Source organism: Cellulomonas phragmiteti, from assembly GCF_016862775.1.
Lineage (GTDB): Bacteria > Actinomycetota > Actinomycetes > Actinomycetales > Cellulomonadaceae > Cellulomonas > Cellulomonas phragmiteti.
Genome location: NZ_BONP01000003.1, coordinates 224,642 through 282,312 on the forward strand (window position 1 = coordinate 224,642; position 57,671 = coordinate 282,312).

The following is a 57,671-nucleotide window of genomic DNA, read 5'->3' on the forward strand; positions in this document are numbered from 1 at the left end:
CGACCGGGTTCCCGGCCTGGATCGGCGCGACCTGGGAGCGCGCCGACGTGCTGCGCTACGGCGAGAACCCGCACCAGCGTGCCGCGCTCTACACGACCGGCCACGGCCCGGCCGGGCTCGCGCAGGCCCGTCAGCTGCACGGCAAGGCGATGAGCTACAACAACTACGTCGACGCCGACGCCGCGTGGCGCGCCGCGCACGACCACGGCGACGCCCCGACGGTCGCGGTCGTCAAGCACGCGAACCCGTGCGGGATCGCCGTGGGCGCGGACGTCGCCGACGCCCACGCCCGGGCGCACGCCTGCGACCCGGTCTCGGCGTTCGGCGGGGTCATCGCCACCAACCAGCGCCTGACGCGCGCGGCGGCCGAGCAGATCGCGCCCGTGTTCACCGAGGTCGTCGTCGCCCCCGCGTTCGACGACGACGCGCTCGACCTGCTCGCGCAGAAGAAGAACATCCGGCTCCTCGTCGTCGAGGCCCCGCCCGCGTCCCGGACCGAGACGCGCCCCGTCTCCGGGGGGCTGCTCGTGCAGGCGGTCGACCGCCTCGACGCCCCGGGCGACGACCCCGCCGCGTGGACCCTGGCGGCGGGCGAGCCCGCGGACGACGCGACGCTGGCCGACCTGGCGTTCGCGTGGCGGGCCGTGCGGGCCGTGAAGTCCAACGCGATCCTGCTCGCCGACCAGGGTGCGTCCGTGGGCGTGGGCATGGGGCAGGTCAACCGCGTCGACTCCTGCCGGCTGGCCGTCGAGCGCGCGAACGCGGGCGGCGTCGAGCGGGCACGCGGCGCCGTCGCCGCGTCCGACGCGTTCTTCCCGTTCGCCGACGGGCTGCAGGTGCTGCTCGACGCGGGCGTGCGCGCCGTCGTCCAGCCGGGCGGGTCGGTCCGCGACGAGGAGGTCGTCGCGGCCGCGGCCGCGGCGGGCGTCACGCTGTACCTCACCGGCACCCGGCACTTCGCGCACTGACGCGCCCGGCCGCCCTCCCCGGCGGGGAGGGCGGCCCGGGGCCGCTCACGTCGCCGGTGACGTCCGCAGCACGGTCCGCAGGTCGTCGTCCGGACCGGGCGCGTCCGGCAGGACGACGCGGGGCAGGTCGTCACGCGCGAACAGGCGGCGGGCCGCGCCGACGTCGCGCGGCCGGTCCACGACGAGCGCGCCGGTGACGAGGTCCCCGCGCGCCCACAGCGCCGTCCACCCGGTGCCCGTCGGATCGCCCAGCACGGTCACGCGGTCCTCGGCCCCCGGCAGACCGAACATCGTCAGGTCGTGCCCGAGCTGCGTGGAGAACACGTAGGGCGTGGGCTCGGGGCCCTCGACCGGCACCCCGAGCAGCCGGCGCACCAGCACGTCGGGGCCGTGCAGGGCCTCGTCCCAGTGCCCGCCGGGCACCCAGCCGTGCCGGGCCGAGCGCCGCACGGCGACGTCGCCGACCGCCAGCAGCCCCGGCAGCGGGCCGGACGGCCCCAGCACCCGGTACGACTCGTCGACGGCCACGGCGCCGGCGCGCAGCGGCACGGCGTCCGCCAGCCACCTGGTCGCGGGACGCGCCCCCACGGCGACGAGCACCGCGTCCGCAGCCAGCCGCGAGCCGTCCGCGAGCAGGATCCCGGTGCCGTCCACGGTGGCCACCCGCGCGGACGTGCGCAGGTCCACCCCCGCGGCCGCGTACCAGGGTGCCGTCAGGGCGCCGACCTGCGCGCCGAGCGCCGTCGACAACGGCGCGGCCTGCGCCTCGAGCACGGTCACGGCGTGCCCCGCCGCCGCGGCGACCCCGGCGACCTCGGCGCCCACCCAGCCCGCACCGACGACGACGAGCCGGCGCGGCCCGCCCGCCAGCGCCGCGCGCAGGCCGTCGGCGTCGGCGGCGGTGTGCAGCGTGCGTGCGTGCCAGCCGGGCACGGTCGTGGCGTGCGCACCGGTCGCCAGCACGACGCACGACGACGTCAGCTCCCCCTCGTCGGTGGTGACGACCGCGCCGCCCCCGGCCAGCGGGCGCAGGGCGCGGGCCGGGCGGGCCAGGTGCACCTCGTCGGCGAGCGCGTGCAGGTCGTGGCCGAGGTCGTCGGCGAGCCAGGCGGGCGAGGACCGGTCGAGCAGGTGCTTGGACAGCGGCGGCCGGTCGTAGGGCGCGACGCCCTCGGCCCCCAGCAGGCGCACCGGGCCGTCGTAGCCGTGGTCCCGCAGCGCGGCGACGGTCCGCAGCGCGGCGAGACCGCCACCGACCACGAGGACGTCGGCCGGGGGGAGGGGGGCGCGTCGCGGGTCGGTCACGGGGTTCACCGTAACGAGGGTGGCACAGCGGTACGCTGGGTCCGCCGCGCACGTCGGCGGGCGCGTCCGGTCACCGACCCGGGCGTCCTCCCGGCCGTGCGGTGCCCACGACGCACGGAGGGAGCGCACGGATGTCGACGCCCGCGCGCACCCCCGCCGCCGGACTGCCGGGTCCGGTGTGGCCCTCGCGGCCCGTTCCCCCGACGGTGCCGGCGTCCCTCGCGGCACCGTCCGCCGCGCCCCCCGTGGCGACACGGCCGGAGCCACCCGCAGCCGCCGAGGTCCCCGCGGAGGAGCTCCCGCTCGACCCGCGCAGCATCGCGCGTGCCGCGCTCGCGGCCGGCCGCAACAGGTCCCTGTGGTGGACGATGTCGGGGATCGTCGTGGCCGTGGCCGTGGCGTTCGTGACGGACGCCGTCGTCGGGACGTTCGCGCTCGCGCTGCTGCTGCTCGCGTCGGCGGTCGTGCGGGCCCTCGCCCCGGCTCCCGGACCCGCGGCGGTCTCGGTGCGCTCCAAGCCGCTCGACGTCGCGGTCCTCGCCGGGAGCGCGGCCACGCTGGTGGTGCTGGCGTCGGTCCTGCCGCCGGGCTGAGTCGCCGACGGACCCGCCAGGACGACGACGGCCCCGGGAGCCGTGCTCCCGGGGCCGTCGTGCGGGGGTGTCAGCGGTCGACGACGACCACGTCCTCCTCGGCGACGTACAGGTCGTCCTCGGCGAACAGCGAGTCCTCGAGGGGCTCGGCCGCGAAGGCGCGGTAGACCAGCGCCGCGATCGCGGCGCCGAGGAGCGGCGCGGCCCAGAAGAGCCACACCTGCTCCAGCGCCCACGACTCGGAGAAGATCGCCGCGGCGAGCGAGCGTGCCGGGTTGAGCGAGCCGTTGGTCACCGGCAGCGCGAGCAGCAGCAGCGCCGTGTAGGTCAGGCCCACGGCGAACGGCAGGTGCTGCTTGTTCGCGCGGCGGTCGGTGGCGCCGAGGATGACGCCGACGAACACGGCCGTGCCGACGACCTCGACGAGGAGCGCGGCGACGAGGCCGAACTCGGCCTGGCCCTGCGACAGCGTCGCCAGGGGGGAGTGGTCGCCGAACCCGTTGGCGGTGCCGCTGAAGAACGTGCGGACCCCGGCCTCGCCGCCCTGGCTGACGAGGCCCGGCAGGGCGGGCGGCACGGTGAGGAACAGGACGGCCGCGCCGAGCGCGCCGCCGACGACCTGCGCGAGCCAGTAGGGCAGCAGGTCGCGGAACGGGGTGCGACCGGCGAGGCAGGCGCCCAGGGTCACGGCGGGGTTGAAGTGCCCGCCCGAGACGTTGCCGACGGCGACGATGCCCGCCAGGACCGCGATGCCGAAGCCGAGGGCGACGCCGAGACCGCCGCCGACGTTGGAGAACGCGGCGTACAGGGCGATGCCGACGCCGACGAGGACGAGGACGAAGGTGCCGAGCGCCTCGGCGCCGAGGCGCGCGAGCAGGCCCGGTCCGGCAGCGACGACGGTCCCGGCGGGCAGCACGTAGGCGTCGTCGTCGTCCTCCTCGACGACGGCGGCGGCGGTCCGCGGCGCGGCGGGCTCGGCGACGACGACCTCCTCGACGACGACCTCCTCGACCGGCTCGGCGGGGGTGCTGGCGGGGGTGGTGTCCTCGGGCTCGGGGGAGTCCTCGGGTGTCTGAGGCTTCTGCTGGGACATGTCGGTCCTGTCGTGTGAGGTGGGTGAGCCACCGGTCGGTGCCGCGTCGTCGTGCCGGGCCCGGAGGGTGGGTGCGGTGCGACGACAACGGGGCGAACTACGCAGGGCACAGCATGCCAGCCCGGGCTGTGCGTGCGCAGGGATGCGGGTCCCGGGCCCGCGCCGGGGCGGACGGGACCTCCCAGGTCTCTCGACGTCGAGTAACCTGGGCGGCACACCCACGGCACAGGAGGCAGGCCCCCGCATGGCGAAGATCAAGGTCGTCGGCCCGGTCGTCGAGCTCGACGGCGACGAGATGACGCGCATCATCTGGCAGTTCATCAAGGACCGCCTGATCCACCCGTACCTCGACATCGACCTGCGCTACTACGACCTGTCGATCCAGAACCGCGACGCCACCGACGACCAGGTGACGATCGACGCGGCCCACGCCATCAAGGAGCACGGCGTCGGGGTCAAGTGCGCGACGATCACGCCCGACGAGGCCCGCGTCGAGGAGTTCGGCCTGAAGAAGATGTGGGTCTCGCCCAACGGCACGATCCGCAACATCCTCGGCGGCGTCGTCTTCCGCGAGCCGATCATCATCTCGAACATCCCGCGGCTGGTCCCGGGCTGGAACAAGCCGATCATCATCGGCCGGCACGCCCACGGCGACCAGTACAAGTCGACGAACTTCAAGGTGCCCGGCGCCGGGAAGATCACGATGACGTTCGAGCCGGCCGACGGCTCCGAGCCGCAGAAGTTCGAGGTCGTGACGATGCCCGAGGCCGGCGGCGTCGCCATGGGCATGTACAACTTCAACGAGTCGATCCGCGACTTCGCGCGCGCCTCGTTCGCGTACGGCCTGCAGCGCGGGTACCCCGTGTACCTGTCGACCAAGAACACGATCCTCAAGGCGTACGACGGTGCGTTCAAGGACATCTTCGCGGAGGTGTTCGAGGCCGAGTTCAAGGCGGACTTCGACGCCGCCGGCCTGACCTACGAGCACCGCCTGATCGACGACATGGTCGCCGCCGCGATGAAGTGGGAGGGCGGCTACGTCTGGGCGTGCAAGAACTACGACGGCGACGTCCAGTCCGACACCGTCGCGCAGGGCTTCGGCTCGCTCGGCCTCATGACCTCGGTGCTCATGACGCCGGACGGCAAGACCGTCGAGGCGGAGGCCGCGCACGGCACGGTCACGCGCCACTTCCGGCAGCACCAGGCCGGCAAGCCCACGTCGACGAACCCGATCGCGTCGATCTTCGCGTGGACCGGCGGCCTCAAGCACCGCGGCAAGCTCGACGGCACGCCCGAGGTCACGCAGTTCGCGCAGACCCTCGAGCAGGTCGTCATCGAGACGGTCGAGAGCGGCAAGATGACCAAGGACCTCGCGTCCCTCGTCGGCCCCGAGCAGGCCTGGCTGACGACCGAGGAGTTCCTCGCCGCGCTCGACGAGAACCTCGCCGCGCGCCTGGCCTGACGCGCCGCGCACGACGGTCACCGACGGCGTCCTCCCGCACGGGAGGGCGCCGTCGTGCGTGCGCCTCGGGTAGGTTCGACGCAGGCGTGGACGTCGGGACGTCGCGCCGTCTGCCGGCCGACCGAAGGAGCCCGTCCGTGTCGCTCACCACGCCCGCTGTCGTCACCGTCACCGGCGCCGCCGGTCAGATCGGGTACGCCCTCGCCTTCCGCATCGCCTCGGGCCAGCTCCTGGGCCCGGACACGCCCGTGCGGCTGCGGATGCTGGAGATCCCGCCCGCCGTGAAGGCCGCCGAGGGTGTCGCGATGGAGCTCGACGACTGCGCGTTCCCGCTGCTGGACGGCATCGACATCACCGACGACGCCACCGCCGCGTTCGACGGCGTCAACGTCGCGCTGCTGGTGGGCGCCCGGCCCCGGACCAAGGGCATGGAGCGCGGTGATCTGCTCAGCGCCAACGGCGGCATCTTCGGCCCGCAGGGCGCGGCGATCAACGCCGGGGCCGCGGACGACGTGCGCGTCCTGGTCGTCGGCAACCCCGCCAACACGAACGCGTACATCGCGTCGTCGCACGCACCCGACGTCCCGGCGGACCGCTTCACCGCGATGACGCGGCTGGACCACAACCGGGCGCTCGCGCAGCTGCGGCACCGCACGGGCGCGGCGATCGACGACATCGCCCGCCTCGCGATCTGGGGCAACCACTCGGCGACGCAGTACCCGGACCTCACGCACGCGACCATCGCCGGGCGCCCCGCGCTCGAGGTCGTCGGCGACGACGCCTGGGTGCGGGACACGTTCATCCCCACGGTCGCCAAGCGGGGCGCCGCCATCATCGAGGCGCGCGGCGCGTCCTCGGCGGCGTCGGCGGCCAACGCGGCCATCGACCACGTCCACACCTGGGTCCACGGCACGGCCGACGGTGACTGGACGTCTGCGGGCGTGGTGTCCGACGGGTCGTACGGCGTGCCGGAGGGGCTCATCTCGTCGTTCCCCGTCACCGCCGCGGGCGGCGCGTACACGATCGTGCCGGACCTGGAGGTCGACGCGTTCTCGCGCGAGCGCATCGACGCCTCGGTGGCCGAGCTCGTCGAGGAGCGCGAGGCGGTGCGGGCGCTCGGGCTGGTCTGACGCCGTCGGCCCGGCTCCCGTGCCGGGCGGTGGCGGCGGGTGGTGGCGGCGGGCACTCAGCCCGCCGCCACCCGTGCCATCTCGCGGACGACCGCGGCGAGCGCGTGCGGGGCGTCGTGCTGGACGTAGTGCCCGCAGCCCGGGAGCACCCGGACGGCGACGCCGTACCGGCGGTGCAGCTCGGCAGCGGCGGTGTGGCGCGGCCGGGGTGAGCGCCCCCCCACGGTGACGAGGACGGGGCCCTGGCCTGCGCCGGGCGCGGCGGGCTCGAACGCGCGGAACATCGCCAGGTCGCGGCCGACGGCGGCGTGGTCGTCGGGTGCGTCGTCGATCCGCCAGGTCGGCCCGTACAGCGCGGCCCCGAAGCCGGCGACGCCGCCGGTGCGCCAGCCCTCGACGACGTGGTCGAGCAGGCCGGGGACGAGCGACCCGACGGCGGGCTCGTGCAGCACCGCCCCGGCGAGCGGGACGTCGGTCGCGGCGAGCGCCAGGCCGAGGGTCGCGCCGCCGCTGACCCCCACGACGAGAGCGCCCGCGGCGTCGCCGAGCGCGTCGAGCTCGCGCCGCAGGTCCCCGGTGCTGGGGCGGGTGGCCGCGACGACGTCGAGGCCGGTCAGCAGCGGCACGAGGCGGTCCCAGACCCGGGCGGTCGTCGCCGCGCCGTGCACGAGCAGGACGCGGGGCGGCGGCATGGCGCGAGCCTAGGGCGCGCGGGTCGCGACGTCCCGACCCGCCGGCCGGCCCGCTGCGTCAGATACGGAGCCGTTACGTCACGCACCTCTGTCCGAAACATCCCGCTCCTACGTTGTGGCGCGTGGATACACGCAGGGATACTGCGGTGGATACACCACCGCGCGCCCGCGGAGCGGCACGGCCATGACAGCCGAGCCGGTCGTCCGCGCCGCCAGCCGGGTCGGCAAGCCGCCCGCGTTGCTCGAGGCCCGCAGCCTCACCAAGCGCTTCGGTGACGTGGTCGCCAACGCCGACGTCGACCTGACCGTGCTCCCGGGCACGGTGCACGGGCTGATCGGGGAGAACGGCGCCGGCAAGAGCACGCTGCTGAAGATGCTGTACGGCGTCTACACCCCCGACGAGGGCCGGCTCTACGTCGACGGCGCGCCCGTCGAGCCCGGCAGCCCGGCGGACGCCCGTGCGCTCGGCATCGGCATGGTCTTCCAGGACCTGCGCCTGGTGCCCGCGCTGACCGTGGCCGAGAACATCGCCCTCGCCCTGCCCCGGGGACCGCTGCTCGGCCTGCGGGCGCTCTCGGCGCGCGTCACCGAGGCGTCCGAGCGCTACGGGCTGTCCGTCGACCCGGCGGCGACGGTGCGCCACCTGTCCATCGGCGAGCGCCAGCGCACCGAGATCCTCAAGGTCCTCATGACCGGGGCGCGGCTCGTCATCCTCGACGAGCCCACCAGCGTGCTGGCGCCGCGCGAGGTCGACGCGCTCTTCGAGGTCGTCGCGCAGCTGCGCGACCAGGGGCTGGCGGTCGTGCTCGTCACGCACAAGCTCAACGAGGTCCGGGCGATCGCCGACCAGGTCACGGTCCTGCGCGGGGGACGCGTGATCGTCGGAGCCGCCGACCCGGGGGGCTTCACGGACGAGGAGCTGGTGGAGGCCATGGTCGGGCGGCGCGTGCCTCCGCTCTCGCAGGAGCGCCCACCCGTGCCGGACACCGAGCGCCCGGCCCTGGAGCTGCGCGGCGCGACCGCGCAGGGCGACCGCGGGCACGTCGCGCTCAAGCGTGTCGACCTCGACGTGCGCCCCGGGGAGCTCGTCGGTGTCGCCGGCGTGGCCGGCAGCGGGCAGAAGGAGCTGTGCGAGGTCGCGCTGGGGCTGCGTCCGCTCGCGTCGGGGACCGTGCGCCTCGGCGACGGCGAGCCCGGGCGGCTGAGCGTCCGCACCGCGCTCGACCAGGGAGCCGTGACGATCCCCGAGGACCCCGTCGCGGACTCGGTCGTGCCCGGGCTGACGGTGCTGGAGCACATGGTCCTCGACGGGCGGCCCGTCCCCCGGCGCGGGCTCGGCGTCGACTGGGGAGCCGTCGAGGCCCGGACCCGGCAGCTCGACGAGCAGGCGGGCCTGCACATCGCCCCGCGCGGACGGCAGCTCGCCTCGCTGTCGGGCGGCAACATCCAGCGGGTCGTCCTGACGCGCGAGCTCGGCCAGGACGCGACGGTCGTCGTCGCGGCCTACCCGAGCCGCGGGCTGGACGTCGCGAACACCCGGCGGACGCAGGAGCTGCTGCTCGCGCACCGCGACCGCGGCGCGGCCGTGCTGGTCGTCTCGGAGGACATCGACGAGCTCCTCGCCCTCGCGGACCGCATCGCGGTCATGCACGACGGCCACGTCGTCGGCGTGGTCGACACCGCGGACGCCGACCGGATGTCGATCGGCCGCCTGATGCTCGGAGGTGCCGCGTGAGCCAGGGGACCCGGGCCGGGACGCAGCCGGTCACGCAGGACGCCCCCGCGGGCGTCGACCCGCCGCCCGGGCCCACGTCGTGGCCGTCGCGCGCGCGGTCCGCGACGGCCTGGCTGCCGGGCGCGGCGCGCTGGGCCGGTGCGCTGCTCGCCGGGCTCGTCGTGTTCAGCGCGTTCGTGGCCGCGAACGGCGCGGACCCGCTGGCGGTCCTCGCCGACATCTGGACCTCGACGCTCACCCAGCCCGGTCAGTTCCAGCAGATCGTGCTGCGGGCCGCCCCGATCGCCCTCGCGGGGCTCGCGGTCGTGGTGCCCGCGCGCGCCGGCCTGGTCAACGTGGGGGGCGAGGGGCAGATCGTCGTCGGCGGCATCGCCGCCGCGGGTGCCGCGATGTGGCTCACGCCGTTCTCGTCGGTCGGTGGCGTGCTGGCGGGCATGGTCGTGGCCGCGGCGCTCGCCGGTGCGGCCTGGGCCGGGATCGCGGCGGCGCTGCGTCTGGTCGTGCAGGTCAACGAGGCCGTGACCACCCTGCTCCTCAACTACGTCGCCCTCTACTCGATGCTCTTCCTCATCCTCGGGCCCTGGAAGGACCCGGCGGCGCTCGGGCAGTCGACCAGCGTCGAGCTGGTCGACTCCGTCAAGCTCCCCGTGTTCTCCGGCACGTCGATCCACGTCGGTGTCGTGCTCGCCGTCGTCGCCGCCGCGGCGGTGTGGTTCGCCCTGACCCGTACGTCCTGGGGCTTCCGCCTCACGGTGGTCGGGGGCAACGCCGAGGCCGCGCGCCGGGCGGGGCTGCCGGTCGTGCGGCTGCTGCTCACCGCCCTGCTCATCGGCGGGGCGCTGGCCGGACTCGCCGGGTTCCTGCAGCTCGCGGGCATGGAGTACAAGCTGCGCCCGACCTTCGGCCTGACGATCGGCTACGTCGCGTTCCTGGCGTCGTGGCTCGCCCGGCACAAGCCGCTGCCCCTGCTGCTGACGTCGTTCGTGCTGGCAGCGATCGCCGTGTCCGGCAACAGCCTGCAGATCGGCTCGGGGCTGCCGGCCGCGAGCGTCAACATCCTCATGGGCCTGCTGCTCGTCACCGTCCTCGGCTGGACGAGCGCACGGAAGGAGCGCGCGTGATCATCGACATCCTCGCGGGCGCGGTGCGCGGCGGGACCTCCATCATGTACGCCGGGCTGGGCGAGACGGTGTCCGAGCGGGCCGGTGTCGTCAACCTCGGCACCGAGGGCGCGATGCTCGTCGGGGCGCTCGGCGGGTACGCCGTGACGGCCGGCACCGGTGACCCGTGGATCGGCGTGCTGGGTGGTGCGCTCGCGGGTGCGCTGCTCAGTCTCGTCCACGCGGTGCTCGTCGTGAGCCGCGGGGCCAACCAGTTCGCGAGCGGCCTGACCCTCTACTTCCTCGCCCTGGGCGTCACCGCGCTGTTCGGTGCGGGCTTCGTCAGCCGCCAGATCAACGCCTTCGCGACCGTCCCGGTGCCGGTGCTCTCCGAGATCCCCGGTGTCGGCCCGGTCCTGTTCGACCACGACCCGCTCGTCTACGTCGCGTACGTCGCGGCGCCGCTGGTGTGGTGGGTCCTGTACCGCACCCGCGTCGGGCTGCTCGTGCGCACGGCGGGGGAGCGCCCGCAGGCGCTCCAGGTGCACGGGTACAGCGTCACCGCCGTGCGGTACGGCGCGACGGTGGTCGGCGGCGCGCTGGCGGGCGTCGCCGGGTCGCACCTGTCCATCGCCTACACCAACAGCTGGTTCGAGAACATGGTCGCCGGTCGCGGGTTCATCGCGGTCGCCCTGGTCATCTTCGCGATGTGGAACCCGCTGCGGATCATGGCCGGCGCCTACCTCTTCGGTGCGGCGCTGTCCCTGGCGTCCGTCCTGCAGACCGCGGGCGTCGCCGTCAACCAGTTCGCCCTCAACCTCGTGCCGTTCGTCCTCACCCTGGCCGTCCTGGCCGTCCTCGGCAGACGCACGCTGCAGGCCGCCCCGGACGAGCTGCTGCGCGTCTTCGACAGCAGCCGAGCGGCGTGAGCACGCCCCGCCCCCGACCACCCACCCGACCGATCACCCACCTCCCCGCACGTCCCGCGACCCCGGCCCCCGGCCGGACAGGAAGGACACCCATGCTGCGCACCCGTACCGTCCGTGCCGCCGTGGCGGCCACCGTGGCGGCCGCCGTGGTCGCCGTCCTCGCCGCCTGCAGCCCGGCCGCCTCGGGCGCGTCCGGCGGCGGCGCGCCCGCGGCGGCGTCCGACGTCGCGCCGGGGGAGGGGGCGACGAAGATCGGCGTCATCGCCGTCGGCCCGCGTGACGACTTCGGCTACAACCAGGCCGTCCACCAGGGGGTGGAGGCGCTGCGCGCGGAGTTCCCCGGGATCGAGGTGCTCGACGCCTACAACATCCCCGAGGACGACACGGCGGCCACCACGATGGAGAGCATGGTCGCGCAGGGCGCCACCATCCTCTTCGCGACCAGCTACGGGCACCTGGACGCCGCCCGGCAGGTCGCGGCGGCGCACCCCGAGGTCGTCGTCGTCCACCAGGGTGGGCTGCTCGACCCCGCCCCGCCGAACATGGGCACCTACTTCGGCAGCGTCTACGAGCCCGTGTACCTCGCGGGGATCGCCGCGGGTGCCGCGACGCGGACCGGCAAGCTCGGCTACGTCTACGCGATCCCGATCCCGCAGACGCTCGCGAACATCAACGCGTTCACCCTCGGTGCACGGTCCGTGCGGCCCGACGCGACGGTCACGGCCGTCTCGACGACCTCGTGGTGCGACCCCGCGACGCAGGCCGACCGCACGGCGTCGCTCCTCGCCTCGGGCGTCGACGTGATGACGCAGCACCAGGACTGCACCAAGACCGTCATCGAGGCGACCGAGGCCGCCGGGGCGTTCACGGTCGGGTACCACGCGGACGCCTCCAGCCTGGCGCCCGAGGGCTGGCTCACCGGGTCCGAGTGGGACTGGGGGCCGCTCTACACGCAGATCGTGCGGACGGCCGTCGCCGGCGACTTCGTGGGCAGCGAGTTCAACGGCAACTACCGCGCGGCGATGGCCGGCGGGGAGAACCCGTTCGTCGCCTCCGCCTTCGGCCCGAGCGTCACCGACGCGACGAAGGCGCTGGTCGCGGCCGCGGCGGCCGACCTGGCCGCGGGGGGCAGCCCGTTCACCGGCCCGGTCCTCGCCCAGGACGGCTCGGTCGTCGTGCCGGAGGGCGAGACGCCGTCCGTCGACGTCATCGAGCAGATGGACTACTTCGTCGAGGGTGTCGTCGGCACCGTGTCCTGACCGCCCGCCCGGGGCCGGCCGCGTCGGTCGGTCCCGGGCCCCGACCCGCCGCAGGGAGCGCCATGAGTCCGCACGTCCCCGGCACCACCCCCTACCCCTGGCCCTTCGACGCCGACCTGCGCGGCGCCGCGACCGCGCTGCTCGTCGTCGTGGCGGCGGACGGTGCACTCCCGTCGTCCGTCGCCGGACGGGTCGCGCGGCTCGCGGCGGCGGTCCGGCGGGCGGGAGGGCCGGTCCTGGCGGTCACGACGACGGCCCCGCCGCCGGGCGCGTCCGTCCCACCGCGCCGGGCGACGCCCGTGCACCCCGCGACGCCCGTGCACCCGCCGGCGCCGGGGGTCCTGCGCGGTCTCGTCCCCGACGTCGCGCTCGTGGCCGGCGGGGTCGACGGGTTCCACGCGAGCGACCTCGACCTCGTCCTGCGGCTGGGCCGCGTGCGGCGTCTGCTGCTCGCCGGGGTGGGGCTCGAGACGTGCGTGCACTCGACCCTGCGCGACGCGAACGACCGGGGGTACGAGTGCCTGCTCGTCGTCGACGCGTGCGAGCCGGCCGACCCGGACCTCGTGGCGGCGGCCGTGTCGTCCGTGGAGATGTCCGGCGGCATCTTCGGTGCGGTCGGGACGACGGACGCGGTGGTCGACGCCCTGACGCGGGCCCGGACCGTGGCCACCGCACCGGCAGCGCCCGTCCTCCCGGCACCGCCCGTCCTCCCCGCACCGCCCGCCGCCCCGGTGACCGCCGGGTCGGGTCCCGCACCGACGTCAGGAGACCTGCCGTGACCGACCAGCTGACCTCCGCCCCGGCACCGACGACCGTGGGCACGTCGTTCGGCCCCGTCGAGGCCGACCCCTACGCGTGGCCGTTCGACGGGACGTTCTCGCCGTCGACGACGGCCGTGCTCAACATCGACTGGCAGCAGGACTTCTGCGGCCCGGGCGGGTACGTCGACGCGATGGGCTACGACCTGTCGCTCACCCGGGCCGGCCTGGCGCCGACCGCGCGGCTCCTGGGCGTCGTCCGGGAGCTCGGGTTCCACGTGCTGCACACCCGCGAGGGGCACCGGCCGGACCTGTCGGACCTGCCGGCGAACAAGCTCTGGCGGTCCCGCCGCATCGACGCCGGGATCGGCGACGTCGGCCCCTGCGGGCGCATCCTCACGCGCGGCGAGCCCGGGTGGCAGATCGTCCCGGAGGTCGCGCCGCTGCCGGGGGAGGTCGTCATCGACAAGCCCGGCAAGGGGTCGTTCTACGCGACCGACCTCGACCTGGTGCTGCGCAACCGCGGGATCACGCACATCATCCTCACCGGGATCACGACCGACGTGTGCGTGCACACGACCATGCGGGACGCCAACGACCGCGGGTACGAGTGCCTGCTGCTGTCCGACTGCACGGGTGCGACCGACCACGGCAACTACCTCGCGGCGCTGAAGATGGTGACGATGCAGGGTGGGGTCTTCGGTGCCGTCGCGGACTCCGCGGCGCTGCTACGGTCGCTGGCGTCGCCGCTGACCTGAGGTGCCGCCGGCCCCCGCCGGCCCCAGGGCGGCGCTCGGAGGTGGGCGGGTGCGGATCGCGATCCGGGTGCGACCCGGTGCCTCGCGCACCCGCGTCGGGGGGCGTCACGGCGGCGCGCTGGTCGTGGCGGTGGGGGCGCGCGCGGTGGACGGTGCCGCGACCGAGGCCGCGCTCGCGGCGCTGGCGCAGGCGCTGGGCGTGCGACGCCGCCACGTCACCCTGGTGACGGGCGCGACGAGCCGCGACAAGGTCGTCGACGTGGACGACACGGTCGTCGACGACGCCGTGCGCGCGCGGTTCGCGGCGCTCGCGGAGGGCTGACGCGGCCGGGGTCACGCCTCGATCTGGTCGCGACGCGCCGCGACCAGCGTGCGGATCGCGTCGTCGGGGAGGGGGTGCGCCGGGTCGAACCGGACCGTGCCCTTCGCGAGGTCGACGCCGGGGAGCGCGTCGCGTGCGGCGTCGACCGCAGCGGGACTGAACGGGTACACCCCGATGTGACGCTTGGCGGGCATGACGGACAGCAGCGGCTTGCCGCGGTGGACGAGCGCGGGCATGCCGTAGCCGAGGCCCTGCGTGGCGTCGGGGACGAGCTCGCGCGCGACGTCGTAGACGTGCGCGATCACGGCGGCATCGGCCGGGTCCAGCCCGGCGAGGTAGTCGTCGACGGTGCCCATGTCGCCATGCTGGCACCGGTGGCGGCGTCGGGGTGCGGCGCCGCGCCACGGGTCCGGTGCGTCGGGAATGACCGAAACCCTTGCTGCAAGTTGTTGCAAGGGGTTACCGTCGCGGGGACAGCCACCGACGGCACGACGACGTGCCGCGACGAAGGAGTCCGCGATGGTCGGCGCCGCTCTGCCACGTCCCACCGTCCGCCGCACCGCGCGGCACGTCCTGCCCGGGCGGCGGACCGCGGCCGCCCTCGCGGCCGCCGCGGTCGCGGTCTCGGGAGCGGTCGTCGCGGCCGGACCGCCCGCCGCGGCAGCAGCCGGCTCGGTGACCCTCGTGGGCAGCCTGCAGGACGAGCTGGGGTGCGCCGCCGACTGGGAGCCCACCTGCGGCGCCACGGCACTGACCGCGACCGACGTCCCCGGACGCTTCTCGGCGACGTTCACGGTCCCCGGCGGGGCGCACGAGTGGAAGGTCGCGCTCGACGGCGCCTGGGACGGGTCGACGGGTGCCGACGGGACCGACGCGAACACGCCGCTCGTGCTGGCCGGCCCCGCCGACCTGACCTTCACCTACGACGCCGCGACCCGCCGCACGTCGGTCGTCGTCCCCGACCTCGCCGGCGGCTACTCGGCCGCCGACGCCGCCCTCGTCGCCGACCCGGTGCGGGACCCCGGGGCCGGCGAGCAGCTCTACTTCGTCCTCACGGACCGCTTCGCCGACGGCGACCCGTCGAACAACACCGGCGGGCTGACCGGGGACCGCCTGGTCACGGGCCTGGACCCCACCGACAAGGGCTTCTACCACGGCGGGGACCTGGCGGGTCTGCGGGAGCGCCTCGACTACGTCGAGGGCCTGGGCACCACGGCGATCTGGCTCACGCCGTCCTTCCTCAACCGCCCCGTCCAGGGCACGGGCGCCGACGCGTCCGCCGGCTACCACGGCTACTGGATCACCGACTTCACGCGCATCGACCCGCACCTGGGCACCAACGCCGAGCTCGAGGCGCTCATCGACGACGCGCACGCCCGCGGCATCAAGGTCTTCTTCGACATCATCACCAACCACACGGCCGACGTCATCGACTACGCCGAGGGCCGGTACACGTACGTCGAGCAGTCGGTCGAGCCGTACCGCGACGCCGCAGGCGTGCCCTTCGACCCCGCGGACTTCGCGGGGACCGACGACTTCCCGGCGCTCGACCCGGCGGTCTCGTTCCCGTACACGCCCGTGGTCGACCCCGCGGACGCCGACGTCAAGGTCCCGGCGTGGCTCAACGACCCGACGCTCTACCACAACCGCGGCAACTCGACGTGGACGGGGGAGTCCGTCACGCACGGCGACTTCGACGGCCTCGACGACCTCATGACCGAGCACCCGCGGGTCGTCGACGGGTTCGTCGACGTCTACCAGGCGTGGGTGGACCTCGGCATCGACGGCTTCCGCATCGACACCGTCAAGCACGTGGACGACGAGTTCTGGGACGTGTTCACCACGCAGATCGCGGAGCACGCGGCGTCGGTCGGCAACCCCGACTTCTTCATGTTCGGCGAGGTGTACGACGCCGACGCGGCCCTGACGGCGCCCTACGTGCGGGACACCGACATGAACGCGATCCTCGACTTCTCCTTCCAGGCGGCCGCGGCGAGCTACGCCCGGGGCTTCTCCGCCGCGGGCCTGCGGGCGCTGTACGCGAGCGACGACCTCTACACGACCCCGACGAGCAACGCCCAGGCGCTGCCCACGTTCCTCGGCAACCACGACATGGGGCGCATCGGGTACGCCGTGAAGGACGCGGACGACCCGCAGGCCCGCTCGGGCCTGGCACACGCCCTGATGTACCTCACGCGCGGCCAGCCGGTCGTCTACTACGGCGACGAGCAGGGCTTCGTCGGCGACGGCTCGCTGGGCGGCACCGACAAGGACGCGCGCCAGTCGATGTTCGCCACCCAGGTGGCCGAGTACGCCGACCAGGCGCTGCTCGACGGCACGCCCGCCGGGTCGGTCGACCGGTTCGACACGGACGCCGCGCTCTACCGGCACGTCGCCGCGCTCGCCGACCTGCGTGCGACGACGCCCGCGCTGACGACCGGTGCGCAGGTCGAGCGGCACGCCGAGGGAGCCGTCTACGCGTTCTCCCGCATCGGCGACGACCACGTCGAGCACCTCGTCGCGCTCAACAACGCGGCCGCACCGGTGGCCGTCACGCTCGACACGCTGACCCCCGGCGGGACGTTCACGCCCCTGCTGGCGACCTCCGGGGCCGAGGTGGTCGACGGTGCGGCCGTCACCGCCGCGGCGGACGGCACGGTCGCGCTCACGGTGCCCGAGTTCGGCGCGGTGGTGCTGCGGGCCGACGGCCGGGTCGCCCCCGGCGACGACGCGATCACGTTGTCCGCCCCGGGCGCGGGCGCCGCGCTCGCGGGCCTGGTCCCCGTGGCCGCGACCGTCGACGACGCGTACGCGACGACGTCGTTCGCGTACCGCGTCGTGGGCGACGCCGACTTCACGCCGCTCGGCACCGCCGAGACCGCCGCGCCGCGCGTGTTCCACGACGTCGCGGACCTCGCGCCCGGCACCCTCGTGGAGTACCGCGCCGTGCGCCAGGACGTCGCGGGCGGGCGCAGCGCCGCGTCCACCTACGCGAGCGTCGGCGTGGCCGTCGACGGCGTCGACCCGCCGCCTGGCCCGGGGGATGTCCTCGTCACCGTGCCCGGCAGCCACAACGCCGCGATGGGCTGCCCGGGCGACTGGCAGCCGGCCTGCGAGGCCGCACGCCTGACGTCGCCCAACGGACTGGTGTACTCCGGCACGTTCACGCTCCCGCCCGGCGACTACGAGTACAAGGTCGCCGTCGGCGGCTCGTGGGACGAGAACTACGGTGCGGGCGGCGCCCCCGGGGGCGCGAACATCGCCTACACCGTGACGGGCGCGGGTCCGCAGCAGGTGACGTTCGTCTACGACGCCACGACCCACCAGGTCACCTCCTCCGCCCAGGGGCCGCTCCTCACGTTCCCGGGGTCCTACCAGAGCGAGTCCGGCTGCGCGGGCGACTGGGACCCCGCCTGCCTGGCCACCGCCCTGGTCGACGGCGACGGGGACGGCACCGCCACGTTCACGCTGCCGGACCTGGCCGCCGGGACGTACGAGGTCAAGGTCGCGCACGGCCTGTCGTGGGCCGTCAACTACGGCGCCGGCGGCGTCCCCGGGGGCGCGAACATCGCGTTCTCGGCACCGGGCGGCTCACCGGTGGTGTTCACCTACGACCTGACGACCCACGTGCTCACCGTCGGCGCCGCGGACCCGCCGCTGCCGGGCACGGGGCAGCTCGCCGCGCACTGGGTCGACGCGCGCACGATCGCCTGGCCGGCGTCGTTCGTCGCGAGCGGCACCGACCCGGCGACGCTGGCCTTCACGCTGCACGCGTCCTCCGAGGCGTCGCTCGACGTCGTCGACGGTGCGGTCACGGGCGGTGACGTGATCGCCCTCACGCCGGTCGCGGGCGGCCTGACGGCGCGCCAGCTCGCCCGGTTCCCCGCGCTCGACGGCTACGTCGCGCTGCGCGTGGGCACCGACCGACGCACGGTCGAGCGCGTGCTGCGGGGCCAGCTCCTCGTGCGGCAGGCCGGCGCGGACGGGGCCGGGCAGGCCGTCACGGGTGTGCAGGTCCCGGGGGTGCTCGACGACCTGTACGCGGGCAGGGCGGTGCGGCGCGCGCTCGGCACCACGTGGGCGAAGGGCGCGCCCTCGCTCGCGCTGTGGGCCCCGACCGCGCAGGACGTCGACCTCCTGGTGTGGCCGGCCGGCCGCCGCGGCGCCGTCGACACCTCCGTCGAGCCCGTCCGCGCCGACGCACGGCGCGAGGCCGACGGGACGTGGACCGTGCGGGGGCCGCGTGCGTGGGACGGCGCGGCGTACGAGTGGGAGGTGACCGTGTACGCCCCGACGACGGGCGCGGTCGAGGTCAACAGGGTCACCGACCCGTACGCGGTGGCACTGACCCTCAACAGCACGCACGGCGTGCTCGTCGACCTCGACGACCCGCGGTACCGCCCCCGGCAGTGGGAGCGGACCCCGCAGCCGCGCGTCCGCCCCGTGGACCAGACGATCTACGAGCTGCACGTGCGCGACTTCTCGGTCTCCGACGCCACGGTCCCGCCCGCGCTGCGCGGCACGTACGGCGCGTTCACGGTGCGCCGCAGCGACGGTCGCGACCACCTGCGCGCGCTCGCGGACGCGGGCCTGACGACCGTGCACCTGCTGCCGACCTTCGACATCGCGTCGATCGAGGAGGACCGCGCGGCCCGGGCGACGCCGGACTGCGACCTGGCGGCCCTGCCGCCCGACTCGACGGAGCAGCAGGCGTGCGTGGCCGCCGTGGCCGCGCAGGACGGGTTCAACTGGGGCTACGACCCGTGGCACTGGACGGCGCCCGAGGGCTCGTACGCGGTCGACGCGCACGGCGGCGCGCGCGTCGCCGAGTTCCGCTCGATGGTCGGCGCGCTGCACGCCGACGGGCTGCAGGTCGTGCTCGACCAGGTCTTCAACCACACGGCGGCCAGCGGCCAGGACGCGCAGAGCGTCCTCGACCGCGTCGTGCCCGGGTACTACCACCGCCTGGACGCCCAGGGGCGCGTCGAGACGTCGACGTGCTGCCAGAACGTCGCCACCGAGCACGCCCTGGCCGAGAAGATGATGGTCGACTCGGTGGTCACCTGGGCCCGGGACCACAAGGTCGACGGGTTCCGGTTCGACCTCATGGGGCACCACTCGCGGCAGTCGATGGAGAAGGTGCGCGCCGCGCTCGACCGGCTGACGCCGCGTCGCGACGGCGTCGACGGCCGGGCGGTGTACCTCTACGGCGAGGGATGGAACTTCGGCGAGGTCGCCGACGACCGGCTGTTCGAGCAGGCCACGCAGGGCCAGCTCGGCGGGACGGGGATCGGCACCTTCTCCGACCGGCTGCGCGACGCGGTCCGCGGCGGTGGCCCGTTCGACGAGGACCCGCGCCTGCAGGGGTTCGGCTCGGGTGCCTTCACCGACCCGAACGGCGCGCCGGTCAACGGCAGCGAGGCCGAGCAGCTCGCCCGCGTGCGGCACCAGGCCGACCTGGTGCGGCTCGGCATGGCGGGCAACCTGCGCGCCTACGAGCTGCTCGCGAGCGACGGCACCGTGCGCCGCGGTGACCAGCTCGACTACAACGGGCAGCCCGCCGGGTACGCCGACTCCCCGGAGGAGGTCGTCACCTACGTCGACGCGCACGACAACGAGACGCTCTTCGACAACCTCGCCCTCAAGCTGCCGCAGGACACCCCCATGGCGGACCGGGTGCGGATGAACACCGTCTCGCTCGCCACCGTGACCCTGGCGCAGACCCCGTCGTTCTGGCACGCGGGCGCCGACCTGCTGCGCAGCAAGTCGCTCGACCGCAACTCCTACGACTCGGGGGACTGGTTCAACGTCCTCGACTTCTCGCGGCGGACCACCGGGTTCGGCCGCGGGCTGCCCCCGGCGCCCGACAACGAGGCGAGGTGGCCGTACCAGCAGCCGCTGCTGGCGGACCCGGCCCTGGTGCCGTCGACGGACGACATCTCGACGGCCGCGACCGCGGCGGCGGAGCTGCTGGAGCTGCGGTCCTCGACGCGCCTGTTCCGGTTGGGCGACGCGTCGCTGATCCGGCAGAAGGTGACGTTCCCCGGTTCGGGGCCCGAGGCGGCGCCCGGGGTCGTGGTCATGCACGTCGAGGACCGGCCCGGGTGGGACGGTGCGGCCCGGCGGTGGCGGGCGGACGTGGACCGGCGGCTGGACGGCCTGCTCGTCGTGGTGAACGCGTCCGACGCGCCCGCCGCGCAGCGCGTCGACGTCCTGGCGGGCCGCCGCTACGTGCTGTCACCGGTGCAGGCGGGCGGGACCGACCCGTTCGTGCGCGGCACGACCTACGACCGGGCCACGGGGACGGTCGTGGTCCCGGCGCGGACGGTCGCGGTGCTCGTGGAACCGGCCGCTCGCGGGTTCGGGGCTGGGCGACCATGACTTCACCGCTCGAAGACATCGAGCACCCGCCAGGGTGATCGCCCCCAGGATCCGGGCGCTCACCCACACGGGTGGCGTCCGCCACCCTGCTGCATCGGTCAGGACACGGAATGGTCACGGCCCTTGCCGTCGTGAAGCCTTCAGGTCTTGAATGCAGCACGAAGCCGTACCCGGCTCCCCGGCACTGTCGCCGGCCCGGGTGGGCGGGACGACGGACGTCCCGACCGTCGAGCGGCGCACAGAGGGAGCGGACAACGATGTCACTGGCGTGGAAGAAGAGCGCGATCGCGATGGTCGCCGCAGGTGTGCTCGTCGGGTCCATGGCGGCCTGCAGCACCGAGCGTGACGCAGGTACGGGGAGCACCGACGGCGCCGGCGGCGCGGAGGACACCATGGTCGGCATCGCGATGCCGACCAAGAGCCTCGAGCGGTGGAACCGCGACGGTGCGCACCTCGAGGGCCTGCTGCAGTCCGCAGGCTACGAGACGAGCCTGCAGTACGCCGACAACAAGGTCGACCAGCAGATCACCCAGCTGGAGAACATGATCAACCAGGGCGCCGACATCCTCGTCATCGCCTCGATCGACGGCACGGCCCTCGCGCCGACCCTCGAGCAGGCGGCGGACGCCGGCATCACGGTCATCGCGTACGACCGCCTCATCAACGACACCCCCAACGTCGACTACTACGCGACGTTCGACAACTACGGCGTCGGCAAGATGCAGGGTGAGTTCATCGTCGAGGCCCTCGACCTCGAGAACGCCGCCGGGCCCTTCAACCTGGAGCCCTTCGCCGGGTCGCCCGACGACAACAACGCGAAGTTCTTCTTCGCCGGTGCCTGGGACATCCTGCTGCCGTACGTGGAGAGCGGCAAGCTCGTCGTCCCCTCCGGCAAGTCCCCGGCGTCGAACGACGACTGGCAGTCCATCGGCGTCCAGGGCTGGAGCTCGGACACCGCCCAGGGCGAGATGGAGAACCGTCTCAACTCGTTCTACGCCGCCGGCGCCAAGGTCGACGTCGTGCTGTCGCCCAACGACTCGCTCGCGCTGGGCATCGCCCAGGCGCTCGAGGGCAACGGCTACGCGCCCGGCGAGGGCTACCCGATCCTCACGGGTCAGGACGCCGACCAGGCGAACGTCCTCAACATGATCGCGGGCAAGCAGTCCATGTCCGTCTGGAAGGACACCCGCACGCTCGGTGACAAGGTCGCCGTGATGGTCCAGCAGATCGTCGACGGCGACACCGTCGAGGTCAACGACGAGGAGACCTACGACAACGGCGAGAAGGTCGTCCCGACCTACCTGCTCCCGCCGCAGGTCATCACGCCGGAGAACGTCGAGATCCTCGTCGACTCGGGCTTCTACGGCGCCGGGGACCTCGGCCTGTGAGACCGCGCCGGCCGCGCGACCCCCGGGTCGCGCGGCCGGCCGCCCCACCCCCTCCGGCCGGTCCGGACCATCCAGCGAGGACACATGGACACCGAGCACATCCTCGAGATGCGCGGCATCACCAAGACCTTCCCCGGCGTCAAGGCGCTCTCCGACGTCACCCTGGCGGTGCGCCGCGGCGAGATCCACGCGATCTGCGGGGAGAACGGCGCCGGCAAGTCGACGCTCATGAAGGTGCTGTCGGGCATCTACCCCCACGGCACGTACGACGGCGAGATCGTCCTCGACGGCGAGGTCCAGGAGTTCCGCGGCATCCGCGACTCCGAGCGCCAGGGGATCGTCATCATCCACCAGGAGCTCGCGCTCTCGCCGTACCTGTCGATCGCCGAGAACATCTTCCTCGGCAACGAGCGCGCGGCCCGCGGCGTCGTCGACTGGAACCGCACCAACGCCGAGGCGTCGCGGCTGCTCGCACGCGTCGGCCTCGCGGAGCGGCCCGACACGCGCGTGAGCGACATCGGTGTCGGCAAGCAGCAGCTCGTCGAGATCGCCAAGGCGCTCTCCAAGGAGGTGCGCCTGCTCATCCTCGACGAGCCGACCGCCGCTCTCAACGACGAGGACAGCGCGCACCTGCTCGCGCTCATCGAGGGGCTGCGTGGCGAGGGCATCACCTCGATCATCATCAGCCACAAGCTGAACGAGATCGAGAAGATCGCCGACACCACGACGATCATCCGCGACGGCCAGACGATCGAGTCGCTCGACATGCACGGCGACGACCCCGTCACCGAGGAGCGGATCATCCGCGGCATGGTCGGACGCCCGCTCGACCACCGCTTCCCCGACCACACGCCCGTCATCGGCGAGGAGGTGCTGCGCATCGAGGACTGGACGGTGCACCACCCCGTCGACCAGGCGCGCAAGGTCGTCGACGGCGCGAGCCTGACCGTGCGCCGGGGCGAGATCGTGGGCCTGGCGGGTCTCATGGGCGCCGGTCGCACCGAGCTCGCGATGAGCGTCTTCGGCCGCTCGTACGGCACCCGCATCTCCGGACGCCTCTTCAAGAACGGCGTGGAGGTCACGGCGGGGAGCGTGCAGGAGGCCATCGGGCACGGCATCGCGTACGCGACGGAGGACCGCAAGCGGTTCGGTCTGAACCTCATCGACACCGTCCAGCACAACATCTCGGCCGCGGCGCTCGGCACGCTCTCGCGGGGAGGTGTCGTGGACCGCGAGGAGGAGTCGAAGATCGCCGAGCGGTACCGCAAGGACCTCAACATCCGCACACCGACGGTGACCGCGCTCGTCGGCAAGCTCTCGGGCGGCAACCAGCAGAAGGTCGTGCTGGCCAAGTGGCTCTTCGCCGACCCGGACGTGCTCATCCTCGACGAGCCGACGCGCGGCATCGACGTCGGCGCGAAGTACGAGATCTACACGATCATCAACAGGCTGGCCGACGCCGGCAAGGGTGTGCTCGTCATCTCCTCCGAGCTGCCCGAGCTGCTCGGGGTCTGCGACCGCATCTACGCGCTCAGCCAGGGCCGTGTCACGGGCGAGGTGGCCCGGGCCGACGCGACCCAGGAGCACCTCATGCACTTCATGACGATGGACAAGGACGGGATCGCCCGATGAGCACCACCACCGACGTCAACGTCCCCTCCCCGACCCCGCCCGGTGCGCCGCGCGTGTCGATCGGGCAGCGGCTGCAGGGTCTGGGCGGCAACGCGCGCCAGTACGGCATCTTCGGTGCGCTGGTCGTCATCGTCCTGCTGTTCCAGGTGCTGACGGACGGCAAGCTGCTGCTGGCCAACAACGTCGCGGCGCTGTTCCAGCAGAACGCGCACATCATGGTGCTCGCGATCGGCATGCTCATGGTCATCGTCGCGGGTCACATCGACCTGTCGGTGGGCTCCGTCGTCGCGTTCGTCGGTGGCGTCGTGGCCACGACGATGCGCGACTTCGACGCCCCCTGGCTGGTGGCGGTGCTCGTCGGCCTGGCGCTGGGCGCGCTCGTCGGTGCCTGGCAGGGGTTCTGGGTCGCCTACGTGGGCATCCCGGCGTTCATCGTGACCCTCGCGGGCATGCTCGTGTTCCGCGGCCTCGCGCTCGTGGTGGTCGGCGAGACGCTCGCGGGCCTGCCCTCCTCGTTCATCCGCATCTCCAAGGGGTCCCTGCCCAACGTGCTGGGATTCCTCAACAACATGGACGTCGTCACGCTGGTGATCGGCGCCCTGGCCGTCGCCGCGATCGTGGTGAGCCAGCTGCGGGCGCGCAGCGCGCTGCGCAAGCACGACCTGCACGTGGAGGCGTCCGGCCTGTTCCTGGCGAAGATCGCGATGATCGCCGTCGGCATCGGCATCCTCACCGTCATCCTGTCGTTCTCGGCCGGTGGCACTCCCATCGTCCTGGTCATCGTCGGCGTCCTCGTCGTCGCCTACTCGTTCCTCATGGGCCGCACCGTCTTCGGCCGGCACATCTACGCGATCGGCGGCAACCGGGCGGCGGCGGCGCTGTCCGGCGTGAACACGCGCAAGGTCGACTTCTGGATCTTCGTCAACATGGGTCTGCTCGCCGGGGCCGCCGCGGTCTTCACCACCGCACGCGCCGGCGCCGCCATCGCGTCGGCGGGCCAGAACTACGAGCTCGACGCGATCGCCGCGTGCTTCATCGGCGGGGCGGCCGTCACGGGCGGCATCGGCCGGATCGCCGGCGCCATCGTGGGGGCGCTGATCATGGGCGTGCTCAACATGGGGCTGTCGATCCTGTCGGTCGACCCGTCGTGGCAGATGGCCATCAAGGGCATGGTGCTCCTGCTGGCCGTCGCGTTCGACCTGCTCAACAAGCGCCGCGCGGGCACGCAGTAGGGCCCGGTCGCACGGTGCGGCGCGTGCGCGCCGGTAGGTTGCCCCCGTGAGCAGGCGAGCGGCGGCGGCGGGCTCGCAGACGGCCCTGCGCGAGGCCAACAAGGCGCTGGTGGTCGGGACGGTGCAGCGGTACGGCGGGCTCACGCAGGTCGAGCTCGCCGCCGCCACGGGCCTGTCCCAGGCGACGGTGTCGACCATCGTCCGCGAGCTGCTCGCGGCCGGCCTGGTCGACACCGCCGTCACCACCCGCAGCGGCCGGCGCGCCCAGCTCGTCACGCTCGCCCGGCGGGTGGGTCTGGCGGTGGGCGTGCAGGTGGGGCACCGGCACCTGCGGGTCGCGCTGGGGGACTTCGCCCACGAGGTCGTGGCCGAGCAGATGCTCCCGCTGCCGTACGAGCACCCGTCGGACACCACCCTGGACCGCGCGGCCCTGCTCGTGATGGAGCTCCTCGAGCGGATCGGGTCCGGGCTCGACGACGTCGTCGGCATCGGGGTGGGCGTCCCGGCGCCCGTCGACACGGACACCGGCATGGTCTCGGTGCCCGGTCTGCTGCGCGGCTGGGAGGGGGAGCACCTGGGGCAGGTGCTCACCAAGCGGCTGGGCCGCCCCGTGCACGTCGACAACGACGCGAACCTCGGGGCGCTCGCGGAGTCGACGCTGGGGGCGGCGCGCGGCTACCGCGACGCGGTGTACGTGCGGGCGTCGTACGGCACGGGTGCGGGCATCGTCATCAACGGCCACGTGCACCGGGGGTTCGCGGGCACGGCGGGGGAGATCGGCCACGTGCAGGTGGACCCGACGGGCCACATCTGCCGGTGCGGCTCGCGCGGGTGCCTCGACACGGTCGTGGGCGCGAACGCCCTGGTGGAGCCGTTGCGGGCGACCCACGGGTCGCTCGCCCTGCGGGACGTCATCGCGCGCACGCGTGACGGCGACCCGGGGTTCGCCCGCGTCGTGGCCGACGCGGGGGCGGTGATCGGCGCGGTCGTCGCCGGGCTCGGGACGGCGGTCAACCCGCAGTGCGTGGTCGTGGGGGGTGAGCTGTCCGAGACGGGCGAGGTGCTGCTGGGGCCGTTGCGCGAGGCGGTGCGCCGCCGGGTGCTGCTCAACCAGATCGCCCCGCTCGAGGTGGTCCCGGCGGCCCTCGGGCAGCGCGCGGAGGTGATGGGCGCCCTGGTGCTGGCGCTGCGCTCGGCGGACCTGCCGGTGCGCGCCGAGGAGGACGTGGAGCTCGTCGACGGCGCCGACGGGCCGGGGGATCAGGACGACGAGGGTTGACCGGGGGAGGGCAGGGGGATTCACTGCACGTGACACGTGCGCGACGGGGAGCAGGTGGGTCGAGGCATGACTGACGCGACACGGGTGCCGTTGCTGTCGATGCGGGGCATCAGCAAGCGGTTCGGCGGGGTCGAGGCGCTCGCGGGCGTCGACCTCGACGTGCACCGGCACGAGGTGGTCGCGCTGGTGGGCGACAACGGCGCGGGCAAGTCCACCCTCGCCAAGATGGTCGCGGGCGTGCTGACCCCGGACACGGGCCTGGTGGAGATCGAGGGCGTGCCGGTGAGCATCCCCACGCCGGCGGCCGCGCACGCGCTCGGCGTCGCGACGGTCTTCCAGGACCTCGCGCTGTGCGACAACCTCGACGTGACGTCCAACCTCTTCCTCGGGCGGGAGCTGCGCGACGCGCGCGGTGTGCGCGACGACGAGCGCATGGAGCAGGTCGCGCGGCAGATCCTGCGGGACCTGACCAGCCGCATCCCGTCGGTGCGCGTCCCGCTCGCGCACCTGTCGGCGGGTCAGCGCCAGTCCGTCGCCATCGCGCGCACCCTCATCGGCTCGCCGCGGATCGTGGTGCTCGACGAGCCGACGGCGGCGCTGTCCGTGGCACAGACCGCGGAGGTCCTCATGCACATCGAGGGCCTGCGGGACCTGGGTCTGGGCGTGGTGCTCATCAGCCACAACATGACCGACGTCCGGTCGGTCGCCGACCGCATCGAGGTGCTGCGCCACGGCCGCAACAACGGCTCGTTCGACGCACGGACCACCGGCTACGAGCGGATCCTCGGGGCCATCACCGGGGCGGTCCGCGCCGACCTCGGCGTCCCGCCGGTCGCGGCGGCGTCCTGACCGCTCGGGGCCGTCGCGCACCCCGCGTCACCCCGGCGGGGGCCTGGTCACGCTTCCACCTCGCTCGCCCGGCCCAGCCGGGGCAGATCGTGATGAGTTCGTAACCGAGCATGACGCTCTGCCGGTTGACTTCGGGTTCCGAACGAAAGCATGGTGTGGGCACTGCACCGGGACGACGACGACCCCAGTCACGCCCGACGCAGCCGGTACTCCGGCCGATCGTGGCGCAGCGGCCACGCACGGGCTCCCGATGACTTCGGGACCGGAACCTCTCGACGACGAGAAGGAGCACACGAGATGCGACGCAAGATCACCATGGTGGCCACGGCGGGAGCCCTTGCTCTCAGCCTCGCGGCCTGTGGCGGTGGCGGTGCGGGGAGCACCGACAGCACCGCCGGCGCCGGCGGTGGCGCCGACGCGAGCGACATCACGATCGGTGTCGCCATGCCGACCGAGACGTCGGAGCGGTGGATCGCCGACGGCAACGCCGTCAAGGCGGGCCTCGAGGAGCTCGGGTACAAGGTCGACCTGCAGTACGCCGGCGACGACATCCCGACGCAGACGCAGCAGATCGACCAGATGATCACCAGCGGCGCCGACGTCCTGATCATCGCGTCCATCGACGGTACGGCGCTCACGAGCCAGCTCGAGAACGCCGCCGCGCAGAACATCCCGGTCATCGCCTACGACCGCCTGATCCGCGACAGCGAGAACGTGGACTTCTACGTCACGTTCGACAACTTCGCGGTCGGCGTGGCCCAGGGCACGGCGCTCCTGCGCGGCATGGGCCTGCTCGACGAGGGCGGCACCGAGGTCGCCGGTGTCACCGGTCCGTTCAACATCGAGCTGTTCGCCGGCTCGCCGGACGACAACAACGCCGGGTTCTTCTACGAGGGCGCCATGTCCGTCCTGGAGCCCTTCATCACTGACGGCACGCTCGTCGTGAAGTCCGGCCAGACCGACTTCGACACCGTCGCCACGCTGCGCTGGTCGCAGGAGGCCGCGCAGAAGCGCATGGAGGACCTGCTCACCTCCACGTACTCCGACGGCTCGACGCTGGCGGGCGTGCTCTCGCCGTACGACGGCATCTCGCGCGGCATCATCACCGCCCTGCAGGGTGTGGGCCAGGGCCCGACGATCGAGGCCGGTCTGCCGATCGTCACCGGCCAGGACGCGGAGATCGCGTCGGTCAAGCTCATCGCGGACGGCGTGCAGTCCTCCACGATCTTCAAGGACACCCGCAAGCTCGCGGAGCAGTCCATCAAGGTCGCCGAGGCGTTCATCAACGGCGAGGAGCCCGAGGCGAACGACACCGAGACGTACGACAACGGCATGAAGGTCGTGCCGTCCTACCTGCTGGCGGTGGACACGGTCTTCACCGACGACATCACCACGCTGCTCGTCGACTCGGGCTACTGGAGCGAGGACGAGGTCGAGTCCGGCGTCGCCGGCTGACCTGACCGACCCCGCGGCCCGGCCGTCCCACCACGGCCGGGCCGCGGACCCCGCCCCACTCGACCACCACTGAACGGAGGGGTCATGGACCACAGCGACATCCTCGAGATGCGGTCCATCACCAAGACCTTCCCGGGCGTCAAGGCCCTGCAGGACGTCAGCCTGACCGTGCGGCGCGGAGAGATCCACGCCATCTGCGGGGAGAACGGCGCCGGCAAGTCGACCCTCATGAAGGTCCTGTCCGGCGTCTACCCGCACGGCACCTACGACGGCGCCATCGTCTTCGAGGGTGAGGAGGTCGGGTTCGGCTCGATCAACGACTCCGAGGGCCGCGGCATCGTCATCATCCACCAGGAGCTCGCGCTGGTGCCGTACCTCTCGGTCGCGGAGAACATCTTCCTCGGCAACGAGGTGCGCGGCACGGGGCCGCTGATCGACTGGAACAAGGCGAACTCCGAGGCCGCCCAGCTGCTCGCGCGCGTCGGCCTCGCCGAGAACCCGACGACGCACGTCTCGCAGCTCGGCGTCGGCAAGCAGCAGCTCATCGAGATCGCCAAGGCCCTGTCGAAGCAGGTCAAGCTGCTGATCCTCGACGAGCCGACCGCGGCGCTCAACGACACGGACTCCGAGCACCTGCTCGGGCTGCTGCGCCACCTCAAGGAGCAGGGCATCACGTCGATCATCATCAGCCACAAGCTGAACGAGATCGCCGAGATCGCCGACCGCACCACGATCATCCGCGACGGGCGCACGATCGAGACCATCGACATGGCCGACCCGGACGCGACGCAGGACCGGATCATCCGCGGCATGGTCGGGCGCGACCTCGAGCACCGCTACCCCGAGCGCACGCCGGACATCGGCGAGGAGGTCCTGCGCGTCGAGGACTGGACGGTGCACCACCCCACGCAGGCCGACCGCGTCGTCATCGACCGTGCGTCGTTCCACGTCCGGGCCGGCGAGGTCGTCGGCATCGCCGGGCTCATGGGAGCCGGCCGGACCGAGCTCGCGATGAGCGTCTTCGGGCGTTCGTACGGACGCGGGATCTCCGGACGCATCTACAAGAACGGCGAGCTCATCCACGTCCGCGACGTCGATGAGGCCATCGGGCACGGGCTCGCGTACGCCACGGAGGACCGCAAGCGGTACGGCCTGAACCTCATCGAGGACATCCGCCGCAACATCTCCGCCGCGGGGCTGCGACGCCTCGCGCGGCGCGGCTGGGTCAACGCCAACGAGGAGGTCAAGGTCGCGGAGGAGTACCGCGCGAGCCTCAACATCAAGGCGCCGACCGTCATGGCCGTCACGGGCAAGCTGTCCGGGGGCAACCAGCAGAAGGTCGTGCTCGCCAAGTGGCTCTACACGGAGCCGGACGTGCTGATCCTCGACGAGCCGACGCGCGGCATCGACGTCGGCGCGAAGTACGAGATCTACACCATCATCAACAAGATGGTCGCAGCGGGGAAGGCGGTCGTCGTCATCTCCTCCGAGCTGCCCGAGCTGCTCGGCATCTGCGACCGCGTGTACACCCTGGCGTTCGGGCGCATCACCGGTGAGGTGCCCGTCGCGCAGGCCACCCAGGAGCGGCTCATGGAGCTCATGACCATCGAGCGCGAGACAGCAAAGGACCTTGCCTCATGACCGCCATCGCCGGCTTCAGCGAGATGGTGACGCGGAACCTCCGCCAGAGCGGCATCTTCGCCGCGTTCGTCCTCATCGTCCTGCTCTTCTCGTTGCTGAACTCGAACTTCCTGAGCCCTGGCAACCTGACGAACATCGTCCTGCAGTACTCCTACATCCTCATCCTCGCCATCGGCATGGTGATGGTGATCGTCCTGGGCCAGATCGACCTGTCGGTCGGGTCCGTCGTGGCTCTCACCGGAGCCGTCGCCGCCGTGCTCGTCATCCGCAACGGCGCGCCGTGGTGGGTCGGCGCGCTCGCCGCGCTCGCGGTCGGTGGGCTGGTCGGCATGTGGCAGGGCTTCTGGGTCGCGTACGTCGGCATCCCCGGCTTCATCGTGACCCTCGCGGGCATGCTGCTCTTCCGCGGCATGACGTACCGCGTCCTGGACAACGTCTCGCTGTCGCCGTTCGGCGGCACCTACTACGACGTCGCCAACGGGTTCTCCACCAACGGGTGGTTCGGCGGGTACGGCGTCGACGTCTTCACGCTCGTGATCTTCGGCCTCGCGGTCGTCGGGTACGCGGTCAGCCAGTGGCGCACGCGCATGGGTCGCATCGCCTACCAGCAGGTGGTCGAGTCGATGCCGATCTTCGTCGCCAAGATCGCCGTCGTCGCGGTGGTGGTGATGGCGTTCGGGTACCAGCTCGCGCAGTACCGCGGCCTGCCGAACATCCTCATCCTGCTGGCCGTGCTGATCCTCGCCTACTCCGTGATCACGCAGCGCTCGGTGTTCGGCCGTCACATCTACGCGATCGGCGGCAACCTCAACGCCGCGCAGCTCTCGGGCGTGAAGGTGCGCAAGGTGACGTTCTGGACGTTCGTCAACATGGGCCTGCTGGCCGGTGTCGCGGGCGTGGTGTTCTCCTCGCGCATGAACGGCGCCCAGCCGAGCGCCGGCAACATGTTCGAGCTCGACGCCATCGCGGCGGCCTTCATCGGCGGGGCGTCGACCACGGGCGGCGTCGGACGGGTCACCGGCGCCATGACCGGCGCGCTCATCATGGCCGTCATGAGCAACGGCATGCAGCTCATGGGCGTGCCGCAGTCCATCCAGCAGATGGTCAAGGGTCTGGTGCTGCTGCTGGCCGTCGCGTTCGACGTCTGGAACAAGCGCCGCGCCGACGCGCGCTGACGCCACGGCAGGCCCGCGCCGCACCGGCGCGGGCCTGCGAGGGCGACGGGCCGCGGACCCGCCGGGGATGACCCGGGGTGCCGCGGCCCACCGCTAGGCTCGCCGACGTGAGGGGACCGATGACGGGATCGCAGTCGTCCCTCCGGGGCGCGAACCGCGCCCTGGTCGTCGAGACCGTCAAGCGCTACGGCGGCCTCACCCAGGTCGAGCTCACCGCCGCCACCGGCCTGTCGCCCGCGACCGTCAGCTCGATCGTCAAGGAGCTGCTCGCCGCGGGTGTCGTCGACACCCGCGGGACCATCCGGTCGGGCCGCCGCGCGCAGCTGGTGACCATCGCGCGGAGCACCGGGCTGGCGGCCGGCGTGGACGTCGGTCCGCGGCACCTGCGGGTCGCACTGGCCGACGTCACCCGGGAGATCGTCGCCGAGCAGAGCCTGCCGCTGCCCGCGGAGCACCGGGCGGACACGACGCTCGACCGGGCGACGCTGCTGGTGGTGGACCTGCTGGAGCGCGTCGGGGCGACGCTGGACGACCTGGTCGGGCTGGGTGTCGGGCTGCCGGCCCCCGTCGAGCCCGGCACCGGGCTCGTGACGGTGCGCGGCGTGCTGCGCGGCTGGGACGAGACGCCGGTGGTGCACGTGCTCGCCAAGCGTCTGGCCAAGCCGGTGCTGGTCGACAACGAGGCCAACCTCGGCGCGCTCGCGGAGAGCAGGTTCGGTGCCGCACGCGGCTACCAGGACGTCGTGTACGTGTCGGTGGGCGCGGGGACCGGCGCGGGGATCGTGCTCTCGGGTCACCTGCACCGCGGGTTCGGGGGCACCGCCGGGGAGATCGGCCACGTGCAGGTCGACCCGCAGGGTCGCATCTGCCGGTGCGGCTCGCGGGGCTGTCTCGACACCGTGGTGGGCTACCCGGCGCTGGTCGAGCCGCTCGTCGTGAGCCACGGGACGCTGACGCTGCGGGACGTCGTGCAGCGCGCGGCGGACGGTGACCCCGGGTGCCGGCAGGTCGTCGCGGACGCGGGCGCCGTGATCGGGGGCGTGGTCGCGGGCATGGCGATGGTCGTCAACCCGCAGTGCGTGGTCGTCGGCGGGGAGCTCGCGGCGACGGGCGAGGTGCTCGTGCAGCCGATGCGCGAGGCGATCGCCCGGCGGGTGCCGCTGAACCAGATCGTCGCCCTCGACGTCGTGCCCGGGGAGCTCGGCGTCCGCGCCTCGGTGCTCGGGGCGCTCGCCATGGTGCTCGAGGCCACCGACCAGGCCGCCGCGACGGGCAGCGCCGACATGGCGGACCCGTCGGACGTCGCGGGCGGTGATGCCGGGTGACCGTGTTTGACGGGCCTGCGGACGCGGGATTGACTGGGCACGACGTGCGCGACGGAGGGCAGGTGAGCAGCACCGTGGCTGCCACACGGGTACCGGTGCTGGCGATCCGCCAGGTGTCGAAGCGGTTCGGCCCGGTCGAGGCGCTGGTCGACGTCGACCTGGTCGTGCACCCGCACGAGGTCGTGGCTCTCGTGGGCGACAACGGGGCGGGCAAGTCGACGCTCGCGAAGGTCGTCTCCGGGGTGATGGCGCCCGACAGCGGCGTGATCGAGCTCGACGGCGAGCCGGTGGCGATCGCCTCGCCCTCGGACGCGCACCAGGCCGGGATCGCGACGGTGTTCCAGGACTACGCGCTGTGCGAGAACCTCGACGTGACCGCCAACCTCTTCCTCGGGCGCGAGCTGCGCGAGCGCTCGCTCATGCGCGACGGCGAGATGGAGCGGGTGGCCCGCGGCATCCTGCGCGTCCTCACCAGCCGCATCCCGTCCGTGCGGACCCCGATCGCGCACCTGACCGCCGGCCAGCGGCAGACGGTCGCCATCGCACGCACGCTCATCGGGTCGCCCCGGCTGGTGATCCTCGACGAGCCGACGGCCGCCCTGTCCGTCGCGCACACCGCCGAGGTGCTCAACCACATCGAGCGGCTGCGCGAGCTCGGCCTCGGCGTGGTGCTCATCAGCCACAACCTCAACGACGTGCGCGCCGTGTCCGACCGCATCGAGGTGCTGCGGCACGGCCGCAACAACGGCTCGTTCGACACCCGGAACGTCTCCCAGGAGGAGCTCCTGGCGGCGATCACGGGCGCCACGCAGGTACCCGAGCCGCGACCCTCGGACGTCGGGCGCTGACTCGGGCGCTGACTCGGGGGCTGACGCCCGGGCCACGGACGGGGGACCCGTGGCCCGGGACGTCTCAGCGTGCTGCGGCGGCGTTCCGCAGGCCGATGCCGCCGAGGAGGAACCCGGTGCCCACACCCACGACGGCGAGCGCGACGCCGAACGCGATGACGGACGTCATGAGCGAGGCGCGCAGGAAGGTCCCCGTCGCGACGGTGTCGCGCTGCGGGTCGTCGCGCTCCATCTCGGCGTAGGTGAGCCCGCCGGTCATGCCGTCGAGGTGGCCCTTGATGGCCTCGGCCTGCGACCACGCCTCCCAGGGCGTGTCGACGACGGCGCCGGCGAAGGCGGGTGCGTCGTCGGAGACGACCGCGCGCTCGGCGTTGAGGCCCTGGGCGACGCCGCCCCACGCGCCGATCCCGGCGACGACCATCAGGGCGCCGAGCGCGGCCAGCAAGGTGCCCAGGAGGCGTGCGCGGCCCGCGTGGCGGGTCGCGGTGGCGCTGACGGCAGGTGCAGCGGTGGGTGCGACGTCGGTGGTCATGGGATCCCCTTCGGTGACGGCACCGGCGCCCAGGCGGGCGCCGGTGCCCCCACCGTGGTGGGTGAAATCTCAAGGACACCAGCCGGCGAAACGATTTATGTGACGCCAGTCACAGGATTGCTCCGACTGTGACCGGGGGACGGTGGCGTCACGCCACGCTGCAGGGTGCGCCGTTGAGCGTGAACGCCGCCGGCGCCGTGTTCGTCCCGGTGTGCGTGCCGTTGAACCCGATCTGCACCGAGCCGCCGGGCGCGACCTGGCCGTTCCAGGGCGCGTGCGTGGCGGTCACCTGGCTGCCCGACTGGGTGACCTCGCTGCTCCACGCCTGGGTGACCTGCTGGCCGGCCGGGAACGTCCACCGCAGCGTCCACCCGTCGAGCGACGTCGCCCCGGTGTGGTGGATCGTCAGGTGGGCCGTGAACCCGGTGTTCCACTGGTTGACGACGTAGGTGACCCGGCACCCTCCGGCCGGGGGCGCCGTCGTCGGCGTCGGGGTGACGGTGGGCGTCGGCGTGAGCGTGGGGGTCGGCGTGGGCGTCGGCGTGGGCGTCGGCGTGGGCGTCGGGGTGGGTGTGGGGGACGGGGTGACGCTCGGTGTCGGTGTCGGTGTCGGTGTCGGTGTCGGTGTCGGTGTCGGTGTCGGTGTCGCCTGGTCCAGGCCGAAGAACGCGATCGCGGCGGCGGCGTCGACGGGGAGGTTGTGCGTGACGCCCTGCAGGCGGTTGGTCTCGAGCGGGGCCTGCGTGCCGGTGCCGCCGTAGCGGGCGCGCGTGCGGTTGCCGATCGTCTCCGTCGAGCTCGGCGTCGCGCTGATCCCCAGCACGTCGGTCCACTGCTTGGTGGCCTCGGTGAAGTTCTGGAAGCTCAGGGTCTCGTCGTTGCTGCCGTGCCACAGCTGCACCCGCGGGCGCTTGCCGCTGTAGCCGGGGTAGGTGGCGCGGGCGAGGTCGCCCCACTGCCGGGCGGACAGGATGCGCCGGCCCTGCGCGCAGTCGCTGTTCCAGCCCGCCTGTGCGGTGGTGCCCGGCCGGGAGCCGCCGGTCGAGAAGCAGGTGGCGGGCACGCCGGCGAACGCGGAGCCGGCCGCGAACACGTCCGGGTACTCGGCCAGCACCAGCTGGGTCGTCATGGCCCCGGACGACGTCCCGGTGATGAACGCGCGCGACGTGTCGGCCCCGAACCGCTGCTGCGTGTGGCGCACCATCTGCGCGATGCTCTGCGGGTCGCTGCCGCCGTCACGCGTCATCGCGGCGGTCGAGGAGACGTCGAAGCAGTTGCCGGGGCGGTTGGTGCTCGGGTACACCACGATGAACCCGTGCTGCGAGGCGAGCTCGTCGAACTGCTGCCCGCTGTACATGGCCTGGGCGCTGCCGGTGCAGTAGTGCACGACGACCAGGACGGCCGGGTCGGCCGGCAGCCGGTCGGGGACGAACTGGAACATGCGCAGCCCGCCGGGGTTGCTGCCGAACCCGGACACCTCGACCAGGGAGGCGGCCTGGGCCGCGGGGGCGGTCGCGACCTGCACGGCGCCCGTCAGCGCCAGGGCGACGGCGGCGCCCAGCAGGCCGGCGCGCACGGCGGCACGGCTCCCGGCTCCGGAACGGAACGGTCTCATCGGGGGTCCTCCTCGCCCTGCCGGGCGCGACGGTGCGCCCGGCGCTCCTGACGCGGCGCGGGAACGATCCCGGGCCACCGGGCCCGAGCATGTCCCTCGCCGGGGGCGCCCGCACGGCGCGAAACGATTCGCGCTCGGGCGGCCACCCGCGCGGTGACGTGACGGGGTCCGGACGGCCCGCTCCCGCCCGTCAGCGGAAGACGATGGTGCGCGTGCCGTCCAGCAGGACGCGGTGCTCGGCGTGCCAGCGCACGGCGCGCGCCAGGGCGCGACGCTCGACGTCCTGCCCCAGCGCGACGAGGTCCTCGACCGCGTGCGTGTGGTCGACGCGCTCGACGTCCTGCTCGATGATCGGGCCCTCGTCGAGGTCGCCCGTCACGTAGTGCGCCGTCGCCCCGATGAGCTTGACGCCGCGCTGGTGGGCCTGCGCGTAGGGCCGGGCGCCCTTGAACGACGGCAGGAACGAGTGGTGGATGTTGATGACCTGCCCCTGCAGCCGGCGGCACAGGTCGTCGGACAGGATCTGCATGTACCGCGCGAGGACGACGAGCTCGACGTCGAGCTCCTCGACGAGCTCGAGCAGCCGGGCCTCCGCGGACGCCTTCGTGGCCGCCGTCACCGGCACGTGGTGGAACGGGATGTCGTAGAAGTCGGCCATGGGCCGCAGCACCTCGTGGTTCGACACCACCGCGACGAGGTCCACGGGCAGGTTCTCCGAGCGCTGCCGGAACGCCAGGTCGTTGAGGCAGTGCGCGGTCGTCGACACCATGACGAGCGTGCGGACGGGCCGCCCGGCCACGTCGAGCCGCCAGGTCATCCCGAACCGGTCCGCGAGCGCACCGAGCCCGGCACGCAGCACGTCCTGCCCGGCGTCCGTCGTGACCTGCACGCGCATGAAGAACAGCCCCGACAGCGGGTCGCCGAACTGCTGCGACTCCGTGATGTTCCCGCCGTGCTCGGCCAGCAGTCCCGCGACCGCCGCGACGATCCCCGGCTGGTCGGGGCAGGACAGGGTCAGGACGAGGTGCGTCGGGTCGACGGCCGATGTGGGGGACACGAGGTCCGAGAGTAGTGCGCGGGCGCCACGGGCTGACACCATGGCGCCATGACCGCCCTCGACATCCGCCCGGTCACCGTCGACGACGCAGGTGAGCTGCTGACGCTGCGCCGCGCCGCCTTCGTCACCGAGGCGCAGCAGTACGGCGACCCGAACATCCCGCCGCTGACCCAGACGCTCAAGGAGCTCAAGGCCGACCTGGCCGCCGACGGCGTCCTCACGCTCGGCGCCTGGTGGGGCCACCGGCTCGTCGGGTCGATCCGCGTGCTGGTCGACGGGGGCAAGGCCACCCTCGGCCGCTTCGCCGTCGCCCCCGACCTGCAGGGCAAGGGCATCGGCACCGAGCTGCTGTCCGCGATCCTGCCGACGCTCCCCGACGGCATCGAGGAGGTCTGGGTGTTCACCGGCCGCGACTCGCTGCAGAACATCGCCCTGTACAACAAGGCCGGCTACGAGCACCAGCACGACCAGACCGCCGGCGACCTCACGTACGCCTACCTGCGCAAGCTGCTCGGGGAGGGCGAGGCCGTCCAGGCCTGACCCGACCGGTTCCCGCCCGTCCGACACGCACGCCCCGCGACGCCACCTCCGCGGGGCGTGCGGCGTGTCGAGGTCACGAGGACGACGCCGCTCGTGCCGAGGACGCGAGCGCGTGCTGCTCAACCACCCGGCAGCGGCTGCCGATGCCCTGGCGTGACGCACACGCCGACCGCCGCATCCTCCCTGGGCGACCGTGCCGCCGACCACCGTGACCTGGTGAGCGCGTGGGCGAGGGCGGCCGAGGACGTCGACGACCTGGACCTGGCCGCGACGCTCTGGTCGCAGGTCGACGACGAGCACGCGGTCTCGGGGCGCGCCCGCGTCGCGCTGCTCTCCGGCGACGCGGCGGGTGCGCTGGCGCTGCTCGCGGCGGCCGGCGTCGCCGACGTCCCCGCCGACGGCCCCCGGAGCCTCGACCAGCTCGTCGTGCTGGGGTGCCGGGCCGCCCAGGGGAGGCCGGACGACCTCTCGCGCCTCGTCGCGGCGGGTGCGACGCTCCCGGCACAGCTGCGGCTCCTGTACCTGTACGTGCTCGGTGCCGCTGCGGAGGGCGCGGGGCGGCAGGACCTGGCGGACGGGGTCTGGCGCACCGTCGTCGTCGAGCACGGCGTCCGCACGCCCCACGTGCTCAGCCGGTTCCTCGCGTCCTGGGTGCAGGGGCGCCCGGGCACGGACGGTCGTGCCGTGGTCACCCGGGTGGCCGAGGCGGCGCACGAGCTCGTCGGTGCGGTCCCGCGCCCCTGGGAGGACGCCGCGGCGCTCGAGGCGACCACGCGCGAGCTCGTGGCACGCGGGGACGCCGCGGGTGCCGCGCTGCTCACCACCACGGTCTCCCGGCTGGGTCCGCGCAGCGAGGCGGTCGACGCCCTGGTGAGCGCTCACGCGCCGCGCCGTCGTACGCTCCAGCGCGCCGTGCCGGTCGCGGTCCTCGTCGTGGCGGTCGTGGTGTCCGCCGTCGTGCTGCGGCACGGCCTGCCCGGCTTCGCGATCGGCGGCGCCGCGCTGTGGGCGTCGCGGCGCTGGTGGGCGCCGGTGCGGGGCTGGTCGCTCGCCGACGGTCAGGCGTGGGACGGCCTGGTGGCGCTGCGGTTCGACGACACGTCGGGCGCGCCGCGGGAGCGGACGTCCTCGCTGCGCCTCCTGCCGTCGCTCGCCGCCGTCGCCGGGCTGGCCGTCGGCGTGGCCCTCGGTGGCTGGTGGTGGCAGTGGTCGCTCGACCCCGCCCGCCATGTGCCGTGGCAGGTCTCGGGCATCGTCGGCGGGCTGTGCTGGTTCGGGATCCCGGCGCTCGCGACGTGGGCGGGCGTCCGCGGCGACCGGGAGCGCCGGCGGCGTGCCGACGTGCGACGCCGCACCGAGGCGGACGCGACCGCGCTCGCGCAGGCCGCGACGTGCCGGTGCTGGGAGGCCTCGGCGCTCGTCGGCAGCTACGCCGAGCGGTACGCCGCCGCCCACCTCGGCGCGGCTGCCGGTGCGGCGCCCGTGTCCGTGCGCGCGGCCTCCGTGCGCGTGTGCCCGCTCTCGGGGATGCGCTGGATGGCGACCACGTCGGTGACCGGGGCCTCGGTCGTGCTGCTCCGCGGGCCGGCGCCGTCGGTCCCCGCACCCGCGCCGGCGGTCCCGGGCGCGGGCGGGTACCTCTGACCGCGGCCCGCGAGGCGACGCGCTTGGTAGGCTGTGCGCGTCGCGACTGGCGCAGCAGGTGGGTCACCACCGGGGAGCGACGCAGCAGCCGGACCAACGGGTCGGACGCCTGGGCCCACGGTCACCCCACACCCGCGTGTGTGCGGTGCGCCGTTCGCGACCCGCACAGCTGACTGCGACAGGAGCCCCTGCATGAGCGAGAACGTGCTGGACCAGAACATCTCCGAGCTGGACCCCGAGATCGCGGCGGTCCTCGACCGTGAGCTGGCCCGCCAGCAGAGCACCCTCGAGATGATCGCGTCCGAGAACTTCGTGCCGCTGGCCGTCCTGCAGGCGCAGGGCTCGGTGCTGACCAACAAGTACGCGGAGGGCTACCCGGGCCGCCGCTACTACGGCGGCTGCGAGGAGGTCGACGTCGCCGAGAGCATCGCGATCGAGCGGGCCAAGGCCCTGTTCGGTGCGGAGTTCGCGAACGTCCAGCCGCACTCCGGCGCCACCGCCAACGCGGCCGTCCTGCACGCCATCGCGCGCCCGGGCGACACGATCCTCGGCCTCGCCCTCGACCAGGGCGGTCACCTCACGCACGGCATGAAGATCAACTTCTCCGGCCGCCTGTACGACATCGTCGCCTACGGCGTGGACCCCGAGACGTCCCTGGTGGACATGGCCGAGGTCCGCCGCCTGGCCCTCGAGCACCAGCCCAAGGTCATCATCGCCGGCTGGTCCGCGTACCCGCGCCAGCTCGACTTCGCCGCGTTCCGCGCGATCGCCGACGAGGTCGGCGCGTACCTGTGGGTCGACATGGCGCACTTCGCGGGTCTCGTCGCCGCGGGTGTGCACCCGAGCCCCGTGCCGCACGCGCACGTCGTGTCCTCGACCGTGCACAAGACGATCGGCGGCCCCCGCTCGGGCTTCATCCTCACCAACGACCCCGACCTGGCGAAGAAGATCAACTCCGCGGTCTTCCCCGGCCAGCAGGGCGGCCCGCTCATGCACGTCATCGCGGCGAAGGCCACGGCCTTCAAGATCGCGGGCACCCCGGAGTTCCGCGACCGTCAGGAGCGCACGCTGCGCGGTGCGGCGATCGTCGCCGAGCGCCTCAGCCGGCAGGACGCCACGGACGCGGGCGTCGCGGTGCGCTCCGGCGGCACCGACGTGCACCTCGTGCTGGTCGACCTGCGCGAGTCGCCCCTGGACGGCAAGCAGGCCGAGGACCTCCTGCACTCCGCCGGCATCACGGTGAACCGCAACGCGGTCCCGAACGACCCGCGGCCGCCGATGACCACCTCGGGCCTGCGCATCGGCACCCCGGCGCTCGCGACCCGCGGCTTCGGCGACGAGGAGTTCACCGAGGTCGCCGACATCATCGCCGAGGCGCTCATCGGTGGTGACGCGGCCGACGTCGAGGCGCTGCGCGCCCGCGTCAAGGTGCTCACCGAGCGCTTTCCGCTGTACCCGGGCCTCAAGCAGTTCTGAGCGGAGACCCTCATGACCGCCCAGAAGCTCGACGGCGCCGCCACGGCGGCCGCGATCAAGGCCGAGCTCACCACCCGCGTCGCGGCGCTCGCCGCGCGCGGCGTGGTCCCGGGGCTCGGCACCCTGCTCGTCGGCGACGACCCCGGCTCCCGGTGGTACGTCAACGGCAAGCACAAGGACTGCGCCGAGGTCGGCCTCGCCTCGATCCGTGAGGAGCTCCCCGCCGACGCGACGCAGGGGGACATCGAGGCCGCCGTGCAGCGGCTCAACGACGACCCGACGTGCACCGGGTACATCGTGCAGCTGCCGCTGCCGCGGGGCATCGACCAGCACCGCGTGCTCGAGCTCGTCGACCCCGACAAGGACGCCGACGGGCTGCACCCGACCAACCTCGGGCGACTGGTCCTGCGGGTCAACGACCCGGTGACCTCGCCGCTGCCGTGCACCCCCGCCGGGATCATCGAGCTGCTCGAGCGGCACGACGTCCCGCTGCACGGCGCCGACGTGGTCGTGGTCGGCCGCGGTGTGACGGTCGGTCGGTCGATCGGGCTGCTGCTCACGCGGCGCGAGGTCAACGCCACGGTCACGCTCACCCACACCGGGACCACCGACCTGGCGGAGCACACCCGCAACGCCGACGTCGTCATCGCCGCCGCCGGAGTCCCGGGGGTCGTGACGGCCGAGATCGTCAAGCCCGGCGCGGTCGTCGTCGACGTCGGCGTCTCACGCGAGCTGGACGCGGTCACGGGCAAGAGCCGGGTCGTCGGTGACGTCCACCCCAACGTCTGGGACGTCGCGTCCTGGGTGTCGCCCAACCCGGGCGGCGTCGGGCCGATGACGCGCGCGATGCTGCTGGCCAACGTCGTCGCCATGGCGGAGCGCCGCGCGGGCTGACACCTGCGCCGGCCGAGGGTGACCCCGGGCGCTGCCGCGCCCGGGGTCACCCGGCCGTCGACGTCGCACCCGAGGCGGCAGCCTCGAGCTGCGCGCCGTACCGGTCCCACAGCCGCGTCTCGAGCTCGAACCGGGCCTTCCTGCTCGCCGCGTCGTACCCGGTGGTGTCCCTGCACCGCCAGGCGGCCGTCGCGAGTGCGAGCTCCTCCTGCCGGAGCTCGGCCATGGCCGCCGCATCGGGTTCGGACGTCCCGCTGTCGGGTTCCTCCTCGGACGTGCCGGACGGAGCAGCGGCCGCCTCGTACAGTGCGGCGAGCCGGTCGTGGATGTGCTGGGACGCCTCCTCCGGGCTCGTGAAGTCGTAGCCGGCGTCGACCATGCACGTCGTCCACGCGGTCCGGGCGGCGCGCAGGCCGGGGTCGTCCGCGAGGTCCGCCCACGCGACGTCCAGCTCGTCGAGGAACGCCTGCACGGTGGGGTCCTCCCAGATCTGGTTCTCCGTGTACACCTCGTGCGCGGCCCGGCCGTAGCAGCCGGCTCGTTCCCCGTCGTCCTCCGGTTCCGCCTCCTCGGGGTCCACCTCCTCGGCCGGTCCGTACAGCGCCTCGTAGTAGGCCGTCTGCTCGGCCTCGGACATCGCCGCGACGTAGTCGTCGTTCGGGTCGACCTGCTCCTCCTCGTCGTAGAGCTCACCGCTCGTCGTCACCCCGTAGCCGTACTGCTCGGCGAACTCCCGAGACTCCCACTGCGCGGACCCGTCCGGGCCCCGGTACACGTCCTTGACCGGTGCGGTCGGGACGTACACGAACCCGAGCTCGGTCATGCAGGCCGCGACGACCTCCTGGGCGCGTCGGTGCTGCTCCTCGTAGGCCTCCTGGTCTCCGTACCCCCCGCCGAGGCTCTCGAGGAATGCGGTCACCGGGCCGGTCGGGCTCGCGGTGGGCGGGCCGGCGGTGCAGCCTGCGAGCAGCACCGCCGACAGCGCGGTGACGGCGACGGCGGGCAGGGTGAGGGAGTGGCGCATCGGATGGCCTTCCAGGCAGAGGACTCGCGGCGACGCGCACTCGTGGCGTCCGTCGCGGTGACGGACCCGACGCTAGTGACGGTCACGACGGCCCGGTTCCGACCGCCGGACGAGTTCCTCGTGGGTGGATGACCTCCCGCGGTAGGGCTCTGCTCGTCCCGGCGGGGGAGCGCGCCGTGGACCGGTACCGCGCCGTCAGGCAGCACCGTCCGACCGAGGCGTGTCCGCCACCGTCGTGGCTCCGGGCAGGTCGCGCAGGCGCAGCAGGGGTGAGAGCGCGACGGGCAGTGCCGCGAGGGTCATGAGCCCGACCGAGGCCCACAGGGTCGGCACGACGCCCACCCGGGTGCCGAGCCAGCCGCCCAGGAGCGCCCCGACGGGCATCGTCCCCCAGACGATGAACCGGACGGACGCGTTCATGCGGCCGAGCAGCCGGGGCGGGCACACCCGCTGCCGGAAGCTCACCTGCGCCACGTTGTACACGACGACGGCGAACCCGGACGCCGCGCCGCCCGTGACGAGCAGGACGATCGCGGGGGCGAGGCCGGTCGACGCCAGCGGCGTCAGCGCGGCGGTCGGCGCCATCAGCAGGGCCGCCAGGGGGATGGTCCGGCCCTCCCCGATCCGCTGCGTCACGCGGCCCGCGAGGACTGCGCCGGTGAGCCCTCCGACGGCGCCCGCCGAGAGGACCGTGCCGAACGCGGCGGTGCCGAGGTCGAGCGTCCGCAGGACGTAGATGACGACGACGGCCGCGGAGACCGCACCGGCCAGGTTGCTCAACGACGTGCACACCACGATGCGGCGCAGGTACGGCTGGTGGACCACGAACCGCAGGCCCTCGGCGATCTCCGTGCGCAGCGGGCGACGCTCCGCGGCGGGCGGCAGGGTCTCGTGCTGCCGGATGCGGCCGACGGCGACCGCGGACACGACGTAGCTGACGGCGGTCACGGCGATGAGCGCGGGTGCCGCGATCACGCGCAGCAGCAGACCGCCGAGCGCCGGCGCCAGCACCTGGGCGGCCGACGCCGTGGCCTGCAGCTTCGAGTTGCCCTCGACGAGGTGGTCGAGACCGACGAGGCCCGGGACGTAGCTCTGGTGCGCGACGTCGAAGAAGACGGTCGCGGTGCTGACGACCAGGGCCGCCACCACGAGCATCGGGACCGACGCGTGACCGGACAGCGCCGTGACGACGACGGCGGCGAGCACCGTGGCGCGCACGAGGTCCGCGACGATCAGCGTGCGTCGCTTGCGCAGCCGGTCGACCCACGCTCCGGCCGGCAGGCCGATGACCAGGAAGGCGGCGTACTCCGCGGCCGTGAGCACGCCCATCTCCCACTCCGAGGCGGCCAGCTGCTGGACCGCGAGGATCGGCAGGGCGAAGGCCGTGAGCTGGGCACCCAGCTGACCGAGGGCGTCGCCCGCCCAGAGCCGGCGGAAGTCGGGGTGGTGGACGAGGGAGCCCGTGGTCCCGGGTGCGAGAGTAGGGCGGTCGGTGGTCACCCGGTGAGGATGGACGACTGATTGGGAAAGGTCAATCACTAGGAGGGCACATGACCCAGCCGGATGCAGGCACCGGCTCACCCGACGCCGACGCCGACGCCCGTGCGCTGGCGAGCACGCTGCGCCTGCGCATCCTGCGACTGTGCCTCGACGAGGGGCTGACCAACCGCGAGATCGCCCAGCGGCTCGACCGCCACCCCGCCACCGTGCTCCACCATGTCCGCACCCTGGTGGCCCGGGGCTTCCTCGTGGCCGAGCCGGTGCGCCGAGGGACGCGCGGAGCCCGTGAGGTGCCCTACCGCGCGACGCGGAAGTCGTGGCGCACGCGCCCCGGGCCCGGGCAGAGCCGCATCCTCATCGACACGTTCCTCGAGGAGGTCGCGCTCGCGGACCCGGCACAGGTGCAGATCAGTCGTCTCGGGCTGCGCCTCGGTGCTGCCGACCTCGAGGAGCTCACGACGCGGGTGCACGCGGTCCTCGAGGACTTCGCGACGCGCCCCGCCGACCCGGACGGCACGCCGTACTCCGTGTTCTGGGCCCTCCACGAGGACGCGACCCGCCGCGCGGGGCGATGAGTTCCGGCGCCGGGCCGGGTCGGGAACGGTGACACCCGACGAGAGGAGCCCGCCATGGGCATGGTCCGCACGCACCTGTGGTTCGCGAAGGACGGCCACGAGGCCGCGCAGTTCTACGTCTCGGTCGTGCCGCGTTCCCGCATCACGCGGGTCGTGCACGCCACCGCCGGCATCCCGGACGTGCCGGAGGGCACGCCGTTCGTCGTCGAGCTCGAGCTCGACGGGCACCCCGTGACGATCCTCACGGCCGGGCCGAGCTTCACGCTCGACGAGGCGTTCTCGTTCGTGCTGACGCTCGACACCCAGCAGGAGGTCGACCACTACTGGGAGGCGCTGGCCGCCGACGGCGGGCAGCACGGTCAGTGCGGCTGGCTCACCGACCGGTACGGGGTCTCCTGGCAGGTGGTGCCGGCAGCGCTCGACGAGATCACGTCGCGGCCCGACGCCGCGGGCGTCGCGCGGGCGATGCAGGCGATGATGCAGATGGGCAGGCTCGAGATCGCGCCGCTGGAGGCCGCGTACGCGGGGACGTGACGAGCGCGACGTCCGCGCGGCGGCGACGCGGCACGAGGGTGTCGGTGGCGTCCGGCAGGATGGCCCGGTGCTGCGAGTCGCCACCGTCAACGTCAACGGGATCCGTGCCGCCTACCGGCGCGGCATGGGGGAGTGGCTGGACGTCCGTAAGCCGGACGTGCTGCTGCTGCAGGAGGTGCGGGGGTCCGACGAGATCCTCGCCGACCACCTCCCGCCGGCCGGTGGGTGGCACCTCGCCCACGAGGCCGGGCACGCCAAGGGCCGCGCGGGCGTCGCGATCGCCTCACGCCTGCCGATGAGCGCGGTGCGGATCGGCCTCGGCACGGACGTCACGGGTGACGCCGGGCGGTGGGTCGAGGCCGATCTCGAGGTCCCCGCCGAGGGCGACGGGCCCGTGCGCACGCTCACCGTCGTGTCCGCCTACCTGCACTCGGGCACGGTGGGCACGCCCTCGATGGACGAGAAGTACGCCTTCCTCGAGCACGTGACGGCCCGGCTCTCCGCGCTCGCCGCGGCCGACGGGCTCGCCGTCGTCGCCGGGGACCTCAACATCGCGCACCGCGAGGTCGACCTGAAGAACTGGAAGGGCAACCGCACCAAGGCCGGGTTCCTGCCGCAGGAGCGCGCGTACCTGGACCGCTGGTTCGACGACCTGGGCTGGCGCGACCTGGGCCGCGACCTCGGCGGGCCGGGACCCGGACCGTACACGTGGTGGTCCTGGCGGGGTCAGGCCTTCGACAACGACGCCGGCTGGCGCATCGACTACCAGCTGGCCACGCCGGGCCTGGCGGCGCTGGCGCGCAGCGCGGCGGTGGACCGCGCCGCGACGTACGACGCCCGCTTCAGCGACCACGCGCCGCTCGTGGTCGAGTACGACCTCTGACGGGCCCGGCCGACGCGCGGCCGGGCCCGTCGCCGGACCGCCGGCGACGGCCCGGCTCAGACCCCGCCGCGCAGGGCGGAGATGGGCTCGATCGAGGCCGCCTTCAGCGACGGGTAGAGGCCCGCGAGGAGCCCGATGAGGCCGCCGGACAGGGCTGCTGCGCCCACCATGCGCAGGTCGAGGATGGGTGTCCACTCCGAGGCCGCGGACACGATCGTGACCACCGCGACGCCCAGGGCCGCGCCGACCAGGCCGCCGAGCATGCCGACGACCACGGACTCGACCATGAACTGCGCCGCGATCTGCCGCCGCGTCGCGCCGAGCGCCCGGCGCAGGCCGATCTCGCCGACCCGCTCCAGGACCGACAGCAGGGTGACGTTGGCGATCCCGACGCCGCCGATGAGCAGCGCCACCCCGCCCAGGGCGAGGAAGATCGCGTTGATGTCCGCCTGCACGCTCTCCCGGACCGACGAGCGTCCCGCCGGCATCTGGACGTCCACCGTCTCGGGGGAGTTGGGCGACAGCGCCGTCGGCAGCTGCGACCCGACCACCGGCCCCGCGGCCACCTGCAGGTGCAGGTGGAGCTCCCCGGGCGTGGTCAGCGCCAGGTCGGCGCGTGCCGCGCCGTTCGGCAGGAGCACCGCCGAGAGCAGGTCGGTGCGGCGCAGCACGCCGTCGACGATGCCGATCACCTGGTACGCGCGGTCGCCGATGAAGATCGACGGCTGCCGGTCGACCCGCACGACGCCCAGCCGGCGCGCGGCCTCCGCGCCCAGGACCACGACGCGGTCGGCCCGCTGGTCGTGACCGGCGTCGAAATAGCGGCCCTGCACGACGGTGCCGCCGAGCGCCTCCATCGCGTGCGGGCTCGTCGCGATCACGGCGGGGTTGGCGACCCGTGGCGCCGACGGGTCGTGGACGGGGACCGCCGTGACGTCGAGGTCGCCGAGCTCGACCTCGGAGACCAGGGCGGCCGCCTCGACACCGTTGAGGCGCTCGGCCCGCTCGGGGGAGTCCCACGGCAGCGTGCCCACGGCACGGGTGTCGCCACCGAAACCTCGGCTCGTCGCCGGCTTGGCGACGCCCTGCGTGGCGGCGACCGCGTCGAACTGCTTGTTGATCTGCCCGGCCGCAGTCTGCGCGAGGCCCACCGTGACGACGACCGAGGCGATGCCCAGCACGGTGCCGAGGATCGTCAGCACGAGCCTGCCGGGACGCGCACCGATGCCGGCCGCCGCCTCCGCGAGCAGGTCGCTGACGCCGAAGCGGTCCGTGCGGGGCACGTGGTGCGCGACCGTCGTCATGCGATCTCCCGCATGTGGCCGTCGATGATGCGCACGCGTCGCTGGGCGCGTGCCGAGACGTCGTCCTCGTGCGTGATGACCAGCAGCGTCAGGCCGCTGGCGTGAAGCTCGTCGAACAGCTCGAGGACCGCCGCCGAGCTCTCCGAGTCCAGGTTGCCCGTGGGCTCGTCGGCGAGCAGGACGCGCGGCTGCGAGACGACCGCCCGCGCGACGGCGGTGCGCTGACGCTCGCCGCCGGACAATACGGTGGGCCGGAAGTCGAGGCGGTGCGACAGGCCCACGCGGTCGAGCGCCTCGACCGCGCGGTCCCGGCGCTCGGCCCGCGGCACGCCGCTGTAGATGGTCGCGAGCAGCACGTTCTCGAGCACGGTCCGGTGCGGCAGCAGGTGGAACGCCTGGAAGACGAACCCGATGTGGCGCGCACGCAGCGCGGCCCGCTCCCGCTCGCCGGCGTGCGCGGTGGGGATGCCGTCGAGCAGGTACTCGCCGTCCGACGGCCGGTCGAGCAGCCCGAGCAGGTTGAGCAGCGTCGACTTGCCCGAGCCCGACGGCCCGACCACGGACAGGTACTCGCCGGCCCCGACCTGCAGGTCCGCCGGGTAGAGCGCGTGCACGGGCGGGTCGCCCGGGAACTGCCGCTCGACGGCCCGCAGCTCCACGACGGGTGGCGGCTGGTCGGGGTCGGTCGGTGCGCCCCCCTGCGGCGCACCGAGGAGGTCCATCACCGTCACGACTCCTCCTCCGTCCCGGCGTCGGACTCGGGGTCCGTGGCCGCGGGCGTCGCGTCGTCCGTCGAGCCGGGGTCGCTGTCCTTGGGCGGGACGCCGACGACGACGAGGTCACCGGCCTTCAGCGGCTCCTTGGAGCCCGTGATCTCGACGAACCCCGAGGCGGCCAGCCCGGTCGTCACCTCGACGAGCCGGCTCTGCCCGTCCGCGACCACCTCGACGCGGCTCTCGCCGCCCGGTCCGGCGGTGAGCGCCGCCAGCGGGACGGCCAGGACCTCGCCGTCGGTGGAGCTCACCGGCACCCGGACCCGCACGTTGCTGCCCTGCAGCGCGGCCAGCTGCTCGGCCGTCAGCTCGCCGACCGTGAAGACGACCTTGCGACGGTCGCCCGTGGGAGCCTTCGCCCCGTCGGAGTCGCCGCCCCCTGTGGTGGGTGCGTCCGGCTCGGTCACCTCGGCGACGGTCACCGGGACGTCGGTCCCGTCCACGCTGATGGTCCCGGCCGTGCCGGGGACCATCAGCTCGGCGTCGGCGCGCGACGCGGTCGCCGCGATCTGGACCGTCGCGCCGGAGACGCTCATGAACTTGCTCTGCACGAGACCACCGCGCTCGACCGCGACGGCGTCGACGCGCCGCGGCAGCGACGGCAGGTACACGATCTCGGTGGCGGGCAGGGGCGTGAGCGAGTCGGCCTGCGCCTCCGCGAGGGCCTGCCGGGCGGTGGTGAGCCGGTCCTTCGCCGCGCGGACGGCGTCGCGCTCGGCGGCGGTGTCGGGTGCCGCGTCGGCGGCGGACCGGGCCGCACGGGCGGTCGCCAGCTGGGTCTCGGCCTGGACGCGCGCGGGCGGCGTGCAGTCCACCGGCGCCGGGTTCTCCAGGTCGACGGGCTTCGCGCACTGCTCGTTGAGGTAGGCCAGCTGCGCCTCGGCGACCCGCACCTGCCCGTCGAGCTCGGTGACGGACGACCCGGCGGTGCCGCGAGCGGCGGTCGCCAGGGTGGCCTCGGCGCCCCGGACCTCGGTCTGGGCCGCGACGACGGCCTCCTGGGCGGCCTTGACCGCCGCCTGGATCTCCTCGCCGGCCGACGGGGGCTCGTAACCGACCTTCTGGTAGAGCGCACGCACGCCCGCGGCAGCCGCGGCGTCGTAGGTCGCGCCGCCCGGGTCGCCGCCGTCGAGACCGACGGCGCGCAGCGCCGCCTTGAGCTGCTGCACGTCCGGACCGGAGACGCCGGAGCGCAGGGTGCGGTACGTGGGCAGGTCGCCGGGCAGGGCGATCACCGGCCGCCCGACGACCTCGAGGACGACGGACGCGGCGTCGATCGTCTCCCCGACCTCCTTGACCTGGCCGGTGACGACCGCCGGCCCACCGAGGTCACCGGTCTCCATCGAGAGGTCGACCGCGTCGTCGTAGCCGACGTCGCCCCGCAGGACGACCTCGTTGCCGATGACGCGGCTCTCGACCGGGACGGTGATGGGCCCGGCGGTCGGGGGCGCCGCGTTGGCCGCCGCCTGACCGGGCGAGATGATCAGTCGCGACAGCAGCAGCCCGATCGCCAGGCACAGCACCGCGACCACGGCCATGACGGCGATCGTGCGGCGCCCGCCGCTGACGTGGGTGGAGATCCTGCTCACGTTGTCGTCCTCGTCCTCGGCTCCCGGCTCACTTCGCCGGCGTCTGCTTCGCGGCGATGGCCTCGAGCTGCTCGCCGTACTTGTCCCACAGGCGCTTCTCGAGCGCGAGGACGGCGGTCTTCTGCGCCTTGAGGTAGCCCGACGACTCCTTGCACGCGAAGTCGGCGTTCGCCACGGCCAGCTCCTTCGTCTTCAGCTCCGCCATCGCGGCCGGGTCGGGCTCGAACGACGCGTCAGGGTCCATCTCCGCCTCGGGGTCCGCCGGGGCCGCGGCCTCGTAGAGGGCGTTGAGCTCGTCGTAGATGCTCTGCTGGGCCTCGTCCGGGCTGGCGAAGTCGTAGCCGGCGTCCGCCATGCAGGCGGTCCACTTCGTCGACGACTCGCGCAGCGCCGGCTCGTCGGCGAGGTTGTCGTACTCGCGTCCCATCTCCTCGGACATCTCCGCGAACGCGGGGTCGTCCCAGATCTGGCCCTGCTCGTACACCTCGTGCGTGGCCTTGCCCGAGCAGCCGCCCTCCTCCCAGTTGTACTCGTACTCGGCGTCCGGGTCTGTCTCGTCGATCTCGGGCTCGGCGCCGTAGAGGGCCTCGTAGAAGGCGGCCACCTCGCTCTCGGACATGGAGGCGATGTAGTCGGCGTTGGGGTCCACCCACTCGTCCCCGCTGCCGTAGAGCTCCTCACTCGTGGTCGCGCCGTAGCCGTACTGCTCGGCGTACTCCTTCGAGTCCCACTCGGGGATGTCGTCGGACGACACGGCACCCCTGCCGGTGGGCTCCGCGGGCGTGTACTCGAAGCCCTGCTCGGCCATGCACGCCGCGATGATCTCCTCGATCTCGCGCTGCTGCCGCTCGTAGTCCTCGTCCTCGTACGAGCCGCCGACCTTCTCGAAGAACGCGCTGAGCGGGCCGGTCTCGTCGGAGTCCGCGGACGCCGACGAGCTGCCGCCGGTGCATCCCGCCAGGACGAGCGCCACGACGGTGGCGGCGAGTGCGGGCAGTGCGGGGGATCGACGCATCGGCATGCCTTTCGAGGGGTTCTCTGACTGGAGTCAGGGCGCGTTCGACGGGCGCCAACGCGACGATATCGAAGGTGGGGCGCCCGCCGGGTCCGACCTCGGGATGACCCGGTGCGCCCGCTGGGATGACACGCGCCCGGATGGTTGGGGTACCCCGGTATGGTCCGTGCGTCGGCCGCCGGGGCGTCTCAGTAGCGGATGGCGTCGATCACCTTGACGCGCACCGCGACCGTCGCCGGGATCACGCCCGCCAGCGCGCCGACGCCCGTCGCGCACGCCATGCCCACCAGGGCGGCCGACACGGGGAAGGGCGGCCGGTCCTGGATCCCGCCGCCGAACAGGGTGTCGACGGGGATGTTCTTGATGACGGCGACGGCCAGGACGACGCCGACGAGGCCGGCGACGGCGGTCGCGACGACGGACTCCATGAGCACCCCGAAGAAGATCCTGCCCGAGGTGGCGCCGAAGGACCGCCGGATCCCGATCTCGCGGATGCGGTGCCGGACGGTCACGAGCGCGATGTTCACCAGCCCCAGGCCGCCGAGCAGCAGCGCGAACGCCCCGACCCCGAGCGCCACCCAGCGCGCCGCCCCCTCGAGCGCGCCGGAGCCGAGGTCGCGGTTGTCGTAGACCTGGACCTCCCAGCCGGGCAGCACCGCGGCGACGTCGCGTCGCAGCCGGGGCGCCAGGTCGTCGACGACGTCCGGCGGGACCCACACCTTGAGCGACGGCACGGCCTGCCCCCACCCGTCGTCGGCGGGCGTGTACCACCGCACCAGCTGCTCGTAGAGGACCATGGCCGCGGGCTCCTCGCCGGGCCAGCGTGGGGCGGTGACGCCCACGACCACCGCGCGCACAGGTGTCTCGTCGCCCAGCAGCACCGTGGGGTGCGCCTCGAGGCCGCCTGCGCCGAGGCGCTCCAGGAACGCCTCGTTGACCACCACCACCGGCGCGTAGGCGGTGGCGTCCGTGTCGGTGAACCACCGGCCCTGGTCCACGCCGACCCGCTGCATGGTCCCCAGCGCGGGGTCGACGGCCCGGACCTCGACGCGTGACGTCCCGTCGGGGAACCGGAAGGGCACGGAGGTGTACCAGTCGCGCGACGCCCACGTGATCCCGTAGCGGGCGAGGACGCGGTCGTACGTCGCGTCGAGCTCGGTCGCCGGCGCGGCCTGCTCGCTCATCCGCCACGCGTCGACCGTCAGGGTGACCTGGCGGCCCATGGCACGCTCGGCGGACTCGGTGTACCCCTGGGTGAGCATCTGCACGGCCGCCGTGACGGCGGTGATCGCCATGACCGCGGCGGCCACGCCGATGAGGGCGAGCAGGACGCGCAGGCGGTGCAGGCGCAGCTCGTCCCACGCCTCGACGAGCGCGCCGACGAGGCCGGTCACTGCTCGGTCCGGGCGGGCACGGGCCGGCTGAGCTCGGGCACCCCGGCGACGCCGCCGGGCACCTGCGGCAGGCGGCGTGCACCGGGCAGCGTCGGCACGTCGCCGACCCACTCGTGGCCCGCGCCGCCGAGGTCCACCGGCACCAGCACGCCCTCGGCGAGGCGGTAGTGGCGCTGGGCACGTGCCGCGACCGCCAGGTCGTGGGTGATGGTCACCAGGGCCGCACCGGTCAGCGACGCGATCTCGTCGAGCAGGCCCATGACCTCCTGGCCGGTCTCGACGTCGAGCGCTCCCGTGGGCTCGTCCGCGAGGATCACCCGGGGTCCGCGCACGAGGGCGCGCGCGATGGCGACGCGCTGCTGCTCGCCGCCGGACAGCTTCTCGGGCATCGTGTCGAGCCGGTCGCCCAGCCCGACGCGCTCGAGCATCTGGGCCGCGAGCGTCCGCCGCCGCCAGAACTGGCGGCCCGGTGCGTACATCAGGGGCGCGGCCACGTTCTCCAGCGCGGTACGCCCGGGCAGCAGGTTGAACTGCTGGAAGACGAACCCGAAGTCGCGGCCGCGCCGCCGGGTGCGCTCGCGCGCCGAGAGCCGCCCGATCGGGACGCCCTCGAGCAGGTACTCCCCGTCGGTGGGGGCGTCGAGCAGACCGAGGATGTTGAGGAGCGTCGACTTGCCCGTCCCGGACCGGCCGACGACCGCGACGTGCTCGCCGGTGTCGACCGCGAGCGTGACGCCGCGCAGGATCTCCAGCACCCGGTCGTCGGGCAGCCGGACCGACCGCGTGACGTCCGTCAGCTCCAGCAGGCTCATCCGCCGCACACCGCCGGGTCGTACGTCCGCGGGTCGTCGCAGTCGACGGTGTCCTCGCCCGGGACGGGCACGAACTGCAGGACCTCGTCGCCGAGCGCGAGGCCCTCGGTGATCTGCACGACCTCACCGTCGGTCAGTCCCAGCCCGACCTGGCGCAGCTCGGGCTCGGCGTCGGCGGACGCGACCACCCACACGTTGCCCCGCTGCACCGTGCCCTGCACGGCGGTGACGGGCACGACGACCACGTCGGTCGCCGTGCCGTTGACGATCTCGAGGTCGGCACCGAGGCCGGGGAACGCGGTGACCTCGCCGGGCAGCGCGCACGTGATGGTGCCCGACGGGGCCGCCGCCGGTGCGTCGGGCTCGGCCGGGGTCGCCGGCGGGGCCGCCGTGCCGATGCGCAGCCCCGTGCAGGTGAACGGTGCCGGGCCGCCCTTGAGCGTCACGAGGGCCTCGGTGGGTGCGCCCACGAGGCGGTACTGCTGGTCGGGGGTGAGCGTGCCGGACACCGAGAGCGTGCCGGGGGACACCTGGCCCACCGTGTCACCGACGGCCACCACCTGGTCCTTGAGGGTGGGCAGGCTGAGGGTGCCGGCCACGGCGGCCGTGACCTGCTCGAGGACGACCTTGGGCTTGCGCTCGGTGACGGTCGTCTCGCCCGTCGCGGGGTCGGTCCTCGTCAGCGGGTCCTGCGGCGTCTCCTGACGCACCTCGAGGACCGGTGTGCCGACCTCGACGCGCTGACCGTCGGTGGCGAGCAGCTTGGACACCGTGCCGGCGAGCGTCGCCCTGACCGGGACCGCCGGGTCCGCGACCACGGACGCCCGCACGGTGACGGCGTTCGTGATCGTCGCGGTCGAGGCCGCCACCGTCGGCTCGACGACCTGACCGGTCGGCTCGACGCCGGAGGCCGCGGTGGTCACGTCCGCACCGGCGAACGCGATGCGCACCAGCGCGACCGCGATGACGGCCCAGACGACGATCCGGAGGGCCGGGAAGACGTAGCGACGTACCACTGCGGTGTGCTCCTCGCGTCGGTGAGGGCGAGGCACCGCGCGGTGCGGGTCGCCTCGACGTCGCGAGGCTAGCGGTGGGGGTGTCGGCGCCGCGTCAGACCTCGGTCGTACCTGCGGGCGGTCCGGCGACCGCGACGGCGACGGCCGGCGCCGGCAGGTCGTGCGCGTCGAACGCGGCGGCGACCGCGTCGGCGACGTGGTCGACGTCGCCCGCTGCGACCAGCGCGATCGCGGAGCCCCCGAAGCCGCCGCCGGTCATGCGGGCGCCCAGGGCGCCGGCCGCGCGGGCCGCCTCCACCGCGACGTCCAGCTCCCGGCAGGACACCTCGTAGTCGTCGCGCAGCGACGCGTGCGACGCGTCCATGAGCGCACCGGCAGCCGGGACGTCGCCCGAGTCGAGCGCGGCGACCAGGGCGGTGACCCGCGCGATCTCCGACGTCACGTGCCGCACCCGGCGCACCAGCACCTCGCCGTCGGGCCCGGCGGCGAGCGCCTCGAGCGCCCAGCCGTCGCCGCGGGGGTCGTCGGCCACGTCCCGCAGCGACGCGACCCCCAGCCGCCGTGCGGCCTCCTCGCACGCCGCGCGGCGCTGCGCGTACTCGCCGTCGACGTGCGAGTGCTCGGCGCGCGTGTCGACCACGAGCAGCGCCAGGCCGTGCGCGGCGAGGTCGAACGGCACGTGCCGCACGGACCCGTCGCGGCAGTCGAGCAGCAGCGCGTGCCCGGCGCGGGCGCGCAGGGACGCCGCCTGGTCCATCCCGCCGGTGGGGGCGCCGGCCATCTCGTTCTCCGCCCGGACGCACAGCGCGGCCAGCACCGCGCGGCCGGCGTCGTCGGTGGGGGCGCCGGCCGGGTCGACCCGCCCGGCCAGGCCCAGCCCGTGCAGGTCGTCGAGCGCGACGGCGACCGACGCCTCCAGCGCGGCGGACGAGGACAGGCCGGCGCCGAACGGCACGCACGAGTCGATCGCGACGTCGAACCCGCCGACGTCGTGACCCGCCTCGCGCAGCGCCCACGCGACGCCGACGACGTACGCCGCCCACCCGCCGACGGCCCCCGGCACGGCGTCGGACAGGCGCACCTCCCGCACCCCCGACGGCTCCTGCGCGGAGACGAGCCGGACGACGTCGTCGCCGCGCCGGGCCAGAGCCGCGTAGGTGCGGTGGGGCAGCGCGATCGGGAGCGCGAGCCCGCCGTTGTAGTCGGTGTGCTCGCCGATGAGGTTGACGCGCCCCGGCGCGGACCACACGCCGTCGGGTGCCGCGTCGAACGTGGCGGCGAACAGCCGCCGGACGCGACGCCCGCCCTCGGCGGCGTCCCAGGCGGGGATCCTCACGGCGCTCACGCCAGCTCCTGCAGGCGGTGCGCGATGCGCTCGGGTGTGGTGTCGGAGATCCACGAGGCCATGGCGGACTCGACCCCTGCGAGGTACTTCAGCCGGCCCGGGGCCCGCAGCACCGAGAAGACCTGCAGGTGCAGCCGCGACACGTCGCGTCCCTCGCGCACGGGTGCCTGGTGCCAGCCGCTGATGTACGGCAGCGGGATCGCCCGGCCGTCGCCGTCGACGAAGAACCGGTCGAGGCGCTCCAGCAGCGCCAGGTACGTCGTGGACAGGTCGGCCCGCTCGGCGTCCGTGAGCGCCGGGAGGTCGGGCACGTCACGCCGCGGGGCGAGGTGCACCTCGACGGGCCAGCGGGCGGCGTACGGCACGTACGCGACCCAGTGCTCGGACTCCAGGACCACGCGCTCACCGTGCCGCAGCTCCGCGTCGAGCACGTCGCGCAGCAGCACGCGGCCCGTCGCGTCGTGGTGGGCGCGGGCCTGCCGCAGCATCGCCTGCGTCCGCGGCGTGACGTACGGGAACGCGTAGATCTGCCCGTGGGGGTGGTGCAGCGTCACCCCGATCTCCTTGCCTCGGTTCTCGAAGCAGAAGACCTGCTCGACGCCGGGCAGGCGGGACAGCTCGCGGGTCCGGTCGGTCCAGGCCTCGACGACCGTGCGCATCCGGCGCGGGCCCACGGTCGCCAGGGAGGCGGTGGGGTCCGCGGAGAAGCAGATGACCTCGCAGCGGCCCACGGCCGGGCGACGCTGCCACAGCGGCTCGCCGGCGACGGCTTCGGGGCTGCCGTCGGCGCCGGGGACGTCGAGCAGCGAGGGGAACCGGTTCTCGAACACCACGACGTCATAGTCGGTGGCCGGGATCTCGCCGTCCTGGTAGGGGGCTCCCGGTGTCGCCGGCGCGAGCGGGTTCGCGTCCGCCGGGGGCAGGAACGTGCGGTTCATCCGGTGCGCGGCCATCGGGATCCACTCGCCGGTGAGGGGGTCGAGCCGCAGCTCCGGTCCCCTGACGGGGTGCGGCACGCCGTGCGCGTCGACGACGGGGGCGAACCGGTCGGGCAGCGGACGCGGGTCGTCGAGGCGGCGGGTGGCCCCGCCCGAGACGAACGGCTCGGAGTCGTCGTAGTAGATCAGCTCCCGACCGTCGGCCAGACGGGTCGGGGTGCGGCGCACCCGGGGGGTGACGTCGTCCTGCACGGGGCTGCTCACGGCTGGTCTCCGGTGGTCGGCTCGGGGGTGGCGAGGAGGAGGCGGTCGACGGCGTCCGACAGGTGGGTGCGCGCCTCGGCACCCAGCCCGGTGTCGACGACGAGGGTGTCGATCTCGTCGAACCCGCAGATGCGGGCGAGCCCGACGACGCCCCACTTGGTGTGGTCGGCCAGGACGGTCGCGGCGGCGGCGCACCGCACGAGCGCGCGGTCGGTGGCCGCCTCGGCGAGGTTCGGGGTGGTCGGGCCGTCGGCGTCGAGCCCGTGCACCCCCAGGTAGGTGCGGTCGACGCGCAGCTCGTGGAGCGTCGCGTCGGCGACGGGCCCCACGAGCGCGTCGGACGGGGTCCGGACGCCACCGGTGAGCACGACCTCGACGTCGTCCGTGCCGTGCAGCGCGTCGGCGACACGCAGCCCGTTGGTGACGACGGTGAGCGGGCGCAGGGTCGCGTCGGCGGCGATCATCGACGCCAGCAGCCAGGTGGTGGTGCCGGCCGACAGGGCGATCGCCTGACCGGGCTCGACGGTGGCGAGCGCAGCGCGCGCCACGGCGGCCTTCTCGCGCGAGGACCAGGTGCGCTTGGCCTCGAAGCCGGGCTCGTCGGTCGAGCGCGCGGGGGTCTCGGGGGTCACGGCGCCCCCGTGGACGCGGCGGACGAGGCCGGCGCGGGCGAGCTCGGCGATGTCGCGGCGGACGGTCATGTCGGACACGTCGAGCGCGACGACGAGGTCGGCGACGCGCACGGCGCCGTGCTCGCGGATCGCCGTGAGGATCCGCTCCTGCCTCTGGGACGCGAGCATGACGACAGTATCCATCACGATCGAACATAAACCAACAGGCCTCCGCTCCGACGACGGCCGAGCAGCACGGAGGGCGTGGTGCCGTGTGGCACCACGCCCTCCGTGGTCATCGTGGGTCGAGCCCGACGGGTTCAGCCGTCACCCGGGCTCGGCCGGGCTGTCTCAGGACGCGGCGCAGCTCACCGTCGGCCAGGTCCAGGTGCCGCCGTGCTGGACGGTGAACCCGAAGGAGACGGTCTGGCCGTTGGCCAGGGCGCCGTTGCCGTTGGGTCGCATGACCATGACGTTGGCCGAGGGCCAGGACGGGGTCCCGCTCCAGGTGGCGATGATGCGCTGGGGGCTGCGCACGGTGACCGTGGAGGTCCAGCTGCTGATGTTGCCGTTGGCGCGGATCGTCACGACGCCGTTGAAGCGGTCGTTCCACTTCTCGCCCTCGGAGTACGTCGCGGTGCAGGTGCCGCCACCGGTGGGCGGGGGCGTCGTCGGGTTCGCCGTGGGGTTGGCCGTGGGGTTGGCCGTCGGCTGCTGCGTCGGCTGCTGCGTGGGCTGGGTGGTGGTCCCGCCCGGCGTGGCGCGGGTGCCACCGGCGTTCAGGGCGTCCAGCGTGTAGTTGTACGCGGCCTTCTTGTTGCCGTTGCCGTCGAACAGCAGCGGGGTGCCCGAGGCGCGCCAGGAGTCGGAGTCCTTGACGCCCCACACCGTGATGCCGGTGCAGCGCGCGACCGACAGGCACGCCTGGACGATGCCGCGGAACTGCTCGCCCTGGGAGTTGCCCGAGCCCTCGATGTCCAGCTCGGTGATCTGCACGTCGACACCCAGCGCGGCGAAGTTGCCCAGC

At 73.8% G+C, this 57,671-nt stretch carries 49 protein-coding genes and 1 riboswitch (2 of these 50 running past the window's edge); of the genes, 29 read left to right on the forward strand and 20 right to left on the reverse strand.

The genetic code is table 11. The features are described from left to right. Positions 1-968 carry the 3' portion of a bifunctional phosphoribosylaminoimidazolecarboxamide formyltransferase/IMP cyclohydrolase gene (gene purH, locus Cph01nite_RS04375; RefSeq protein WP_203671442.1) on the forward strand. It extends 667 nt beyond the left edge of the window, so the window shows 968 of its 1,635 coding nt (coding positions 668-1,635); its start codon lies beyond the left edge, outside the window; its stop codon occupies positions 966-968. A gap of 45 nt (positions 969-1,013) precedes the next feature. Here the strand turns inward: purH and Cph01nite_RS04380 are convergent, their stop codons facing one another. Then, positions 1,014-2,273 carry an NAD(P)/FAD-dependent oxidoreductase gene (locus tag Cph01nite_RS04380; protein WP_203671443.1) on the reverse strand — a complete coding sequence of 420 codons (1,260 nt, stop codon included), beginning with the start codon at positions 2,271-2,273 and terminating at the stop codon, positions 1,014-1,016. A gap of 131 nt (positions 2,274-2,404) precedes the next feature. Here Cph01nite_RS04380 and Cph01nite_RS04385 point away from each other — a divergent pair, with 131 nt between their 5' ends. Then, positions 2,405-2,866: a DUF3017 domain-containing protein gene (locus Cph01nite_RS04385; protein WP_203671445.1), complete on the forward strand. Its 462-nt coding sequence runs from the start codon at positions 2,405-2,407 to the stop codon at positions 2,864-2,866. A gap of 70 nt (positions 2,867-2,936) precedes the next feature. Here the strand turns inward: Cph01nite_RS04385 and Cph01nite_RS04390 are convergent, their stop codons facing one another. Next, a complete protein-coding gene (locus Cph01nite_RS04390) occupies positions 2,937-3,959 on the reverse strand; it encodes an aquaporin (protein WP_203671447.1) in 1,023 nt (340 codons plus the stop codon). A gap of 244 nt (positions 3,960-4,203) precedes the next feature. Between Cph01nite_RS04390 and Cph01nite_RS04395 the strand changes: the two genes are divergently transcribed. After that, complete coding sequence (locus Cph01nite_RS04395; protein WP_203671448.1) at positions 4,204-5,421, forward strand: NADP-dependent isocitrate dehydrogenase; 1,218 nt, start codon at positions 4,204-4,206, stop codon at positions 5,419-5,421. 137 nt (positions 5,422-5,558) lie between these two features. After that, positions 5,559-6,551, forward strand: a complete 993-nt coding sequence (locus Cph01nite_RS04400) for a malate dehydrogenase (protein ID WP_203671450.1) — start codon at positions 5,559-5,561, stop codon at positions 6,549-6,551. 56 nt (positions 6,552-6,607) lie between these two features. Here the strand turns inward: Cph01nite_RS04400 and Cph01nite_RS04405 are convergent, their stop codons facing one another. Next, positions 6,608-7,243, reverse strand: a complete 636-nt coding sequence (locus Cph01nite_RS04405) for an alpha/beta fold hydrolase (protein ID WP_203671451.1) — start codon at positions 7,241-7,243, stop codon at positions 6,608-6,610. Positions 7,244-7,427: 184 nt separating this feature from the next. On the opposite strand from Cph01nite_RS04405, the gene Cph01nite_RS04410 reads away from it, so the two are divergent. The 7 genes from Cph01nite_RS04410 (at position 7,428) to Cph01nite_RS04440 (ending at position 14,104) form a co-directional block, all read left to right on the forward strand. Continuing rightward, complete coding sequence (locus tag Cph01nite_RS04410; RefSeq protein ID WP_203671452.1) at positions 7,428-8,978, forward strand: ABC transporter ATP-binding protein; 1,551 nt, start codon at positions 7,428-7,430, stop codon at positions 8,976-8,978. Continuing rightward, positions 8,975-10,099 (forward strand): ABC transporter permease, encoded by a 1,125-nt coding sequence (locus tag Cph01nite_RS04415; RefSeq protein WP_203671453.1) that lies wholly within the window; start codon positions 8,975-8,977, stop codon positions 10,097-10,099. The genes Cph01nite_RS04410 and Cph01nite_RS04415 overlap by 4 nt, the downstream gene beginning before the upstream one ends. After that, positions 10,096-11,007, forward strand: coding sequence for an ABC transporter permease (locus Cph01nite_RS04420; protein WP_203671454.1), 912 nt, complete (start codon positions 10,096-10,098; stop codon positions 11,005-11,007). Before Cph01nite_RS04415 ends, Cph01nite_RS04420 begins: the two co-directional genes overlap by 4 nt. 92 nt (positions 11,008-11,099) lie before the next feature. After that, entirely contained in the window at positions 11,100-12,266 is a 1,167-nt protein-coding gene (locus Cph01nite_RS04425) for a BMP family ABC transporter substrate-binding protein (protein WP_203671456.1), read from the forward strand. Positions 12,267-12,328: 62 nt separating this feature from the next. Then, positions 12,329-13,045 carry an isochorismatase family protein gene (locus Cph01nite_RS04430; protein WP_203671460.1) on the forward strand — a complete coding sequence of 239 codons (717 nt, stop codon included), beginning with the start codon at positions 12,329-12,331 and terminating at the stop codon, positions 13,043-13,045. After that, a complete protein-coding gene (biuH, locus tag Cph01nite_RS04435) occupies positions 13,042-13,782 on the forward strand; it encodes a biuret amidohydrolase (protein WP_239069020.1) in 741 nt (246 codons plus the stop codon). Before Cph01nite_RS04430 ends, biuH begins: the two co-directional genes overlap by 4 nt. 49 nt (positions 13,783-13,831) lie before the next feature. After that, positions 13,832-14,104: a DUF167 domain-containing protein gene (locus Cph01nite_RS04440; RefSeq protein WP_203671461.1), complete on the forward strand. Its 273-nt coding sequence runs from the start codon at positions 13,832-13,834 to the stop codon at positions 14,102-14,104. A gap of 11 nt (positions 14,105-14,115) precedes the next feature. Here Cph01nite_RS04440 and Cph01nite_RS04445 read toward each other — a convergent pair whose 3' ends face one another. After that, entirely contained in the window at positions 14,116-14,460 is a 345-nt protein-coding gene (locus tag Cph01nite_RS04445; RefSeq protein ID WP_203671462.1) for an iron chaperone, read from the reverse strand. Positions 14,461-14,623: 163 nt separating this feature from the next. Here Cph01nite_RS04445 and pulA point away from each other — a divergent pair, with 163 nt between their 5' ends. The 11 genes from pulA to Cph01nite_RS04500 all read left to right on the forward strand — a co-directional run bounded on the left by pulA (position 14,624) and on the right by Cph01nite_RS04500 (position 33,309). Next, positions 14,624-20,485, forward strand: coding sequence for a pullulanase-type alpha-1,6-glucosidase (gene pulA / locus Cph01nite_RS04450; RefSeq protein WP_203671469.1), 5,862 nt, complete (start codon positions 14,624-14,626; stop codon positions 20,483-20,485). Positions 20,486-20,742: 257 nt separating this feature from the next. Then, complete coding sequence (chvE, locus tag Cph01nite_RS04455; protein ID WP_203671471.1) at positions 20,743-21,873, forward strand: multiple monosaccharide ABC transporter substrate-binding protein; 1,131 nt, start codon at positions 20,743-20,745, stop codon at positions 21,871-21,873. An 84-nt stretch (positions 21,874-21,957) separates the two neighbouring features. After that, positions 21,958-23,505 carry a multiple monosaccharide ABC transporter ATP-binding protein gene (mmsA, locus tag Cph01nite_RS04460; protein WP_203671475.1) on the forward strand — a complete coding sequence of 516 codons (1,548 nt, stop codon included), beginning with the start codon at positions 21,958-21,960 and terminating at the stop codon, positions 23,503-23,505. Next, a complete protein-coding gene (mmsB, locus tag Cph01nite_RS04465) occupies positions 23,502-24,737 on the forward strand; it encodes a multiple monosaccharide ABC transporter permease (RefSeq protein ID WP_203671477.1) in 1,236 nt (411 codons plus the stop codon). Before mmsA (Cph01nite_RS04460) ends, mmsB (Cph01nite_RS04465) begins: the two co-directional genes overlap by 4 nt. Before the next feature lie 46 nt (positions 24,738-24,783). After that, the gene (locus Cph01nite_RS04470; RefSeq protein WP_203671479.1) at positions 24,784-26,016 is read left to right on the forward strand and encodes an ROK family transcriptional regulator; all 1,233 of its coding nucleotides are present in this window, start codon (positions 24,784-24,786) and stop codon (positions 26,014-26,016) included. A gap of 66 nt (positions 26,017-26,082) precedes the next feature. Continuing rightward, entirely contained in the window at positions 26,083-26,865 is a 783-nt protein-coding gene (locus Cph01nite_RS04475) for an ATP-binding cassette domain-containing protein (protein ID WP_203671481.1), read from the forward strand. A 297-nt stretch (positions 26,866-27,162) separates the two neighbouring features. Next, entirely contained in the window at positions 27,163-28,320 is a 1,158-nt protein-coding gene (gene chvE, locus Cph01nite_RS04480; protein ID WP_203671483.1) for a multiple monosaccharide ABC transporter substrate-binding protein, read from the forward strand. Positions 28,321-28,404: 84 nt separating this feature from the next. Beyond that, positions 28,405-29,961: a multiple monosaccharide ABC transporter ATP-binding protein gene (gene mmsA, locus Cph01nite_RS04485; RefSeq protein WP_203671484.1), complete on the forward strand. Its 1,557-nt coding sequence runs from the start codon at positions 28,405-28,407 to the stop codon at positions 29,959-29,961. Then, on the forward strand, positions 29,958-31,136 hold the full coding sequence (gene mmsB, locus Cph01nite_RS04490; protein WP_203671485.1) for a multiple monosaccharide ABC transporter permease: 1,179 nt from the start codon (positions 29,958-29,960) through the stop codon (positions 31,134-31,136). Before mmsA (Cph01nite_RS04485) ends, mmsB (Cph01nite_RS04490) begins: the two co-directional genes overlap by 4 nt. Positions 31,137-31,255: 119 nt before the next feature. Beyond that, positions 31,256-32,461, forward strand: a complete 1,206-nt coding sequence (locus tag Cph01nite_RS04495; RefSeq protein WP_203671572.1) for an ROK family transcriptional regulator — start codon at positions 31,256-31,258, stop codon at positions 32,459-32,461. 62 nt (positions 32,462-32,523) lie between these two features. After that, positions 32,524-33,309, forward strand: coding sequence for an ATP-binding cassette domain-containing protein (locus Cph01nite_RS04500; RefSeq protein WP_239069021.1), 786 nt, complete (start codon positions 32,524-32,526; stop codon positions 33,307-33,309). A 64-nt stretch (positions 33,310-33,373) separates the two neighbouring features. On the opposite strand, the gene Cph01nite_RS04505 is transcribed toward Cph01nite_RS04500, so the two are convergent. From Cph01nite_RS04505 to purU, 3 genes are all read right to left on the reverse strand, one after another. Next, positions 33,374-33,841: an aromatic ring-opening dioxygenase LigA gene (locus Cph01nite_RS04505; protein WP_203671486.1), complete on the reverse strand. Its 468-nt coding sequence runs from the start codon at positions 33,839-33,841 to the stop codon at positions 33,374-33,376. Positions 33,842-33,989: 148 nt separating this feature from the next. Beyond that, entirely contained in the window at positions 33,990-35,456 is a 1,467-nt protein-coding gene (locus tag Cph01nite_RS04510) for an extracellular catalytic domain type 1 short-chain-length polyhydroxyalkanoate depolymerase (RefSeq protein WP_203671487.1), read from the reverse strand. A gap of 190 nt (positions 35,457-35,646) precedes the next feature. Beyond that, entirely contained in the window at positions 35,647-36,513 is an 867-nt protein-coding gene (purU, locus tag Cph01nite_RS04515; protein WP_203671489.1) for a formyltetrahydrofolate deformylase, read from the reverse strand. Between the two features lie 48 nt (positions 36,514-36,561). Here purU and Cph01nite_RS04520 point away from each other — a divergent pair, with 48 nt between their 5' ends. From Cph01nite_RS04520 to Cph01nite_RS04535, 4 genes are all read left to right on the forward strand, one after another. After that, positions 36,562-37,053: a GNAT family N-acetyltransferase gene (locus tag Cph01nite_RS04520; protein ID WP_203671490.1), complete on the forward strand. Its 492-nt coding sequence runs from the start codon at positions 36,562-36,564 to the stop codon at positions 37,051-37,053. 216 nt (positions 37,054-37,269) lie between these two features. Continuing rightward, complete coding sequence (locus tag Cph01nite_RS04525) at positions 37,270-38,697, forward strand: hypothetical protein (RefSeq protein WP_203671492.1); 1,428 nt, start codon at positions 37,270-37,272, stop codon at positions 38,695-38,697. A 32-nt stretch (positions 38,698-38,729) separates the two neighbouring features. Then, a riboswitch (ZMP/ZTP riboswitch) is annotated at positions 38,730-38,819 on the forward strand. A 70-nt stretch (positions 38,820-38,889) separates the two neighbouring features. After that, positions 38,890-40,173: a serine hydroxymethyltransferase gene (glyA, locus tag Cph01nite_RS04530; protein ID WP_203671494.1), complete on the forward strand. Its 1,284-nt coding sequence runs from the start codon at positions 38,890-38,892 to the stop codon at positions 40,171-40,173. Positions 40,174-40,185: 12 nt separating this feature from the next. After that, positions 40,186-41,067, forward strand: a complete 882-nt coding sequence (locus Cph01nite_RS04535) for a bifunctional methylenetetrahydrofolate dehydrogenase/methenyltetrahydrofolate cyclohydrolase (RefSeq protein WP_203671495.1) — start codon at positions 40,186-40,188, stop codon at positions 41,065-41,067. A gap of 46 nt (positions 41,068-41,113) precedes the next feature. On the opposite strand, the gene Cph01nite_RS04540 is transcribed toward Cph01nite_RS04535, so the two are convergent. Then, the gene (locus Cph01nite_RS04540) at positions 41,114-42,091 is read right to left on the reverse strand and encodes a hypothetical protein (RefSeq protein ID WP_203671497.1); all 978 of its coding nucleotides are present in this window, start codon (positions 42,089-42,091) and stop codon (positions 41,114-41,116) included. A gap of 195 nt (positions 42,092-42,286) precedes the next feature. Beyond that, the gene (locus tag Cph01nite_RS04545; protein ID WP_203671499.1) at positions 42,287-43,591 is read right to left on the reverse strand and encodes an MFS transporter; all 1,305 of its coding nucleotides are present in this window, start codon (positions 43,589-43,591) and stop codon (positions 42,287-42,289) included. A gap of 50 nt (positions 43,592-43,641) precedes the next feature. Between Cph01nite_RS04545 and Cph01nite_RS04550 the strand changes: the two genes are divergently transcribed. The 3 genes from Cph01nite_RS04550 to Cph01nite_RS04560 all read left to right on the forward strand — a co-directional run bounded on the left by Cph01nite_RS04550 (position 43,642) and on the right by Cph01nite_RS04560 (position 45,583). Next, a complete protein-coding gene (locus Cph01nite_RS04550) occupies positions 43,642-44,166 on the forward strand; it encodes a helix-turn-helix domain-containing protein (protein ID WP_203671500.1) in 525 nt (174 codons plus the stop codon). Positions 44,167-44,220: 54 nt separating this feature from the next. Next, positions 44,221-44,700, forward strand: a complete 480-nt coding sequence (locus tag Cph01nite_RS04555) for a VOC family protein (protein ID WP_203671502.1) — start codon at positions 44,221-44,223, stop codon at positions 44,698-44,700. A 67-nt stretch (positions 44,701-44,767) separates the two neighbouring features. Beyond that, positions 44,768-45,583, forward strand: a complete 816-nt coding sequence (locus Cph01nite_RS04560) for an exodeoxyribonuclease III (RefSeq protein ID WP_203671504.1) — start codon at positions 44,768-44,770, stop codon at positions 45,581-45,583. Positions 45,584-45,639: 56 nt separating this feature from the next. Here Cph01nite_RS04560 and Cph01nite_RS04565 read toward each other — a convergent pair whose 3' ends face one another. The 11 genes from Cph01nite_RS04565 to Cph01nite_RS04615 form a co-directional block, all read right to left on the reverse strand. Further along, positions 45,640-46,887, reverse strand: coding sequence for an ABC transporter permease (locus Cph01nite_RS04565; protein WP_203671506.1), 1,248 nt, complete (start codon positions 46,885-46,887; stop codon positions 45,640-45,642). Continuing rightward, a complete protein-coding gene (locus tag Cph01nite_RS04570; RefSeq protein WP_239069030.1) occupies positions 46,884-47,609 on the reverse strand; it encodes an ABC transporter ATP-binding protein in 726 nt (241 codons plus the stop codon). Before Cph01nite_RS04570 ends, Cph01nite_RS04565 begins: the two co-directional genes overlap by 4 nt. Before the next feature lie 5 nt (positions 47,610-47,614). Beyond that, positions 47,615-49,249 (reverse strand): efflux RND transporter periplasmic adaptor subunit, encoded by a 1,635-nt coding sequence (locus Cph01nite_RS04575; protein ID WP_239069022.1) that lies wholly within the window; start codon positions 49,247-49,249, stop codon positions 47,615-47,617. 28 nt (positions 49,250-49,277) lie between these two features. Continuing rightward, a complete protein-coding gene (locus tag Cph01nite_RS04580; protein ID WP_203671510.1) occupies positions 49,278-50,264 on the reverse strand; it encodes a hypothetical protein in 987 nt (328 codons plus the stop codon). Between the two features lie 188 nt (positions 50,265-50,452). Continuing rightward, positions 50,453-51,658, reverse strand: coding sequence for an ABC transporter permease (locus Cph01nite_RS04585; protein ID WP_203671512.1), 1,206 nt, complete (start codon positions 51,656-51,658; stop codon positions 50,453-50,455). Further along, positions 51,655-52,470: an ABC transporter ATP-binding protein gene (locus tag Cph01nite_RS04590; RefSeq protein ID WP_203671514.1), complete on the reverse strand. Its 816-nt coding sequence runs from the start codon at positions 52,468-52,470 to the stop codon at positions 51,655-51,657. Before Cph01nite_RS04590 ends, Cph01nite_RS04585 begins: the two co-directional genes overlap by 4 nt. Beyond that, complete coding sequence (locus Cph01nite_RS04595) at positions 52,467-53,486, reverse strand: permuted SH3 domain-containing protein (RefSeq protein WP_203671516.1); 1,020 nt, start codon at positions 53,484-53,486, stop codon at positions 52,467-52,469. Before Cph01nite_RS04595 ends, Cph01nite_RS04590 begins: the two co-directional genes overlap by 4 nt. Before the next feature lie 94 nt (positions 53,487-53,580). Then, the gene (gene galK, locus Cph01nite_RS04600) at positions 53,581-54,831 is read right to left on the reverse strand and encodes a galactokinase (protein ID WP_203671517.1); all 1,251 of its coding nucleotides are present in this window, start codon (positions 54,829-54,831) and stop codon (positions 53,581-53,583) included. Next, complete coding sequence (gene galT, locus Cph01nite_RS04605) at positions 54,828-56,033, reverse strand: galactose-1-phosphate uridylyltransferase (protein WP_239069023.1); 1,206 nt, start codon at positions 56,031-56,033, stop codon at positions 54,828-54,830. The genes galK and galT overlap by 4 nt, the downstream gene beginning before the upstream one ends. Then, positions 56,030-56,833, reverse strand: a complete 804-nt coding sequence (locus Cph01nite_RS04610; RefSeq protein ID WP_203671580.1) for a DeoR/GlpR family DNA-binding transcription regulator — start codon at positions 56,831-56,833, stop codon at positions 56,030-56,032. The genes galT and Cph01nite_RS04610 overlap by 4 nt, the downstream gene beginning before the upstream one ends. Positions 56,834-56,995: 162 nt before the next feature. Next, positions 56,996-57,671 carry part of the coding region annotated (locus Cph01nite_RS04615) for an endo-1,4-beta-xylanase (RefSeq protein WP_203671519.1) on the reverse strand (this coding region is incomplete at its 5' end). Its footprint extends 107 nt past the window's final position, so 676 of the 783 annotated nt are shown.

Excerpts from the sequence above, each read along its gene's own strand:
- Cph01nite_RS04385 (WP_203671445.1), top strand. The coding sequence starts at position 2,405 with ATGTCGACGCCCGCGCGCACCCCCGCCGCCGGACTGCCGGGTCCGGTG.
- Cph01nite_RS04390 (WP_203671447.1), bottom strand. The coding sequence starts at position 3,959 with ATGTCCCAGCAGAAGCCTCAGACACCCGAGGACTCCCCCGAGCCCGAG.
- Cph01nite_RS04395 (WP_203671448.1), top strand. The coding sequence starts at position 4,204 with ATGGCGAAGATCAAGGTCGTCGGCCCGGTCGTCGAGCTCGACGGCGAC.
- Cph01nite_RS04405 (WP_203671451.1), bottom strand. The coding sequence starts at position 7,243 with ATGCCGCCGCCCCGCGTCCTGCTCGTGCACGGCGCGGCGACGACCGCC.
- Cph01nite_RS04410 (WP_203671452.1), top strand. The coding sequence starts at position 7,428 with ATGACAGCCGAGCCGGTCGTCCGCGCCGCCAGCCGGGTCGGCAAGCCG.
- Cph01nite_RS04425 (WP_203671456.1), top strand. The coding sequence starts at position 11,100 with ATGCTGCGCACCCGTACCGTCCGTGCCGCCGTGGCGGCCACCGTGGCG.
- Cph01nite_RS04430 (WP_203671460.1), top strand. The coding sequence starts at position 12,329 with ATGAGTCCGCACGTCCCCGGCACCACCCCCTACCCCTGGCCCTTCGAC.
- Cph01nite_RS04445 (WP_203671462.1), bottom strand. The coding sequence starts at position 14,460 with ATGGGCACCGTCGACGACTACCTCGCCGGGCTGGACCCGGCCGATGCC.
- pulA (WP_203671469.1), top strand. The coding sequence starts at position 14,624 with ATGGTCGGCGCCGCTCTGCCACGTCCCACCGTCCGCCGCACCGCGCGG.
- chvE (WP_203671471.1), top strand. The coding sequence starts at position 20,743 with ATGTCACTGGCGTGGAAGAAGAGCGCGATCGCGATGGTCGCCGCAGGT.
- mmsA (WP_203671475.1), top strand. The coding sequence starts at position 21,958 with ATGGACACCGAGCACATCCTCGAGATGCGCGGCATCACCAAGACCTTC.
- mmsB (WP_203671477.1), top strand. The coding sequence starts at position 23,502 with ATGAGCACCACCACCGACGTCAACGTCCCCTCCCCGACCCCGCCCGGT.
- Cph01nite_RS04475 (WP_203671481.1), top strand. The coding sequence starts at position 26,083 with ATGACTGACGCGACACGGGTGCCGTTGCTGTCGATGCGGGGCATCAGC.
- chvE (WP_203671483.1), top strand. The coding sequence starts at position 27,163 with ATGCGACGCAAGATCACCATGGTGGCCACGGCGGGAGCCCTTGCTCTC.
- mmsA (WP_203671484.1), top strand. The coding sequence starts at position 28,405 with ATGGACCACAGCGACATCCTCGAGATGCGGTCCATCACCAAGACCTTC.
- mmsB (WP_203671485.1), top strand. The coding sequence starts at position 29,958 with ATGACCGCCATCGCCGGCTTCAGCGAGATGGTGACGCGGAACCTCCGC.
- Cph01nite_RS04495 (WP_203671572.1), top strand. The coding sequence starts at position 31,256 with ATGACGGGATCGCAGTCGTCCCTCCGGGGCGCGAACCGCGCCCTGGTC.
- Cph01nite_RS04505 (WP_203671486.1), bottom strand. The coding sequence starts at position 33,841 with ATGACCACCGACGTCGCACCCACCGCTGCACCTGCCGTCAGCGCCACC.
- Cph01nite_RS04510 (WP_203671487.1), bottom strand. The coding sequence starts at position 35,456 with ATGAGACCGTTCCGTTCCGGAGCCGGGAGCCGTGCCGCCGTGCGCGCC.
- Cph01nite_RS04520 (WP_203671490.1), top strand. The coding sequence starts at position 36,562 with ATGACCGCCCTCGACATCCGCCCGGTCACCGTCGACGACGCAGGTGAG.
- glyA (WP_203671494.1), top strand. The coding sequence starts at position 38,890 with ATGAGCGAGAACGTGCTGGACCAGAACATCTCCGAGCTGGACCCCGAG.
- Cph01nite_RS04535 (WP_203671495.1), top strand. The coding sequence starts at position 40,186 with ATGACCGCCCAGAAGCTCGACGGCGCCGCCACGGCGGCCGCGATCAAG.
- Cph01nite_RS04540 (WP_203671497.1), bottom strand. The coding sequence starts at position 42,091 with ATGCGCCACTCCCTCACCCTGCCCGCCGTCGCCGTCACCGCGCTGTCG.
- Cph01nite_RS04550 (WP_203671500.1), top strand. The coding sequence starts at position 43,642 with ATGACCCAGCCGGATGCAGGCACCGGCTCACCCGACGCCGACGCCGAC.
- Cph01nite_RS04555 (WP_203671502.1), top strand. The coding sequence starts at position 44,221 with ATGGGCATGGTCCGCACGCACCTGTGGTTCGCGAAGGACGGCCACGAG.
- Cph01nite_RS04565 (WP_203671506.1), bottom strand. The coding sequence starts at position 46,887 with ATGACGACGGTCGCGCACCACGTGCCCCGCACGGACCGCTTCGGCGTC.
- Cph01nite_RS04570 (WP_239069030.1), bottom strand. The coding sequence starts at position 47,609 with ATGGACCTCCTCGGTGCGCCGCAGGGGGGCGCACCGACCGACCCCGAC.
- Cph01nite_RS04580 (WP_203671510.1), bottom strand. The coding sequence starts at position 50,264 with ATGCGTCGATCCCCCGCACTGCCCGCACTCGCCGCCACCGTCGTGGCG.
- Cph01nite_RS04590 (WP_203671514.1), bottom strand. The coding sequence starts at position 52,470 with ATGAGCCTGCTGGAGCTGACGGACGTCACGCGGTCGGTCCGGCTGCCC.
- Cph01nite_RS04610 (WP_203671580.1), bottom strand. The coding sequence starts at position 56,833 with ATGCTCGCGTCCCAGAGGCAGGAGCGGATCCTCACGGCGATCCGCGAG.